The 56,183-nt window shown below is 69.2% G+C and carries 51 protein-coding genes (2 of these 51 cut by a window edge); 19 read left to right on the top strand and 32 right to left on the bottom strand.

Features of this window, described 5'->3' with window-relative positions; all coding sequences use genetic code 11:
* Positions 1–269 carry the 3' portion of an Lrp/AsnC family transcriptional regulator gene (locus ACKTTN_RS03690; RefSeq protein WP_407908520.1) on the top strand. 208 nt of this gene lie to the left of the window's left edge, so the window shows 269 of its 477 coding nt (coding positions 209–477); its start codon lies beyond the left edge, outside the window; its stop codon occupies positions 267–269.
* Between the two features lie 6 nt (positions 270–275).
* Here the strand turns inward: ACKTTN_RS03690 and ACKTTN_RS03695 are convergent, their stop codons facing one another.
* The 5 genes from ACKTTN_RS03695 to ACKTTN_RS03715 form a co-directional block, all read right to left on the bottom strand.
* Positions 276–704: a BLUF domain-containing protein gene (locus ACKTTN_RS03695; RefSeq protein WP_407908521.1), complete on the bottom strand. Its 429-nt coding sequence runs from the start codon at positions 702–704 to the stop codon at positions 276–278.
* Positions 705–758: 54 nt separating this feature from the next.
* Positions 759–1,157: a hypothetical protein gene (locus ACKTTN_RS03700; RefSeq protein WP_407908522.1), complete on the bottom strand. Its 399-nt coding sequence runs from the start codon at positions 1,155–1,157 to the stop codon at positions 759–761.
* Positions 1,158–1,396: 239 nt separating this feature from the next.
* Positions 1,397–2,386: a patatin-like phospholipase family protein gene (locus ACKTTN_RS03705; RefSeq protein ID WP_407908523.1), complete on the bottom strand. Its 990-nt coding sequence runs from the start codon at positions 2,384–2,386 to the stop codon at positions 1,397–1,399.
* Positions 2,387–2,470: 84 nt separating this feature from the next.
* Positions 2,471–2,614: a hypothetical protein gene (locus ACKTTN_RS03710; protein WP_407908524.1), complete on the bottom strand. Its 144-nt coding sequence runs from the start codon at positions 2,612–2,614 to the stop codon at positions 2,471–2,473.
* Between the two features lie 7 nt (positions 2,615–2,621).
* Positions 2,622–3,650, bottom strand: coding sequence for a TIGR00266 family protein (locus tag ACKTTN_RS03715; RefSeq protein WP_407908525.1), 1,029 nt, complete (start codon positions 3,648–3,650; stop codon positions 2,622–2,624).
* A gap of 120 nt (positions 3,651–3,770) precedes the next feature.
* Here ACKTTN_RS03715 and ACKTTN_RS03720 point away from each other — a divergent pair, with 120 nt between their 5' ends.
* Entirely contained in the window at positions 3,771–4,424 is a 654-nt protein-coding gene (locus ACKTTN_RS03720; RefSeq protein ID WP_407908526.1) for a DUF2238 domain-containing protein, read from the top strand.
* Between the two features lie 151 nt (positions 4,425–4,575).
* Here ACKTTN_RS03720 and ACKTTN_RS03725 read toward each other — a convergent pair whose 3' ends face one another.
* Positions 4,576–5,331 carry a ComF family protein gene (locus ACKTTN_RS03725; protein ID WP_407908527.1) on the bottom strand — a complete coding sequence of 252 codons (756 nt, stop codon included), beginning with the start codon at positions 5,329–5,331 and terminating at the stop codon, positions 4,576–4,578.
* A gap of 76 nt (positions 5,332–5,407) precedes the next feature.
* Here ACKTTN_RS03725 and bioB point away from each other — a divergent pair, with 76 nt between their 5' ends.
* The 6 genes from bioB to ACKTTN_RS03755 are packed head-to-tail and all read left to right on the top strand — an operon-like array spanning position 5,408 to position 10,727.
* Positions 5,408–6,463 carry a biotin synthase BioB gene (bioB, locus tag ACKTTN_RS03730; RefSeq protein ID WP_407908706.1) on the top strand — a complete coding sequence of 352 codons (1,056 nt, stop codon included), beginning with the start codon at positions 5,408–5,410 and terminating at the stop codon, positions 6,461–6,463.
* 1 nt (position 6,464) lies between these two features.
* Positions 6,465–7,649, top strand: a complete 1,185-nt coding sequence (gene bioF / locus ACKTTN_RS03735; RefSeq protein WP_407908528.1) for an 8-amino-7-oxononanoate synthase — start codon at positions 6,465–6,467, stop codon at positions 7,647–7,649.
* Positions 7,646–8,041: an ACT domain-containing protein gene (locus tag ACKTTN_RS03740; RefSeq protein WP_407908529.1), complete on the top strand. Its 396-nt coding sequence runs from the start codon at positions 7,646–7,648 to the stop codon at positions 8,039–8,041. The genes bioF and ACKTTN_RS03740 overlap by 4 nt, the downstream gene beginning before the upstream one ends.
* A 1-nt stretch (position 8,042) precedes the next feature.
* Positions 8,043–8,819, top strand: coding sequence for a pimeloyl-ACP methyl ester esterase BioH (bioH, locus tag ACKTTN_RS03745; RefSeq protein ID WP_407908530.1), 777 nt, complete (start codon positions 8,043–8,045; stop codon positions 8,817–8,819).
* A 43-nt stretch (positions 8,820–8,862) separates the two neighbouring features.
* A complete protein-coding gene (gene bioC / locus ACKTTN_RS03750; RefSeq protein WP_407908531.1) occupies positions 8,863–9,777 on the top strand; it encodes a malonyl-ACP O-methyltransferase BioC in 915 nt (304 codons plus the stop codon).
* The gene (locus ACKTTN_RS03755) at positions 9,774–10,727 is read left to right on the top strand and encodes a multidrug resistance efflux transporter family protein (RefSeq protein ID WP_407908532.1); all 954 of its coding nucleotides are present in this window, start codon (positions 9,774–9,776) and stop codon (positions 10,725–10,727) included. The genes bioC and ACKTTN_RS03755 overlap by 4 nt, the downstream gene beginning before the upstream one ends.
* On the opposite strand, the gene ACKTTN_RS03760 is transcribed toward ACKTTN_RS03755, so the two are convergent.
* The 3 genes from ACKTTN_RS03760 to ACKTTN_RS03770 form a co-directional block, all read right to left on the bottom strand.
* Complete coding sequence (locus ACKTTN_RS03760) at positions 10,687–12,222, bottom strand: ArnT family glycosyltransferase (protein WP_407908533.1); 1,536 nt, start codon at positions 12,220–12,222, stop codon at positions 10,687–10,689. The two genes, ACKTTN_RS03755 and ACKTTN_RS03760, sit on opposite strands and share 41 nt — an antisense overlap.
* Complete coding sequence (locus ACKTTN_RS03765) at positions 12,219–13,163, bottom strand: pyridoxal-phosphate dependent enzyme (RefSeq protein ID WP_407908534.1); 945 nt, start codon at positions 13,161–13,163, stop codon at positions 12,219–12,221. Before ACKTTN_RS03765 ends, ACKTTN_RS03760 begins: the two co-directional genes overlap by 4 nt.
* Positions 13,164–13,229: 66 nt before the next feature.
* Positions 13,230–14,177, bottom strand: coding sequence for a DMT family transporter (locus ACKTTN_RS03770; RefSeq protein WP_407908535.1), 948 nt, complete (start codon positions 14,175–14,177; stop codon positions 13,230–13,232).
* 181 nt (positions 14,178–14,358) lie between these two features.
* Here ACKTTN_RS03770 and ACKTTN_RS03775 point away from each other — a divergent pair, with 181 nt between their 5' ends.
* Both ACKTTN_RS03775 and mnmG read left to right on the top strand, forming a co-directional pair.
* Complete coding sequence (locus ACKTTN_RS03775) at positions 14,359–14,952, top strand: hypothetical protein (protein WP_407908536.1); 594 nt, start codon at positions 14,359–14,361, stop codon at positions 14,950–14,952.
* A 543-nt stretch (positions 14,953–15,495) separates the two neighbouring features.
* The gene (gene mnmG, locus ACKTTN_RS03780; RefSeq protein ID WP_407908537.1) at positions 15,496–17,385 is read left to right on the top strand and encodes a tRNA uridine-5-carboxymethylaminomethyl(34) synthesis enzyme MnmG; all 1,890 of its coding nucleotides are present in this window, start codon (positions 15,496–15,498) and stop codon (positions 17,383–17,385) included.
* A 182-nt stretch (positions 17,386–17,567) separates the two neighbouring features.
* Here the strand turns inward: mnmG and ACKTTN_RS03785 are convergent, their stop codons facing one another.
* The gene (locus ACKTTN_RS03785; RefSeq protein ID WP_407908538.1) at positions 17,568–19,466 is read right to left on the bottom strand and encodes a potassium transporter Kup; all 1,899 of its coding nucleotides are present in this window, start codon (positions 19,464–19,466) and stop codon (positions 17,568–17,570) included.
* Between the two features lie 163 nt (positions 19,467–19,629).
* Between ACKTTN_RS03785 and ACKTTN_RS03790 the strand changes: the two genes are divergently transcribed.
* Together ACKTTN_RS03790 and ACKTTN_RS03795 are read left to right on the top strand one after the other, a co-directional pair.
* A complete protein-coding gene (locus ACKTTN_RS03790) occupies positions 19,630–21,039 on the top strand; it encodes a sensor histidine kinase (RefSeq protein WP_407908539.1) in 1,410 nt (469 codons plus the stop codon).
* A complete protein-coding gene (locus ACKTTN_RS03795) occupies positions 21,036–21,734 on the top strand; it encodes a response regulator (protein WP_407908540.1) in 699 nt (232 codons plus the stop codon). Before ACKTTN_RS03790 ends, ACKTTN_RS03795 begins: the two co-directional genes overlap by 4 nt.
* 66 nt (positions 21,735–21,800) lie before the next feature.
* Here the strand turns inward: ACKTTN_RS03795 and ACKTTN_RS03800 are convergent, their stop codons facing one another.
* Positions 21,801–22,337 carry a hemerythrin domain-containing protein gene (locus ACKTTN_RS03800; protein ID WP_407908541.1) on the bottom strand — a complete coding sequence of 179 codons (537 nt, stop codon included), beginning with the start codon at positions 22,335–22,337 and terminating at the stop codon, positions 21,801–21,803.
* Between the two features lie 512 nt (positions 22,338–22,849).
* Between ACKTTN_RS03800 and ACKTTN_RS03805 the strand changes: the two genes are divergently transcribed.
* Positions 22,850–23,500 carry a DUF4142 domain-containing protein gene (locus tag ACKTTN_RS03805; RefSeq protein WP_407908542.1) on the top strand — a complete coding sequence of 217 codons (651 nt, stop codon included), beginning with the start codon at positions 22,850–22,852 and terminating at the stop codon, positions 23,498–23,500.
* Between the two features lie 379 nt (positions 23,501–23,879).
* Here the strand turns inward: ACKTTN_RS03805 and ACKTTN_RS03810 are convergent, their stop codons facing one another.
* The 6 genes from ACKTTN_RS03810 to glyQ all read right to left on the bottom strand — a co-directional run bounded on the left by ACKTTN_RS03810 (position 23,880) and on the right by glyQ (position 33,770).
* Positions 23,880–24,089 (bottom strand): hypothetical protein, encoded by a 210-nt coding sequence (locus tag ACKTTN_RS03810; RefSeq protein WP_407908543.1) that lies wholly within the window; start codon positions 24,087–24,089, stop codon positions 23,880–23,882.
* A 64-nt stretch (positions 24,090–24,153) separates the two neighbouring features.
* Positions 24,154–28,290, bottom strand: coding sequence for a translocation/assembly module TamB domain-containing protein (locus tag ACKTTN_RS03815; protein ID WP_407908544.1), 4,137 nt, complete (start codon positions 28,288–28,290; stop codon positions 24,154–24,156).
* Entirely contained in the window at positions 28,287–30,077 is a 1,791-nt protein-coding gene (locus ACKTTN_RS03820; protein ID WP_407908545.1) for an autotransporter assembly complex protein TamA, read from the bottom strand. The genes ACKTTN_RS03815 and ACKTTN_RS03820 overlap by 4 nt, the downstream gene beginning before the upstream one ends.
* Positions 30,078–30,127: 50 nt before the next feature.
* Entirely contained in the window at positions 30,128–32,218 is a 2,091-nt protein-coding gene (glyS, locus tag ACKTTN_RS03825; protein WP_407908546.1) for a glycine--tRNA ligase subunit beta, read from the bottom strand.
* A complete protein-coding gene (locus ACKTTN_RS03830) occupies positions 32,215–32,865 on the bottom strand; it encodes a glutathione S-transferase family protein (protein WP_407908547.1) in 651 nt (216 codons plus the stop codon). The genes glyS and ACKTTN_RS03830 overlap by 4 nt, the downstream gene beginning before the upstream one ends.
* A complete protein-coding gene (gene glyQ / locus ACKTTN_RS03835) occupies positions 32,862–33,770 on the bottom strand; it encodes a glycine--tRNA ligase subunit alpha (protein ID WP_407908548.1) in 909 nt (302 codons plus the stop codon). The genes ACKTTN_RS03830 and glyQ overlap by 4 nt, the downstream gene beginning before the upstream one ends.
* Positions 33,771–33,906: 136 nt before the next feature.
* Here glyQ and ACKTTN_RS03840 point away from each other — a divergent pair, with 136 nt between their 5' ends.
* Positions 33,907–34,638 (top strand): glutamine amidotransferase, encoded by a 732-nt coding sequence (locus ACKTTN_RS03840; RefSeq protein WP_407908549.1) that lies wholly within the window; start codon positions 33,907–33,909, stop codon positions 34,636–34,638.
* Entirely contained in the window at positions 34,635–35,555 is a 921-nt protein-coding gene (locus ACKTTN_RS03845; protein ID WP_407908550.1) for a hypothetical protein, read from the top strand. Before ACKTTN_RS03840 ends, ACKTTN_RS03845 begins: the two co-directional genes overlap by 4 nt.
* Position 35,556: 1 nt before the next feature.
* Here the strand turns inward: ACKTTN_RS03845 and tatC are convergent, their stop codons facing one another.
* The 4 genes from tatC to ACKTTN_RS03865 are packed head-to-tail and all read right to left on the bottom strand — an operon-like array spanning position 35,557 to position 37,904.
* Entirely contained in the window at positions 35,557–36,294 is a 738-nt protein-coding gene (gene tatC / locus ACKTTN_RS03850) for a twin-arginine translocase subunit TatC (RefSeq protein WP_407908551.1), read from the bottom strand.
* Positions 36,281–36,709 carry a Sec-independent protein translocase protein TatB gene (tatB, locus tag ACKTTN_RS03855; protein WP_407908552.1) on the bottom strand — a complete coding sequence of 143 codons (429 nt, stop codon included), beginning with the start codon at positions 36,707–36,709 and terminating at the stop codon, positions 36,281–36,283. The genes tatC and tatB overlap by 14 nt, the downstream gene beginning before the upstream one ends.
* A gap of 16 nt (positions 36,710–36,725) precedes the next feature.
* Complete coding sequence (gene tatA / locus ACKTTN_RS03860) at positions 36,726–36,956, bottom strand: Sec-independent protein translocase subunit TatA (RefSeq protein ID WP_407908553.1); 231 nt, start codon at positions 36,954–36,956, stop codon at positions 36,726–36,728.
* Positions 36,957–37,016: 60 nt separating this feature from the next.
* Entirely contained in the window at positions 37,017–37,904 is an 888-nt protein-coding gene (locus ACKTTN_RS03865; RefSeq protein WP_407908554.1) for a lipid-binding SYLF domain-containing protein, read from the bottom strand.
* A gap of 146 nt (positions 37,905–38,050) precedes the next feature.
* Between ACKTTN_RS03865 and hemH the strand changes: the two genes are divergently transcribed.
* Positions 38,051–39,022 carry a ferrochelatase gene (gene hemH / locus ACKTTN_RS03870; protein ID WP_407908555.1) on the top strand — a complete coding sequence of 324 codons (972 nt, stop codon included), beginning with the start codon at positions 38,051–38,053 and terminating at the stop codon, positions 39,020–39,022.
* Entirely contained in the window at positions 39,022–39,867 is an 846-nt protein-coding gene (locus tag ACKTTN_RS03875; RefSeq protein ID WP_407908556.1) for an alpha/beta fold hydrolase, read from the top strand. The genes hemH and ACKTTN_RS03875 overlap by 1 nt, the downstream gene beginning before the upstream one ends.
* Before the next feature lie 70 nt (positions 39,868–39,937).
* On the opposite strand, the gene ACKTTN_RS03880 is transcribed toward ACKTTN_RS03875, so the two are convergent.
* From ACKTTN_RS03880 to ttcA, 8 genes are all read right to left on the bottom strand, one after another.
* The gene (locus ACKTTN_RS03880; protein WP_407908557.1) at positions 39,938–41,329 is read right to left on the bottom strand and encodes an acetate kinase; all 1,392 of its coding nucleotides are present in this window, start codon (positions 41,327–41,329) and stop codon (positions 39,938–39,940) included.
* 32 nt (positions 41,330–41,361) lie between these two features.
* Positions 41,362–42,120: a hypothetical protein gene (locus tag ACKTTN_RS03885; RefSeq protein ID WP_407908558.1), complete on the bottom strand. Its 759-nt coding sequence runs from the start codon at positions 42,118–42,120 to the stop codon at positions 41,362–41,364.
* Positions 42,120–42,755, bottom strand: coding sequence for a C39 family peptidase (locus ACKTTN_RS03890; protein ID WP_407908559.1), 636 nt, complete (start codon positions 42,753–42,755; stop codon positions 42,120–42,122). Before ACKTTN_RS03890 ends, ACKTTN_RS03885 begins: the two co-directional genes overlap by 1 nt.
* A 44-nt stretch (positions 42,756–42,799) precedes the next feature.
* Complete coding sequence (locus ACKTTN_RS03895; RefSeq protein ID WP_407908560.1) at positions 42,800–43,237, bottom strand: hypothetical protein; 438 nt, start codon at positions 43,235–43,237, stop codon at positions 42,800–42,802.
* Positions 43,238–43,334: 97 nt separating this feature from the next.
* Positions 43,335–44,243, bottom strand: coding sequence for a hypothetical protein (locus ACKTTN_RS03900; protein ID WP_407908561.1), 909 nt, complete (start codon positions 44,241–44,243; stop codon positions 43,335–43,337).
* Positions 44,244–44,616: 373 nt separating this feature from the next.
* Positions 44,617–45,408, bottom strand: coding sequence for a M48 family metallopeptidase (locus ACKTTN_RS03905; RefSeq protein ID WP_407908562.1), 792 nt, complete (start codon positions 45,406–45,408; stop codon positions 44,617–44,619).
* Positions 45,409–45,414: 6 nt separating this feature from the next.
* Entirely contained in the window at positions 45,415–46,320 is a 906-nt protein-coding gene (locus ACKTTN_RS03910; protein ID WP_407908563.1) for a recombination-associated protein RdgC, read from the bottom strand.
* Between the two features lie 298 nt (positions 46,321–46,618).
* Entirely contained in the window at positions 46,619–47,539 is a 921-nt protein-coding gene (gene ttcA / locus ACKTTN_RS03915) for a tRNA 2-thiocytidine(32) synthetase TtcA (protein WP_407908564.1), read from the bottom strand.
* Positions 47,540–47,629: 90 nt separating this feature from the next.
* Between ttcA and ACKTTN_RS03920 the strand changes: the two genes are divergently transcribed.
* A complete protein-coding gene (locus tag ACKTTN_RS03920) occupies positions 47,630–47,839 on the top strand; it encodes a YdcH family protein (RefSeq protein WP_407908565.1) in 210 nt (69 codons plus the stop codon).
* A gap of 12 nt (positions 47,840–47,851) precedes the next feature.
* On the opposite strand, the gene plsB is transcribed toward ACKTTN_RS03920, so the two are convergent.
* Together plsB and ACKTTN_RS03930 are read right to left on the bottom strand one after the other, a co-directional pair.
* Entirely contained in the window at positions 47,852–50,572 is a 2,721-nt protein-coding gene (plsB, locus tag ACKTTN_RS03925) for a glycerol-3-phosphate 1-O-acyltransferase PlsB (protein WP_407908566.1), read from the bottom strand.
* A gap of 259 nt (positions 50,573–50,831) precedes the next feature.
* Positions 50,832–52,820 (bottom strand): UvrD-helicase domain-containing protein, encoded by a 1,989-nt coding sequence (locus ACKTTN_RS03930; RefSeq protein ID WP_407908567.1) that lies wholly within the window; start codon positions 52,818–52,820, stop codon positions 50,832–50,834.
* Between the two features lie 100 nt (positions 52,821–52,920).
* Here ACKTTN_RS03930 and ACKTTN_RS03935 point away from each other — a divergent pair, with 100 nt between their 5' ends.
* Positions 52,921–53,550, top strand: a complete 630-nt coding sequence (locus ACKTTN_RS03935) for a thymidine kinase (protein ID WP_407908568.1) — start codon at positions 52,921–52,923, stop codon at positions 53,548–53,550.
* A gap of 7 nt (positions 53,551–53,557) precedes the next feature.
* Here the strand turns inward: ACKTTN_RS03935 and ACKTTN_RS03940 are convergent, their stop codons facing one another.
* Positions 53,558–56,183 carry the 3' portion of a serine/threonine-protein kinase gene (locus tag ACKTTN_RS03940; RefSeq protein ID WP_407908569.1) on the bottom strand. The gene runs 224 nt beyond the window's last position, so the window shows 2,626 of its 2,850 coding nt (coding positions 225–2,850); its start codon lies off the right edge, out of view — the gene reads right to left on this strand; the stop codon is at positions 53,558–53,560.

Consider the following 56,183-nt stretch of genomic DNA (forward strand, 5'->3'; position numbering starts at 1 on the left):
CGTTCGTGCGCGTGCAGCTCGCCAAGCACGACGCGGCGTCGGTCGAAGCGTTCGCGGGCTTCGTGCAGCAGTGGGACGAGGTGGTGACCTGCCACGCGCTCACTGGCGACATGGACTACCTGTTGCAGGTCGCGGTGCGCGACCTCGAACACTTCTCGCGCTTCCTGCTCGATCGCCTGCTCAACCAGGCCGGCGTCGCCGACGTCAATTCGAGCTTCGTGCTGCGCACGGTCAAGGCGTTCCGCGGGATGCCGTTGCCGGGGCGGTGAGCGGCGTCACGCCGCGCCGTTCGAGACTTCGTTCCAGCGTTCGAGCAATACGGCGAGCACGGGATTCGTCGACGCCTGCACCTGCAACGCGGGCAGCGCACGGAGCCACGCGTCGGTGCTGTCGCTGCGGCCGTGCAGCGTCTGGAAATCGTAGAAGCCCATGTGCCAGCGATCGAACACGCGATCGAGCCCCGTCTCGCGACGCAGGACGCGCACGTCGTGATGCAGCGGCGATGCCGCGATCGCCGCGAACGTGCGTTCGATCTCCGCGGTCGGCCCTTCGATCAGCTGCAGGATGCGCGCGTCGCGCTTGAGCAGCGCGCCGGTGATCCCGCGCCGCCCGTTGCGCACGCGTGAGCCGATCAGGATGACTTCGAGTTCGGCGTCGGTGAGCCGCGCATCGGCGCGGCTTTCGTAGACGAGGGTGTCGAGCATGGCGGCATTTTGCATGCCGCACATGACGGCCGCGATGACGCGCTTGCGACGTTGCTAGTCGAGGCCGAGCACGATGCCGGCCGCGCCGATCGCGACGAACAGCCATGCGAGGGCGCCGATGGCGAGCCAGATCCAGTTCGCCCACGTCAGGCGGTTGTTCGCAGTGCCCGCGGGGTCTGCGCACGCCAGGTTGACGACGCCCTGCGTCCGCCACAACGCGCCCGCCATCGGCAGCAGCATCGCCAGGCCGACCAGCGCCAGCCAGGGCGGCCCGATGTGGTTGGAAGCCAGCCGGTCGAACGCGAAGCCTGCGATGGAGCACACGACATACAGCGACGTCGCATTGCCCGGCGACCAGCGGACGTCGCCCTGCCGGCGCGCGCGATGGGCCGCCTCGTTGTTGAGTTCGTGGACGTAGAAGATCGCGAAGATCGAGCGTGCGACCGGCCACATCGGCGTACCCGTCGCGCGGCGGAAGCGGGGCCCACTGCATGTACGACCAGTAGTAGCGATAGAGCCCCAGCGTCGCGAGGTACATCAACACGAATTTCCACTGCGCCACGACGAAGAACGGCGTGGCGCGCGCGCTTTCGACCGCGCGCGTGTCGGCGACCGCCGCGACAGGCGGCGCGTAAAGGTTGTCGTGCATGGAATCCCCCTGAAATCCCCGGGGCGATCCTAAGGCGCGGACGTCAGTCCTTGCAGTCGTCGTGATGCAGCCAGTCGGGCAGCTTCGACGGCTCGCACTTGGGCTTCGCAGGCACCGGCGCGGGCTTGGGCATGCGCGCGCGTTGCAGCTGCGCGAGCCTGGCGCGGATCTGCGGCAACGCGGCAACCGCCGCGCGTTCGCCTTCGAGGATCACCGCGCCCTTCTGGTCGAATGCGGCCGGACCGACCGCGTTGACGTTCGGTCGGATGACGACGTCGGCGCGCGCGAGTTCCTGCTCGCCGAGCTTCTGTCCCATGATCGTGATCGACTGGTTGACGGTGCCCAGCAGGCTGCCCGGCGCGGTGCCCGGTGCCTTGCTCGAGATGTCCACCGCGATGACGAAATCGGCGCCGAGCTGGCGCGCGGCATCCACCGGCACCGGGCTGACGATGCCGCCGTCGATGTAATGCACCTTGCCGATCGGCACCGGTTCGAACACGCCCGGAATGCTGCTCGACGCACGCACCGCCTGGCCGGTATTGCCGCGCGTGAACACCGTGCGCTGGCCGGTTTCGAGTTGCGTCGACACCGCCGCGAACGGCTTGCCGAGCTTCTCGATCGAACGACCACCGACCGACGTATTGACGTAGTCCTGCAGCGCCTGTCCCTGCACCAGGCCGCCGCCGAACAGGCGCACGTCCTTGATGCGGTCCTCGTCGAGCGCGACCGCCTGCTTCTGCAGTGCGAACGCATCCATGCCGCTCGCATACAGCGCGCCGACCACGCTGCCCGCGCTGGTGCCGCTCACCACGTCGACCTTGATGCCGTTGGCCTCGAGCATCTTGATCACCCCGATGTGCGCGAAGCCCTTGGCCGCACCACCGCCGAGCGCGAGGCCGATGCGGATCGGCTTCGGCGCCGGCGCGACGACCTGCGGATTCACGGCGTCGGGCGATGGACGCACATCACCGCCCCCGCAACCGGCGAGCGTTGCGGCGAGCGCGAGGGGCAGGACGATACGAAGAGGTGACATGGGTATCCGACGGGAATGAAAACGGTCCGGCGCATGGGCGATGCACCGGACCGCAAGGATCGCCGCAGCGCCGACAGCGCGGGCTTAACGCGTGGCCTGGGCGCGCGCGTTGTCGCGGTGGGCCATGTCGCGGCCGACGTAATAGCCGCCCACCAGCAGCGTAAACACGGCCACGACTGCGATCAGCACGTATGCGCCGCGCCCGCGCGAGGTCGATGAGGTGCGCATTCGGGCCTCAGAACCCGTTGTCGCCGTCCAGCAGCCGACCGAGCCCGCCGAGCACCGAGCCCTCGCCGACGTTCTTGCCGCCGCCCTGCGGGGCGGCGGCCAGCATGCGGCCGGCCATCCGCGAGAACGGCAGCGACTGCAGCCACACCTTGCCGGGGCCGGTCAGCGTCGCGAGGAACACGCCTTCGCCGCCGAACAGCATCGACTTGATGCCGCCGACCGGCCGGATGTCCATGTTCACCGTCGGGTGGAAGGCCATGACGCAGCCGGTGTCGACGTCCAGGCGTTCGCCCGCGGCCAGGTCGCGTTCGACCAGCGTGCCGCCGGCGTGCACGAACACCCAGCCGTCGCCGTCGAGGCGCTGCATGATGAAACCTTCGCCGCCGAACAGGCCGGTCAGGATCTTCTTCTGGAAGAAGATGCCGAGCCGCACGCCGCGCGCGCCGGCCAGGAACGAGTCCTTCTGGCAGATGAGGCTGCCGCCGTGGTCGGCGAGGCGGATCGGCAGCACGGTACCCGGATAGGGTGCGGCGAACGCGACGCGCGCCTTGCCCTGGCCGCCGTGGGTGAACACCGTGGTGAACAGGCTCTCGCCGGTGACGACGCGGCGCGCGGCCGCGAACAGCTTGTCGCCGATGCCGCTGGCGCCGCTGGCCTTGCTGCCGTCGCCGAACACCGTGTCCATCTGCACGACCGCGTCCTTGTACATCAGCGCGCCGGCCTCGGCGATCGCGCTTTCGCCCGGATCAAGCTCGATCTCCACGAACGGCATGTCGTTGCCGACGATGCGGTAGTCGATGTCGTCCGCGGTGCTGCGGCTGGCATAGCCCGGCGGCGGCGTCGGCGGCATGTGCGACGGCTGTCCGCCCGCGACGTCCGCAAACTCCGGCATCGAACGTACCGGCTGCCAGCCGGACAGGCCTTCGCGCCAGCACATGTGGCCGGGGTTCTGGCGCGCGAAGTCGAGTGCGGCGTCGGGATCGAGCGGACCGACACGGTCGCTGGTCTGCGGATGGACGAAGAACCACTGGCTCACGGCGCACTCCCTGTCGACGGAAGCGCGCAGTGTAGCGATCGCAGGCGACGCGGCATCCGTCGGACGTCATGCCTGCTTCGATGCGACGATGGCGGCGGGGATTGGTCGGGGAGAGTCGCCATGTCCATCAATGGTCTTGCGACATCGCGACGCACGCCGTCGCGCATCGAGGGCGCGCTGCTGCTGGGCGTCGTCGCGTTGGCGATGGTGGTGTCGTGCATCGTCGCGCGCGATCGCATGACGTGGGCGATGGAAACGGTGTGGGTGATGCTCGCGCTGCCGTGGCTGGCGATCGATCGTCGCCTTGCCCCAACGCGGCTGCTCGCGTGGTTGCTCGCCCTGCATGCGCTCGTGCTGATCGAGGGCGGTGCGTACACCTATGCACAGGCGCCACTGGGCGAATGGTTGCGCGAGGTGTTGCATACGCAGCGCAATCCCTGGGATCGGCTCGGGCATGTGATGCAGGGTGTGGTACCGGCAATCCTTGCGCGCGAAGTGTTGTTGCGTGGCACGCCGCTACGGCCGGGTGGCTGGCTGACCTATCTCTGCATCGCCGCCGCGCTGAGTTTTTCGGCGTTCTTCGAGCTGATCGAGTGGTGGAGTGCGTTGGCGCTTGGCGCGGACGCGGATGCGTTTCTCGCGACGCAGGGCGATGTGTGGGATACGCAGTGGGATATGTTCTGTTGCCTGTGTGGGGCGATCGTTTCGCTGACGCTGTTTTCGCGGTTGCATGATCGGCAGATGGGGTTTCGAGTCGGCATTGCGCCGTCGTAGCCCGATCTTTGCGTCGATTCATGCACGCGTATTTGCCGGGAGCAAGGCGTTCGGAGCGCTTTAAGGCACGAAACGCCTTTGACGTCTGCTTTCAGTGACGCGCCGAGTACGTCGTAACGCGCGGCACGTGTCGGTGAGGCGCGAGCCGACGTCACGGCACCCGCGCAGCCACCCAGGCGTCCACCCGCTTCACCCCGGCCCGCTTCAGCGCCGCCGCCGCCGCACGCAACGTCGCGCCGGTCGTCATGACATCGTCGATCAACGCGACATGCGCCGGCAGCGGCAGCTTCGGCCATGCCTGGAACGCATCCCTCAGGTTCCGACGCCGGGCGACGGCCGAAAGGCGCGACTGCTCCTGCGTCGGCCGATGCCGCACCAGCGCATGGTCGAGCACCGGCAAGCCCAGGGCGCGGCCCAGCGGGCGGGCGATCTCGAGCGTCTGGTCGAAGCCGCGCTGGCGCAGGCGCGCGCGGTGCAGCGGGATCGGCACCAGCGCCTGCGGTTGCGGGGCGTCGCGCAGGCGTTCGGCCATGAGTTGCGCGATCAGCCGGCCGGCGGCCAGGTCGCCCGCGAACTTCAGGCGCGGAATCAGGCGGTCGAGCGGCGCGGCGTAGAGGAAGGCGGCACGGACCTCGGCCAGTGCGCCCGGGCGGGTGGTCAGGCAGTCGCCGCAGAGGGTGCCGGCCTCGGGCATGGGCAATGCGCAGCCGAGGCAGGCCACGGCGTTGACCGGAAGCCCGGCCTCGCAGGCGTGGCAGAGGTCGAGTCCGTCGAGGCCCGGGTCGTCGCAGGCGAGGCAGCGGGTCGGCCACAGCAGGCGGGTGGCGTCGTTGCGCAACCAGAAGCCGAGGCGGGCGCGGAGCCCGTCAACCGGCGGTGGCGCGATCAGGTTGACAGTGGTGTCCATGGTTTCCAGACTGCCCGGCCTACCCCGCCGTGACTGTCGGAAAACTCCTATGGAAGCTGTCAGTGAACTGCGCGCCGTGTCCGTCGGCCTGCGCCACGACTGGGCGCGCGACGAGATCCTCGCCCTGTTCGACCTGCCGCTGACCGAGCTGCTGCACCGCGCCGGCAGCGTGCACCGCCAGCATTTCGACCCGGCCGAGGTGCAGGTGTCGACGCTGCTGTCGGTCAAGACCGGCGGCTGCCCGGAGGACTGCGCGTACTGCCCGCAGGCGCAGCGCTACCACACGGGCGTCGAGGCGACGAAGCTGATGTCGACCGACGCCGTGCTCGAGAAGGCGAAGCAGGCCAAGGCCGCCGGCGCGTCTCGCTTCTGCATGGGCGCGGCCTGGCGCTCGCCGGCCGACCGCGACATCCCGAAGGTCGCCGCGATGATCCGCGAGGTGAAGTCGCTGGGCCTCGAGACCTGCGCGACGCTCGGCATGCTCAGCGACACGCAGGCCAAGGCGCTGCGCGACGCGGGGCTCGACTACTACAACCACAACCTCGACACCGCGCCGGAGTTCTACGGCGAGATCATCCACACGCGCGAGTACCAGGATCGCCTCGACACGCTCTCGCACGTGCGCGACGCAGGCATGAAGACCTGCTGCGGCGGCATCGTCGGCATGGGTGAAACGCGGTCGCAGCGTGCCGGCCTGCTGCAGGCGCTGGCGAACCTGCCGGCGCATCCGGATTCGGTGCCGATCAATCGCCTGGTGAAGGTCGAAGGCACGCCGCTCGCGGACAGCGCCGAACTCGATCCGTTCGAGTTCGTGCGCATGATCGCGGTGGCGCGGATCATGATGCCGCGCTCGATGGTGCGCCTCTCCGCCGGCCGCGAATCGATGAGCGACGAGCTGCAGGCGTTGTGCTTCGCCGCCGGCGCGAACTCGATCTTCTACGGCGAAAAGCTGTTGACCACCGGCAACCCCGACACCGAGCGCGACATGGCGCTGTTCGCGCGCCTGGGGCTGCGTCCGATGCACGTGGTCGAGGCGCCGAACACCGTGCACGCCGACATCGTCGACGTCGAACCTGCCGACTTCGGCGCCGCATCGATGGGCTGCGGCACCGGATGCGGCTGCGCCGCCTGAGGTGCGCTGGCCGCAGCGCATCGCCGACGCCAGGGCCGCACGTGACGCCGCGGCGCGACGCCGCGTGCGCCGCACGGTCACGCGGCGCGACGGCATGCGCTGCGAGGTCGACGGCCGCGAGCTGCTGAACTTCTGCAGCAACGACTACCTCGGCCTGTCGCAACATCCCGCTGTCATCGCCGCGTTGCGCGATGGTTGCGTTGACGGCGTCGGCAGCACCGCATCCGCGCTCGTCTGCGGCCATCACGCGCCGCACGACGCACTCGAGCGCGAGGTCGCCGACTGGCTGCAGCAACCCGCCGCGTTGCTGTTCGGCAGCGGTTTCGTCGCCAACCTCGCGGTGCTGCAGGCGTTGCTGCACAGCAGCGACACCTGCGTGCAGGATCGCCTCAACCATGCATCGCTGATCGACGCCGCGAAACTGTCCGGCGCGACGCTGCGTCGCTATCCGCACGTCGACGCCGAAGGCGCCGCGCGTCAGCTCGACACGCACGAGGGCGATGGCCTTGCGCTCATCGCCACCGACGGCGTCTTCAGCATGGATGGCGACATCGCGCCATTGCGTGCGCTCGCCGCACTCGCGCGCGACCGCGACGCATTGCTCTACGTGGACGACGCGCACGGGGTCGGCGTGCTCGGTCTCGAAGGTCGCGGCAGCGTCGCCGACGCCGGCCTGTCGACCCGCGACGTGCCGCTGCAACTCGCCACGCTCGGCAAGGCGCTCGGCACCTACGGCGCGGTCGTTGCCGGCGACGCGGAGCTGATCGGCCATCTCGCCGAAACCGCGCGCGGCCACATCTATTCCACCGCGCTGCCGCCCGCCCTCGCCGCGGCGTCGCTGGCGGCGGTGCGCATCGCGCGTGCCGCGCACGATCGCCGGACGCACCTGCGTGCGCTCATCGCGCGCTTCCGCGACGGTGTCGCGCGCAACGGGCTCGACGTGCTGCCGTCGACCACCCCGATCCAGGCGGTGATGGCGTTCGACGACCGGGTTGCGCTCGCGATGTCGCACGTACTGGAAGACGTCGGTTTCTGGGTGTCGGCGATCCGCCCGCCCACCGTGCCCGAAGGCCGCGCGCGCCTGCGCGTCACGCTCACTGCAATGCATACCGAATCCGAAGTCGACGCACTCGTCGACGCCCTTGCCCGCGCGCGCGACGCCGCGCAGACCATCGTGACCGCATGACCGGCGAAGCCCATCTCCCCAACCTGCTCGCAAAGCTCGACGTCGACGTGCGCCCGGGCATCTATGTCGTTCTTTCGCGGCCCACGCCCGACGCGGCGTTCGACGCCGCCGCCGCTGCGCGCATCACCGAAGACGAGGGCGTCAGCTACGTCGTGCCGGAAGCATTCGCGCGTGCGCATGGCGCGCCGCCGGATTTCGTCGCCGCATGGCTCACGCTCAAGGTGCATTCGGCGTTGAACGCGGTCGGGCTCACCGCGGCGGTGTCGAGCGTGCTTGCCGGACACGGCATCGCCTGCAACGTGCTCGCTGCGCGTTACCACGACCACATCCTCGTTCCCGCCGCGCGACGCGACGACGCGATCGCCGCGATCCGCAGCCTGCGCACGCGCTGACATGCACATCGAAACCCACGGCCAGGGGCCGTCGATCGCGCTCATCCACGGCTGGGCGATGCACGGCGGTCTGTTCATGCCACTGGTCGAGCGACTGCGCGATCGCTACACGCTGCACCTCGTCGACCTGCCGGGTCACGGCCATGCGCGCGACAGCGACCATCCGCTCGATCCGCATGCGCTGTCGGCGGGACTCGTCGACGCGGTGCCCGATGCGGTGTGGCTGGGCTGGTCGCTCGGCGGGCAGTTCGCTCTGCGCAATGCGCTTGACCATCCGGATCGCGTGCGCGGGCTGGTCATGCTCGCCTCGTCGCCGCGCTTCGTCATTGGCGATGACTGGCCGCACGGCGTGAAGCCGACGCTGTTCCGTGATTTCGGCGACGCGCTGTCGACCGATTTCCGCGGCACGCTGGATGGCTTCCTGGCGCTGGAGGCGCTTGGCTCGGTGAGCGCGCAGGCGGAGTTGCGCGACCTGCGCGCGCATGCGTTCGAACGTGGAGAGCCGGCGCCCGACGCGCTGCTGCGCGGCCTCCAACTGCTCGATGCATTCGACGCACGCGACGAACTCGCGCATCTGCGTGTGCCGAGCCTGTGGATTTCGGGACGTCGCGATCGCCTCGTGCCCGCCGCTGCGATGCCCGCCGCCGCGGCGCTCGCGCCGAACGCGACCAGCCTGGTGATCCGCGATGCCGGCCATGCGCCGTTCCTCGGTGCCGCGGACGAGGTCGCGCACGCGATCGGCACGTTCGCCGCGCCGTTGCTGGCAAAGGCCGCGTGATGCGAATCGATCGAACGCACCGATTTGCGACGGCGACGTCCCGATGACCGAACTCTTCGACCATCGCCAGGTGGGCCGTGCGTTCTCGCGCGCGGCGACACACTACGACGAAGCCGCCGCGCTGCAGCGCGAGGTCGGCGAGCGCCTCGCCGAATCGTTGCCGTACTACGAGGACAAGGCGCTCGGCGGACGCACGCCGCAGGTCGTGGTCGACGTCGGTTGCGGCACCGGGCATGGCACGGCATTGCTGCAGGCGCGCTGGCCGAAGGCGCAGGTGATCGGCATCGACCTGGCGCCGGGCATGGCGCACGAGGCGCAGCGCCGCCTCACCGCGAAGCGCGGCCTGCTGGATTTCTCGCGCAAGCCGCACGTCGTGCGCGCCGACGCACTCGCGTTGCCGCTGCGCGATAACAGCGTCGACGTGCTGTTCTCCAATCTCTGCCTGCAGTGGGTCGAGGACCTGCCGGCAGTGTTCGCGGGTTTCCGTCGCGTGCTTAAACCGGACGGCCTGCTGCTGGTGTCGACGTTCGCGCAGCAGACGCTGATGGAACTGCGCGAAGCCTTCGCCGATGCCGACGACGCGTCGCACGTCAGCCCCTTCATCGACATCGCGCGCTTCGGCGACGCGCTGATCGCCGCGGGTTTCCGCGATCCGGTGCTCGATCGCGATCTGTTCCGCCTGTCGCAACCCGACCTGCCGTCGATCATGCGCGAGCTGCGAACGCTGGGCGCGACCAATGCGATGCACGATCGTCGCCGCGCACTGACGGGCCGTGCGCGTTTCGCGCGCGCGGCGCAGGCATACGAAGCGATGCGCGGCGCGAACGGTCTGCCGGTCACGTGGGACGTCGTCTATGCGCAGGCCTGGGGGCCGGCGCACGGCGCGCCGATCCGCAACGGCGGCTTCGACGAAGTGCGGGTGCCGGTCACCAGCATTCCGATCCGGCGACGTCGATGAAGGTCGCGCCGCGCACCGCGATCACCGCCGTCGGGCTCGCGCTGCTGTCGGCGCTGTTCTTCACTTCCACCTACGTGCTCAACCGCGCTGCCGCGGTGGACGGCGAACACTGGGCGTGGACCGCGGTGCTGCGCTACGTGTGGACGGTGCCGCTGATGCTTCCGCTGATGCGCGGGCGCTGGACGTCGCTGTGGCGGGTGATGCGCGCCAAGCCCGGGCCGTGGTTCCTGTGGAGCGGCATCGGTTTCGTGCTGTTCTACATCGGCCTTACGTATGCCGCGTCGAGCGGGCCGGCGTGGCTGATCGCCGGCACGTTCCAGCTCACCGTCATCGCCGGCATGTTGTGCGCGCCGCTGCTGTACCGCGATGCGCGTCGCCGCGTGCCGATGTCGGCGCTGGCCTGCGGTGCGCTCGCGGTGGTCGGCGTTGCGATGATGCAGTCGGCGCAGGTGCAGGGCAGCCTGCATCGCGAGGCGTGGATCGCAAGCATCTGCGTCGCGTTCGCCGCGTTCGCGTATCCGCTAGGTAATCGCGGGCTTCTACTGCATCTCGAACGCGAAGGCATCGAACTCGACGCCACGCAACGCGTGTTCGGCATGACATTGGCGAGCCTGCCGCTGTGGTTACCGGTGGCGATCTACGCGGCGATGCACGCCGGCGCGCCGCCGCTGCGGCAGGTGATGCTCTCCGGTGGCGTCGCGCTGGGCGCCGGTGTCATCGCGACGGTGCTGTTCTTCCGCGCGACCGGCATGGTGCGTCGCGATCCGGTTGCGCTCGGCGCGGCCGAGGCGATGCAGGCCGCCGAGATCCTGTTCGCCGAAGCGATGGGCGCGATGTGGCTGGGCGAAGCGTGGCCGCACGGAATCGCGGCGGTCGGCGCGATCGTGGTGATCGCGTCGATCGCACTGTTCAGCGTGCTGGTGGCGCTGCGACCGCCGCAGGGCCCGTGAGCGCGATCGTGCGGAAGAAGATGCGATCCTGGTACGGCGTGCCTTGCGGAACGGGCTCGTAGCCTTCGCGACGGACGATCGCACTCACGCGCGGCCAGTCGGCGACCTTGCACACCCACAACTGCGCGTCCTCGTGCTCGCTCAGTTCGCCGACCAGCGATTCGTCGTACTCCGGATTGAAGCGCGCATCGTTGTTCACCGGTTCGATCGACAGCTTCTCGATCTGCACGTGCGGCCCACTGTGCAGGTGCACGCCGTAGCGCGCCATGTCCTCGACGAACAGCACTTCCTCGACGCGCCCCGTGGTGCGGTCGCGGATCGCGCGCGACCATTCACGCGCGTCCTTGTGGGTCGGGTAGTGCGCCGACGCGATCTTCAGGCCGAGCATCACCAGCGCCCACACCAGCATCGCACCCGGTCGCGGCATCGCGCGGCCATCGCGTAGCGACTGCAGCGTCACCAACAGAGCCAGCGGTGCGAACAGCGGCAGGATGTAAAGCGGCAGGCGCGAGCGTGCGATGCAGAAGATCAGCAGCGGCACCAGCGCCCACAGCGTGGGCAACAGCCAGTGCGCGTCGGCGAGGCGCGTCGCCGCGTCCGCGCGCCATGCACGCACTTGCGCGCGCAGGCCGCGCATCCATCGCCACAGCGCACGCGACCACGGCAGGGTGCCGATGACCAGCGTCGGCGCGTAGATCGCGAACCAGCCATACCACTCGCCGTGACGCTTGAACTCGTCGGTGGCGACGCGGCCCACGACTTCCGAGCCCAGGAAATAGCCCATCAGGCCCGGCGTCTTCTGCGTCACTGCGATGTACCACGGCGCTGCGATCGCGACGAACAGCAGCAGGCCGACCGGACGGAATACGCCGGGACGTCCCGGCGTGCGGGTCAGCGCATCGAACAGCAGGATCGGCAGCAGCGGCAGCAGTCCCGGCGGGCCCTTGGTGAGGAAGGCGAGGCCGAACGCGCCCCACATCAGCACCAGCCAGCGCTTCGGATGCGCGACGCCGAAGCGGGCCTCGACGAACGCCCACAGCGCCAGGGTCTCGGTCGCGGTGAGCAGGTAGTCCGTGGTGATCATCTGCGACGCGCCGAACGGGAACAGCATCGCCGCGTAGACGAGTGCGGCGCGTACGCCGTTGCCGGGCGCGAGGCGGCGCCCCATCAGTCCCACCAGCAGCACGCATAGCAGGTGCGAAAACGCCGATGGCAGGCGCGCCGCGAATGCGTTGCTGCCGAAGGCCTTGATGCTGCTTGCGATCGCCCAGTACGTGAGCGGCGGCTTGGTCCAGTGTTCGACTTCGTAGCTGCGGCGCGGGATCAGCCAGTCGCCGCTGTCGACCATGTTGAGCGCGACGTTGGTGTAGCGGCCTTCGTCCGGATCCCAGATGCCGCGCATGCCGAGGAACGCGAACGTGGTCACGATCGCGAACAGCGCGACCCACAGCGCGGGATGACGCCACCACGGGCGCGATGGGGCGATCGTGTTCATGCGTTCACCAGCGCAGCGAGGTCGACGTTGCCGCCCGACAGCACGATGCCGACGCGTCGGCCTTCGAACAGGTCGCGATTGGCGAGCACGGCGGCGAGCGCGACCGCGGACGACGGTTCGATCAGCTGCTTCATGCGCGTCCACACCAGGCGCATGGCGTCGAGCGTCGCGCTGTCGTCGACCACCAGCGCCTTCGCGCCGTGCGCGTGCAGCAGGTCGAAGTTGATCGCGCCCAGCGTGCCGCGCAGGCCGTCGCAGATGGTGTCGGGGGTGAATTCGGTGACGCGCTCGCCGCGTGCGAGCGAGGCCGCGGTTTCCGCCGCGCCGGCAGGTTCCGCGAGATAGAGCGATGTCGACGGCGACGCACCGGCGATCGCGAGCGCGGTGCCGGACGCGAGTCCGCCGCCGCCGACGGGCACGACGATCGCATCGAGCGGGTGCGATGCCAGCAGCTCGAGCGCAGCCGTGCCCTGGCCGGCGATCACCAGCGGATCAGTATAGGGATGCACGAGCCGCGCGCCGAGCGACTGCTGCAGCTCGGCGCACATCGCTTCGCGCGCGGCGATGGTGGGCGCGCAGCGATGCAGCACGGCGCCGTAGGCGGCGATCGCGGCGAGCTTGCCCGGCACCGCGCCTTCGGGCACGACCACGTGGCAGGCGATGCCGCGACCCTTCGCCGCGAGTGCGAGCGCCGCGCCATGGTTGCCGGAGGAATGGGTGACGACGCCGCGTTGCGCCTCGTTCTCGTCCAACGCCCACACCGCATTGCAGGCGCCGCGAAACTTGAACGCCCCGATGCGCTGCAGGTGCTCGGCCTTGAAGTGGAGCGCGCAGCCCGCGATCTCGTCGATCGTGCGCGAGCGCAGCACGGGGGTGACGTGTGCATGCGGCGCGATGCGCGCGGCGGCGGCGAGGACGTCGTCGAAACCGGGGTCGGTCATGCGGAATACGGCGGCAGCGGGAGCCCTAGGGTAGTGGCTGCGCGCGGCGCGAGCATTACGGCGGCGTCATTTGCGGCGACGGCCCAGCAGGCTGACGGTCGTCGAGCCCGCTACCACCAGCAGCGCACCGACCCAGCCGACGATCGACATCGGCTCCGGCGCGAGCATCGCCGGCCACAGCGTATGCACGATCGCGACCACGCCGAGGCAGAGCAACGGCGTCACCGCCAGCACCGCCGACACGCGCGAGGCTTCCCAGTGCGCGAGCGCCTCGGCGAACGCGCCGTAGGCGACGACCGTGTTGAGTGCGCAATAGGCGAGCAGCGCCCATTGCATGCCGTCGAGGTGGGCCAGGTGGGTCGGATGCGCGAACGGCCACAGCAGCAGCGTCGCGACCACGTAGATGACGGCGAGGATCTGCATCGAACCCAGCTTCACGAGCAACTGCTTCTGCGCGAGCGCGTACACCGCCCACACCACCGCACCGAGCACGACCAGCAACGAGCCGACGAGATAGCCGTGCGCATCGGCGTGCCCCGGCGTGGCGTCGACATGCACCAGCTGGTCACGGAAGAACAGGCCGAGCCCGGTGACCAGCAACGCCAGGCCGAACCACTGCGCGACGCGGAAGCGTTCGCCGAACACGACGATGCCGCCCACCGCCATCAACAACGGCGCCAGCTGGATCAGCAACTGCGCGTTGCCCGGCGAGGTGCGGCCCACGCCGAGCAGGTAGAAGACGTAGTTGCCGACCAACATCAGCGCGGCGACCGCCAGCAGGGCCCAGCCGCGACGGCCGAGCACGCCCAAGCCGCCCAGCCGTCCGCGCAGGCCCAGCCATCCCATGGTGAGCACGGCAGCGACGAGGAAGCGGAACCAGGTCAGCGTCAGCGGATCGAGCGCGTGCAGCGTCACTTTCAGCGCGACCGGCAACGTCGCCCAGCACAGCGCGGTGACCAGGCTCAGCACCAGACCGAGGCGGGTTCGTCCGGACGCACGGTGCAGGGTCGACATGGACGATGTCCGGAGCGGCGGCGTGCGATCCTCGCAGGCACGATGCGCGCGGGCAACGCCGCGCATGGACCACTGCATCCGCTGAACCGCTCAGCGGACGCGCGCCCAATGCCCGAAAAGTTAAGCGGTAGTTCAATGCGAGCGGCAGAAGCTGCATCGATACGTCACAGGGGTGGCCACCATGATCCGCAAACTTCTGCTTCCGCTTGCCGCCACCGCGCTGCTCGCGGGCTGTGTCGCCGTGCCGTACGGCTATCGCGCCGACGACCATGGCGACTACTACTACGGCTCGCCGTCGGTCGAGTACCGCTACCACGACGCGTGGCCGTACTACGGCTTCGGCTATCCGGGTTACTACGGGCCCTACCGCTCGGGCTTCTCGTTCTACGGCTACTACGGTGGCGGCTACCCGGGCTATGGCTATCCGGGTTACGGCTACTACGGCTATCCGCGCTACGGCTATCCGTACCGCTACACATACCCGAGCTACCACCCGCATAACGGCGACCCGCACAACGGCGGCCATCCGGGCAACGTCAACCGCCCGGACGGCGGCCCGTGGCGCAACCCCGACGAGATCGTGCGTCGTAGACGTTCGACCGACGGTGGGGGCGGCGGCATGGTGCAGGTTGAGCCGCGGCCGTCGATGCCGGTGGTCACCCGGCCCGAGGGCGGTGGCGTCGGGCCGCGCGCCGGTGGCGAACGCGATGGCTCGGCCGCGGGCGACGTGATCCGGCGCGCGCGTCGCGAAAGTGGCGCGGGCAACGAGCCCTGACGGGCCCTGAAACGTGACGGTGACGGCTTGCGATGCCGCGGGGCCGGCCTCAAGCTAGGCGGGCACCGTCCGCGATCGCGGACGGCTGCGCCGTTTCCGCCACGTCGGACCCCGGCGAGGATCTTCGGATCCCCCCTGTTCCGCCCCTCGCCGGGGGCCGGCACCCGGATCCCGGGTGCAAGGCGAAGCCCCTGAAAAGGTGAAGGGCCGGACGTCCCCCGACATCCGGCCCTTCGTGCTTCCCCGCGGGCGCTTGGCCAGCCCCTGTTCCAATACCGGCCGACGCATGCGCCTGCCCCGCTGGGTGCAAACGAATGCATTGCACGAAGCGTGCCATCGGCAGGTGGAAGCGGCCGGGTGGCCGGATCCCAACGCCCGTCACGTTGCGGCCCCGCGCCGTCCGGCCGGGTTGGACGCGAAAGTGACGCAAATCGGCCATGCCCGGCCCGGGCGGTCAGGCGCTGACATTCGCCGCGCGGCCCTGTTCAGGAATGCACGCGGTCCGCGCTGCGCGACAATGCGGGCGTATTTCGAGGCTTAGCGATGAGCGATTCCTTCTACCGGTTCGACGTGATCGTGGTCGGCGGCGGCCATGCCGGCACCGAGGCCGCGCTGGCGTCCGCGCGCGCCGGCGCCCGCACGTTGCTGCTGACGCATTCGATCGAGACGGTCGGCGCGATGAGCTGCAACCCCGCGATCGGAGGCATCGGCAAGGGGCACCTGGTCAAGGAGATCGATGCGCTCGGCGGCGTGATGGCGCGCGCGGCCGACGCCGCCGGCATCCAGTGGCGTCGCCTCAACGCGAGCAAGGGCCCGGCGGTACGCGCGACGCGCTGCCAGGCCGATCGATCGCTGTATCGCGCGTACATCCGCCGCGCGGTCGAATCGCAGCCCAACCTCACGCTGTTCCAGGCCGCGGTCGACGACATCGGCTTCGACAACGGTCGCGTGTCGTCGGTGCTCACACAGACCGGCCTGCGCTTCTTCGCGCCCGCGGTTGTGCTCACCGCCGGCACCTTCCTCGCCGGCAAGGTGCACATCGGCGGGACGACGTACGCGGCCGGTCGCGCCGGCGATCCGCCGGCGACGACGCTTGCCGCGAAGCTGCGTGAAGGCCCGTTCGTCGTGGATCGATTGAAGACCGGCACGCCGCCGCGCATCGACGGCCGCACGCTCGACTATTCGGTGATGGACGAACAGCCCGGCGACGATCCGCGCCCGGTGATGTCGTTCATGGGCTCGACCGCCGACCATCCCGCGCAGGTGTCGTGCTGGATCACGCACACCAGCGAGCGCACGCACGAGATCATCCGCGGCGCGCTGGATCGCTCGCCGCTGTATACCGGCCAGATCGAAGGCATCGGCCCGCGCTACTGCCCGTCGATCGAGGACAAGGTGGTGCGCTTCGCCGAGAAGGCGAGCCACCAGATCTTCGTCGAGCCCGAAGGGTTGGACGTTGCCGAGATCTATCCGAACGGCATCTCGACCTCGCTGCCATTCGACGTGCAGCTCGATCTCGTGCGTTCGATCCGCGGCTTCGAGAACGCGCACATCACCCGCGCCGGCTACGCGATCGAATACGACTTCTTCGATCCGCGCGGCCTGAAGACGACGCTGGAAACGAAGTCGATCGGCGGCCTGTTCTTCGCCGGCCAGATCAACGGCACGACGGGTTACGAGGAAGCCGCGGCGCAGGGCCTGCTCGCGGGCGTCAACGCCGCGCGCTTCGTGCGCGGCGAAGCCGGCTGGAGTCCGCGTCGCGACGAGGCCTACCTCGGCGTGCTGGTCGACGACCTCACCACGCATGGCACGAGCGAGCCGTACCGCATGTTCACCTCGCGCGCCGAGTACCGCCTGCAACTACGCGAGGACAACGCCGACCTGCGCCTGACGCCGACCGGTCGCGATCTCGGCCTGGTTGACGACGAACGCTGGCAGCGCTTCGACGGCAAGCGCGAGTCCATCGACCGCGAGACCGCGCGTTTGCGCAGCACATGGGCGGCGCCCAACAACGCGCTCGGCCGCGAGATCGCCGACGCGCTCGGCATCGAGATCAGCCGCGAAGCGAACGCCATCGACCTGCTGCGCCGTCCCGAACTCGACTACGCCGCACTGATGCGCGTGCCGTCGCTCGGGCCGGCGGTCGACGACGCGACCGTGGCGGAACAGGTCGAGATCGACGCCAAGTACTCGGGCTACCTCGACCGTCAGCGCGACGAGATCGAACGCGCACGTCGCAACGAGGACACCGCGATTCCGGAGGCGTTCGATTACACGAACGTGCGCGGGCTCTCCGCGGAAATCCAGCAGAAGCTCGAGCGCGTGCGGCCGCAGACGGTGGGGCAGGCGCAACGCATTCCCGGCATGACGCCCGCGGCGATCTCGCTGCTGCTCGTGCACCTTGTGCGCGCACGGCGCGAACGCGTCGCCTGATCGCCAAGGCGTGTTGTTTCGCCGCACAGCGGCGCGGCTTGAGCCCTACGACGCGCGCGTCGTCCGCTGCACCGTGTGTGTGCGGCACCGACAGCGTCGCCCCATAGCGGGATGTTTCGCCGACGTATGCCGATGCGTCGTGCCACCGACGAACGGGCGCGCACGCGGCGGGCCCTGATGCATCAGATCTCCACCGGCGCGCCCATCTCGACCAGGCGATTGCCCGGAATCCGGAAGAAGTTGCTGGCGGCCGCCGCGTTGCGATGCATGAAGACGAACAGCAGGTCACGCCAGATCGGCATGCCGCGACGCGGGCTGGCGACCACCGTTTCGCGACTGGCGAAGTAGGTGGTCTCCATCGGGTCGAAACAGATCGCGCTGCAGTCGGCCGCGCGCATCAGAGCAAGCGGAACGTCCGGGGTTTCCATGAAGCCGAAGCGCAAGGTCGCGCGATGGAAGCTGTCGCCGATCGGGCGGATCACCAACCGCTGGGCCACCGGTACGAACGGCATCGGCTTGGTGTCCACGGTCAGCAGCACGTTGTGCTCGTGCAGAACGCGGTTGTGCTTGAGGTTGTGCAGCAACGCCTTGGGCACGACGGACGGCTGCGACGTGAGGAACACCGCGGTGCCGGGCACCCGCAGCGGCGGCGCGAGCATCAGCGAATCGACGAACTGCTCGGCCGCGATGCCGTCCTTCAGTACTTCGGCCTGCAGCAATTGCCGGCCCCGCCGCCACGTGCGCAGCACTGCGAACACCAGCACGCCCAGCAGCAGCGGGAACCACGCGCCGTCGAAGAACTTCGCGAGGTTCGCACCGAGGAATGCGAGATCGACGCCGATGAACAACGCGACCAGGGGCCAGTAAAGCGCCGGTGGCAGCAGCGGACGATGACGCGTGGTGACGACCAGCAGCACGCTGGTGATCAGCATGGTGCCGGTGACCGACACGCCGTACGCGGTGGCCAGCGCGGTCGAACTGCCGAAACCGATCACCGTCGCGATGGTGCCGATCATCAGCATCCAGTTGATCGCCGGCACGTAGATCTGGCCGAACGCGTCGCGCGATGTCTGGCGGATGGTGAGCCGCGGCAGGTAGCCGAGCTGCACCGCCTGGCGCGCCGCCGAATACGCGCCGCTGATCACCGCCTGCGATGCGATCACGGTGGCGAGCGTCGACAGGCCGACCATGGGATACAGCGCCCAGGACGGCACGCCGAGGTAGAACGGGTTGTCGATCGCATGCGGATGCGCGAGCACCAGCGCGCCCTGGCCGAGGTAGTTGAGCGTGAGCGCGGGCAGCACAACCAGTGTCCATGCCCACTGGATGGGCCGGCGACCGAAGTGGCCCATGTCGGCATACAACGCTTCGCCACCGGTGACCGCCAGCACCACCGCGCCGAGGATGAAAAAGCCGTGCGGACCGTGCGACGCGAAGAACCGGATCGCCCACACGGGATTCAACGCCGCGAGCACCTGCGGGTGCATGGCGATGCCGCGAACGCCGATCACGCCCAGCGCGACGAACCACACGACGAGCACCGGTCCGAAGGCCTTGCCGACCGCATCGGTGCCGAACCGCTGCGACGCGAACAGCACCACGAGCACCGCGATGGTGATCGGCAGCACCCAGTGCGACAGCGCGGGTGCAGCGACCTCGAGGCCTTCGACCGCCGACAGCACCGAGATCGCAGGCGTGAGCACGCCGTCGCCGAAGAACAGCGCCGCGCCGAACACGCCGAGCAGGCCCACCACGTAGATGCCGCGCGTGCCCTTCAGCGTGCGCTCGGCCAGCGCCGACAGCGCCATGATCCCGCCTTCGCCGTCGTTGTCCGCGCGCATGATCACGCCGACGTACTTGGCGGTGATGACGATCATCAGCGCCCAGAACACCAGCGACAGCAGGCCCAGCATGGTCGGCGCGTCGGGTGTCAGGCCGTAATGCGGCAGGAACGCTTCCTTGATCGTGTACAGCGGGCTGGTGCCGATGTCGCCGAACACCACGCCAAGCGCGCCGAGCGCGAGCGTGACGAAACGCCCCTGCGGCGCATGGGCGTGGGTCTGTGGGGGGTCCGTGCGCACGGGGCGCTCCGTCGTGGATCGGGTGCGCAGTCTCGATCCGCCGTGCGTAAAGCCGAAAGACCGCCAGCGCCGGGGGCGCGTAAATTCAGCATAAATTCGACGTTTCGCCGGCACGCGATCCGTGCACGACGGCGACAATGGCGCGACTCCGAGGCCGACCGACGTGAACGCTCCACCGCTCGCCCGCCCGCAACGCAACGCCGTCGCGTACATGGTCGCCGTCGCCGGCAGCATGGCGGCCGTCGCGCTCGCGCAGCTGCTGCAGCGCTGGCTTGGCGTCAACGACCTGTCACTGGTGTTCATGCTCGCGGTGCTGGTGGTGGCGTCGCGCACGCATGCCGGGCCGGCCGCGCTGACCGCGCTGCTGTGCTTCCTCGCCTACAACTTCTTCTTCATGGAGCCGCGCTACACGCTGTACATCGGCGCGCGCCATGGCGTCGCCACCGTGCTCGCGTTCCTGGCCGCCGCGCTGCTCGCGGGGCGCCTCGCGGCGCGTCTTTCGGAGCAGCTCGACGCGCTCGGTGAAGCGCAGCGCCACGCCATCGCGCGGCAGGCGCTCGGCCAGCAGCTCGCGGTCGCCGCCGACGAGGCCGCGGTGGTGCGCGCCGCGCACGACGGTTTCCGCCACGCGCTCGATGCCGATGTCTGGCTGCGACTGGACGGCGGCGCGCATCGCGAGACGGTCGAAGACCAGGGGTGGTGGGTGCTGCCACTGCGCACGCCCGATCGCGTGCTCGGCGCGCTCGGGCTCAAGCTGCCGGACGGAACGCCGCGCATGGAACCGCGCGAGCGCGACGTGGCGCGCGCGATGGTCGACGACGTCACGCAGGCGCTGCTGCGGACGCGACTGGTCGCCGAACTCGAAGCGCAGCGCATGACGGCCGAAACCGAGCGCCTGCGCAGCGGTCTGCTCGCATCGGTGTCGCACGACCTGCGCACGCCGCTCGCGTCCATCATCGGCGCGGCCGAAAGCCTGGAAACCTGGGGAGACGACATGGCTGCCGACGATCGCAGCGCGCTGCTCGCCACCGTGCGCGAGGAAGGCCTGCGACTCGATCGCTACATCCAGAACCTGCTCGACATGACGCGGCTGGGGCAGGGCGTTGCACCGGTTCGCGACTGGTGCGGCCTCGACGAACTGATCGGCGCCGCGATCGCGCGCGTGCAGCGGCATCGACCGCACGCGAATGTCGACGTCTGCGTCGAAGCCGCGTTGCCACCCGCCTTCGTGCAGGGCGCGTTGATCGAGCAGGCGCTGCACAACGTGATCGACAACGCACTGAAGTTCGCCGGCGACGACGAGCCGGTGCAGGTCGACGTCCGCCATCGCGATGGCGCGTTCGAAGTCGATGTGGTCGACCGTGGCCCCGGCATTCCCGAGGCCGAGCGCGAGCACGTGTTCGAGATGTTCCATCGCCTCGCGCGCGGCGATCGCGGCCCGTCCGGCACCGGGCTTGGCCTGGCGATCACGCGCGCGATCGTGCTCGCGCACGGCGGCGCGATCGCGATCGACTCGCCGGCGAATGGCGGTGCACGCGTGCGCATGACGCTGCCCGCGGTGGAACCCGCATGAGCGACGCCACGCCCGCGCGCGTGCTCGTGATCGACGACGAGCCGCAGATCCGCCGCTTTCTCGACATCTCGCTGCGCACGCAGGGCTATGCGGTGATGGCGGCGGCGACGGCCGACGAAGGCCTCGCGCGGCTCGCCACCGAAGGCGCCGACCTGGTCATCCTCGACCTCGGCCTGCCCGACCGCGACGGCATCGACGCGCTGCGCGAACTCCGGCAGTGGTCGAACGTGCCGGTGATGGTGCTGACGGCGCGCAGCGACGAGGACGAGAAGGTCGAGGTGCTCGACGCGGGCGCCAACGACTACGTCACCAAGCCGTTCGGTATCAAGGAACTGATGGCGCGACTGCGCGCGCTGCGTCGCGCGCAGGCCACGGCGGACGGCGAGCCGGCGGTGTACGACGACGGCGAGCTGCGCGTCGATCCGCTGCGTCGCGAGGTGTCGCTGCAGGGGCGCGCACTGACATTGACGCGCAAGGAGTACGTGCTGCTGTCGTTGCTGGTGCGCCATGCCGGTCGCGTGGTCACGCAACCGCAGCTGCTGCGCGAGGTATGGGGCCCGACCCATCAGGACGACACGCACTACCTGCGAATTCTTGTCGGCAAGCTGCGACAGAAGCTCGGCGACGACGCCGCGCACCCGCGTTGGATCGCGACGGAACCCGGCGTCGGCCTGCGCTTTCTCGGTCGCGGCTGATCGCCCGGCCCCATACGCGAACGCCCGCCGATTGGCGGGCGTTCTGCATCGCGATGACCGCGAGGTTTACTGCAGCGACGCGCGCGGCGGCGACTGCTCGGAGCCGACCTGGCCCTTCTGCTTCTTCAGCAGTTCGATCTGGTCAGAGTCCATCTGCAGCAGTTCCTTCTTGCGCGCTTCCATCCGGGTACCGAGCTCGTCCAGCTCCTCGCGGCTCAACACCTTGCGCGCGGTCTTGAACATCTCGGTTTCTTCTTCCTTCGCGTGGTGCTCGACCAGCTCCTTCAGCACCTTCGCGCGGCCGCTGAAACGGTCGCTGGTGACGTCGGTGGCGAGCAGGTCGGGCAGCACCAGTTCACCCGCGGCGCGGTGCTCTTCGAGCGCTTCGAAGACCATGGCTTCGTCATCGGACTCGCCGACCGCTTCCTTGAACGCGGGGTAGAAGATTTCCTCTTCGATCTGCGTGTGCACGTCGAGTTCGAGGCGGATCTTCTCAAGCAGATCGACGCGGGTCTTCTCGGCGCGCTTGGTGGTATCGGTCAGCTGCGAGAGCAGGCCGCGCACCTTCTCGTGGTCGGCCTTGAGGAGTTCGATCGCATTCATGCAGTCACCCGTCCGGTGCAGGGAGGAAGGCCCCGGACGATGCCAGCGACGGCGTGAGGTCGGCGTCAGGTGTCGGAGGCAATCCGTTCGAACTACGCTCGCGATCGTCAACGCAGTGAGTGATTGCCGCTTGCAGCAATTTTCCTGTGTGTACAGCTCGCTGCGCCCGACGTGCGGTGTTTCGCGAACGAACTTGGCGAACGGCCGCCCTGCGGGCCACGCCGTCGCCGTGGTCGCGCACGCAGCAGGATGCATCACGTCATTCCGACGCGCGACTGAAGCGTTAATCGTCGTCGACGGCATGTCATCGCGCACCAGAAACTCGCTGGGCACCGCACGCGCAGGCGCCGCATTCCGGCGGCGTCGTCGAACCGTCGCAGCGCACCAGCAGGACCGCGCGCCGCGCGGATGCCTTCACGATTCGTCGCACTGAACGGGGGTAGCGTCGCCGTCCGACCCGCCCGACGGGTCCTTTTCGACACGTCGCAGCATCCATCGATGGAGACGACCGCATGAACGCCAGAACCCCGCTCGCAATCGCCGCTGCCGCGCTGGTGATGTTCGCGACCACCGCGTGCAACCGCAACGCCGATACCCCGCCCGCCGACACGACGCCCGCGGCGGACACCGCGGCCACGACGCCCGCGCCAGCGACCACGCCGCCCGCCGACACGTCGACCACGCCACCGCCGGCCACCACCCCGACCGCGCCGCCCACCCAGGCGGAAGCACTGGCGACGCTCAACGCGGTCAATGACCACGAGATCAAGCTCGCCGAACAGGCCAAGAGCAAGAACGTCACCGGCGACGTGCTGGCGTACGCGAACCTGATGCAGACCGAGCACGGCAAGAACATGGCCGACACCAAGGCGCTGCTCGACAAGAACGGCGGCGCGCCGGCCGACACGCCGGCGATGGCCGACATGAAGAGCAAGGGCGACGCGGAGACGCAGCAGCTCGCCGCACTCGACGGCGACACCTATGCGAAGGCCTACATCGACGCGATGGTGAATGGCCACCAGGACGTGTTGGGCAAGCTCGACACGATGCTGATCCCGGCCGCCACCGACGACGCCGTCAAGAAGCACCTGCAGATGACGCGCGACCACGTGCAGCAGCACCTCGACAAGGCCAAGGCGATCCAGGCGAAGCTCGGTGGCTGACGCGCAGCAGGCGATGGACGAGGACCCGCGCTCCGGCGCGGGTCTTTTTTTTGGGCGCCGCGCGGACGGATGTCGATCCTGGATATGGGTCGCGCGACACCGCATTAGGCGCCGCGACGCGGTATCCGCGCGTGGTGTGCGCGTGCGGGTGCGCAACGACAACTGCAACGGCACGTCGTCGACACGCGGCGTCCGCTTCCGTCCGATTGCGCTCGCACGCCGCCGCCGAATGGGCCACCCACCGCTCCGCCTGCGCGTAGCCCACGCGGGCAACGCCGATTACCAGCGACCTGAGCGCAACGCCACCGATGGTGACGCGTGAAACGCCACCGCAACAGCAGCCGCAGCGCCGACGCGACCCGTCAGCCGACAGGACGCCTCAACGCAGCCCGCCAGTCACCCGGGACGCCGCATCCACGCGTGTATTCGCGACGGCATCGTGGCGACGGTCGCGATGATGGCCGTCGTTGGGCGGCGTCAGCACCGCGCCCTGGCCGGGTTGGTCGTGGCGGTCGTCGGGCTTGCGCAGCTCGCCGCGCTCGAAGCGCACTTCCTCGTTGTTCGGATCGTCGCCATGCAGCTTGGTCATCGCCGTACTCCGCGCAGGGACACGTCGCGAGGCTAACGCGCACCCTGCTGCCGTCGCGTGATCGTCACTTTTCCTTGCGGTAGTTCAGCGACGCGCGGCTCTCGACCGTGCTCGACTCGACAGTGAAGTCGACGCCGCGGCGGATCAGGTACTTCAGCGTCAGCACCTGCCCCGCGCCGAACAGCGACACGCCGTAACCGACATACAGCCGGGGCGACAGGTACTTGCCGATGCCGAGCACGCTCGTGCCGAGCGTGCGGCTTTCGGTCACGCCCGCATCGTCGAGCCCGAGCCGCGCGCCGAGTTGCGACGCCAGCAGGCTGCCGCCCGCCGACAGCGCTGCGCTCGCCGCGGTGATCTGTTCGCCCTGTTCACCGCCCAGCGTCGGCAACGGCCGGCCCAGCGCGAGGTACGACAGCGCCTCGGACTGCGTGCCACCGTCGCTCGACCACACGTTCGCGCGCGGCCGCGAGGCGCGGCCGGTGACATCGATACCGGCGGTGACGCTGCCGACGTCGCGCTCGGCGCGGATATCGAGGATGGGGTCGCCGATGTCGCCGCCCTGCCAGACCAGATGCCCGCGGGTGACGTCGAGCTTCTGCCCGTACGCGACATAACGACCGCTCACATCCATCTGCCCGCGCGCCGACGTCGCGCTGCCGGGCGTGCTGTGCACCTGCACGCGGCCGGTCAGCTTGCCGTCGAGACCGAAGCCCTGCAGGCGCACGTCGTTGCCGGCGACGAGCGCGAGGTCGAGCGCAAGCGGCGTCTTCACTTCCGTCTTCGCATCGACCGGATCCAGCACGACGACATCCGGCGACGCGCTGACCGGACCATCGAGCCGCTCGAGCATCAACAATGCCGACGGCACCACGACCGTGCCGGTGACGCTGATCGGCTGGCCCGCGGCGGTGCGCACCTGCACGTCGGGGTTGGCGACGGCGCGCAGCTCGCGCGTGTTCGATACCTGCACGTTGCTGCCGCGCAGGTTCAGCTGCAGCGGCGCCCCGGTGTCGCGCCAGCCGAGGCGGCCGTCGATCGCGAGTACGCCCTCGCCCGAGCGCACGTGGCCGTTGATGCGCGCATTGCCGTCGGCGCCCGCGTCCAGCGTCGCGACGCCATCGGTCAGGGTGACGCCGAGCGCCGGCATCTCGGTGGTGAAACCGGTCAGCTGCGCGTGGCCACCGAGTGCCGGCGCGGTCCACGTGCCGGCGAGGGTGACGCGGCCGGCGAGGCGCCCGCGCGGATCGACGATGTCCGGCGAGAACAGCTCCATCCAGGTCAGCTCGTCGGTGTCGACGCTGATGTCGCCCGACAGCGGCGCGTACGCGGCCCAACCGGTGGCGACATGGCCCTGCACGTGGCCGCGATCGAACAGGCCCGAGGTCAGGTCGACCTGCAGGCGCTGCGGATCGAACGCGACGCGTGCATCGAGCGCGCGCCAGCGCAGCACTTCGTAGGCCTGCGTCGCATCGAGGCGGAACCCGCCCTGCGGCGAAGTGACGTGTGCGGTGCCACGCCACGATGCGCCGACGCGACGCAGCTGCGCCTGCGCATCGACGGTGCCACCGACCAGCCACGGCGTGCCATCCGCGCGCGCCGGCAGGTAGCCGGCGACGAGCGTGAGCGGCAGCGCGCGCGCGGTGACGTCGGCGCCGCGGCGCGGCCAATCCGCGTTGCCGCAGAGCTCGCCGCCGGCCGATGACCGCAGGCAGGTCGCATCGAGCGCGATCACGCCACCGCCGAAGCGCAGCTGCGTCGCGTGCGAGAGTTGCCACGCCGCGCCGCGCGTGGGCGACAGTTGCAGCGTCGCGACATCCGCCAGCCACTGCGAGCCCGCGTGGCGAAGCGCGCCGCTGACCGACGCCCCGCCGAATTCGCCGTGCGCGTTGGCGCGCAGCTGCAGCGCTTCGACCGCGCCGCGCGCGTCGGCGTCGAGCGCATCCAGCGGCATGCCCAGTTGCAACCCGCTCCCGTGCACGACCAGCGCGCCCGGTGCGCCGCCGGCATGCCAGGGCAGGCGGCCTTTCGCGACCAGCGTCGATGCGCGATAGCCGGCGAACGCGACGTCGCGACCGTCGAGATCCGCGGTCACGTCCGGCGCCGTGCGCGGACCACTGACATGCAGCGTGCCGCGCACCACGCCGCGTGCGTCCGGCAGCAGGTCGGCGAGTTGTACCGGCGACAGGCGCGCGTCGATGTCGAGGCGATCGCCGACGCGGCCGCGCGCATCGAGGCGGCTGCTGCCCGCGGTGAGCTGCACGTCGCCGTCGACGTCGCTGCCGCGCAGGTGCGCCTTGCCGTGGCCGGCGAGCGCGCGGCCACGCAACGTGCCGCCGATGCGCGGCACGTCGAAGGTCGCGTCGAGCACGCCGGCGCGCCCCGGCGTGCCGGCGGAACGCGACCCGCGCGTGTGCAGCGATGCATCCACCGCACCCGGCCAGCCGTCGAGCAGGAACGAGGGGTCGAAGCGTTGCAGTTGCACGTTGGCGTCCCAGCGCGCGAGCGGCGCGAACCCCGCGTTGCCCTGCGCGAGCAGCCGGCCGCCGCCGACGTTGAGCGCCACCACGCCGCGATACAGCCCGTCGTCGAGCGCGACGTGCGCGCTGCCGCCCATGCGCCGCGCACGCAGCGTGCCGCCGACCTGCGGCACGTCGACGATCGCGTGCAAAGCGCCTGCGTCGTCGCGATGCCCGGTGGTGGCGAGCGCGCCATGCAGCGCGCCGCTCCAGCCCGGTGCGAAATAGCCGGGATCGAAGCCGGCGAGTTGCGCGTGCAGGTTCCAGTCGAGCTGCGGGCGTGCGGTGATGCGACCGTTCGCGTCGAGCACGCCGGTCGGCATGCGCGCTTCGAGCCGCTGCACGGTGAGTTCGCTGTCTCGACCGGTGCCGGCGAGCGTGACCTGCGCGCTGCGCCCGCCGCGTGCGAGCGTGCTGCGCCCGTCGACCGTCCACGCCGCCTGCGTTCCCGCGACGGCCATGTCGGCGTCCGCGACGACCTGCGCCGCACCGTCACCCCAGCGCAGGCCGCGCGCCGCGATCGTGTAGTCGACGCGTGCGTTGCGGCGCGCGCCGAAATCGCCGCGGCCGCGCACCAGCACGCGCCCGCCCAGCACTTCGACATCGAGCGGCGCGAACGCGAGCACCTGCTGCTCGAGGTGCAGCGTGGACGGATGTACGACGACGCGCGCATCGCCATGCACCAGCGAACCCTGCAACGTGCCGTCGCCGCCGAGGCCGCGTGCGTCGAAGTCGAGATCGGTCGTCTGCGGCGGATCGCCGGGCGTTCCCGACAGCGCGGCGGTGTCGAGGCCGTGGCCGCTCGCGTGCAGCACCCAGCGCGGCCGCTCGGCGCCGCGCAACGTCAGCGTCGCGCGGATCGTTCCGGGCGCTGCGCCCGCGAGCGCGACATCCATCGCATCCAGGTCGCCGCGCGCGACGAAGCCGAGGCGCAATGGCGTGCGCGAGTCCTTGACCGGCACCAGCGCGGTGGCCAGCAGGTCGGTGCGATAGCGATTCACCGGCGCATACGTGCCGTTCAATGCGAAACGGCCGCGATCGCTGTCGATGTCGACATGCGCGAGCGTGAGCTTGCCGGTCGCCGCGTCGAGCCCGCCGCGCACGCGCCGGATGTCGATCAGCGGTGCGGACTGCCGCGTCACGCGCAGCCCATCGATGCGGATGTCGTCGGCCTGCAGCGACAACGGCGGTGCGATGCGCGGCAGCGAGTCGGGCCAGCGCGGCAGTTCGAACGGCGTGGTGCTCGGCGGCAGGTCGAGCGTCGCGTTCTGCACCTGCATGGCGTCCAGGCGCAGGCGACGGCCGAGCAACGGTCGCAGGGCCGGGTCGATCGTGACGCGTTGCGCGGCGAACGCGATCTTCTTCCAGCGGAAACGCACGTCGTGCAACGTCATCGGGCCCGATGCCGGGCCTTGCGCGCTCGTCCATTCGAGCGACGCATCGGCGGGCAAGCGCGCCTTGATCTGCGCGAGCAGCAGGTCGCGGCCGGCGATCGTGGTCAGCAACCAGTACGCGAACGCGACGATGACCACGAGCATCACGCCGCTGCCGATCGCGCTGCGGATGCCGAGCTTTCGCATACGCGCGCGACGCAACGCACGCAGCTCGAGGATGCGCGCCTCGCGTTCCTCGGGCGTCGGCTCGCCCGCATTCGTGCGTGGCGCGTCGGGCAACGGGCTCACAGTTCCGCTCCCAGGCTGAGGTAGATCTGCAGCGGCGAATCCGGCGAATTCAGGCCGTGCGCGAGGTCGACGCGCACCGGTCCGACCGGTGATTTCCAGCGCACGCCGAAGCCGACGCCGGTGTGCAGGTCAGGGCGATCGTCGAATGCGCTGCCGGTGTCGACGAACGCCGCCGCGCCCCACGTGTCGTTGAAGTAGTGCTCGTACTCCGCACTCGCCGTTATGACTTTCTCCGCGCCCACCGCGAAGCGTTGGCCGGGCGCACCGATGCGCGGGCCGACCTCGCGCCAGCCGTAACCGCGGATGCTGCGCTCGCCGCCGGCGTGGAAGCGCAGGCTCGGCGGCAGCAGGTCGGTCGCGGTGTCGCTCCAGGTCTGGCCGACTTCACCACGTGCGATGAAACGGCTGCGCGGACCAAGGCCGCGATACAGGCTGATGGTGCCGTGCGCCTGCACGAACAGCACGCCGTTCACGCCTTCGGCACTGCCTTGGCCGGCGCGCACGAACGCGCTTGCACCGAACCCGCGACGCGGCATCAGGCGGTCGTCGACGTCGACGTAGGTCGCATCGAGTTGCGGATAAACGAACGAGCCGTAGCGGAAGTCGGGCGGCGTCGACGGATCGCCGTCGTCTTCCGCCGCGTACGCCCAGCGCTCGCGCAGCACGTGCACGCCGGCCACCGCATCGAGCCGGCGGTTGATGCGGCCGCTGCGGCTTGCAACGAACTCGACGCGACGGTTGTCGATGAAATCGGTCTGTTCGTCCGCGCCCTGCAGCGCGATGGTGTACCAGCCGTCAACCCACGCGAACGCGGGGATGCGGTACTGCAGCGTGACCGTCTTGCGGCGTTGCGCGTAGTCGAGGTCGAACGTCGCCTTGTGTCCGCGGCGGTTGAGCCAGCGACGATCCATGCCGAGTCGCACGCCCGCGCCGCTGTCGGAACCGTAGCTCAGGCCGACGGTGTAGACCGTGCGCTTGGCTGGCGTCAGCGCGACGTCGATCGGCACGTTGCGGTCGACGGCCTTCTCCGGGTGCACGGCGACGTCGATGCCGGAGAAGTAGTCGAGCCGTTGCAGGGACTCGCGCAGGCGTTCGATGCGCGCCTGCTGGTACGGAGCACCGGGCTCCCAACGCACCAGCTTGCGCAGCAATGTGTCGTCGACGATGGACTTCGGCGTCTGCGTGAACGTGACCGCGCCCATGCGGTAGCGCGCACCGCTCGCCCAGAGCAGGTCGATATTGGCGTCGCCCGTGGCGCGCGTGACCTCGACGCGATGCGTGGTCAGGTCGGCGTCGAAATAGCCGCGTTCGGCGAGCACGCGCGAGATGCGCGTCTTGCTCGCTTCGTAGATCGTGTGGTCGAGCGTCTCGCCGGTGACCGGATGGAACGCATTGACCTGCGCGGTCACAGGCGCGTCGGTCGCTGCGTCGCCCCGCACGTGCACGGATACGCGCCCCACCGTCACTGGCGCACCAGGCGTCACGTCGATGCGCACGGCGTCGCCGTCGCGGGTCACCTTGATGGTGGGCGAGTAGTAGCCGAATGGTTCCAGCGCCGCGCGCGTTTCCGGTTCGACCTGTTCGAGCAGGTAGGCGAGACGGCGATCGCCGAGGTCGGTGCCCGCTTCGTCGTTGATCGACAGCGACTCGACGACGTTCGTCGTCATCACCGCATCGAGGCCACGCACCTCGACGCGCGCGATGCGCGCCGCCCACGCCGGAAAGGCCGCGCCGAACGCGAGCAACAGGACGAGGACGGCGCGTCGGGCGCGCGGGCAGTGCGGCATCCGGTCAGGATAGCGACGGCCGCGTTAAAGCGGCCGTGACGGTGCCGGCGTCAGGTCGACAGGTACTCGATGGCGGCGACGCTGCCGAGCCGGTCGGCGAGGCGCTGCAACAACGCAAGGCGGTTGCGACGCACCGCGGCGTCGTCGACGTTGACCATCACCTTGTCGAAGAACGTGTCGACCACCGGGCGCAGCTGCGCGAGGCGCGCGAGCGTGCCCACGTAGTCGCGCGAGTCGAGCAGCGGGTCGGTGTCGGCGATCGCGACGTCGACCGCGCCGGCGAGTTCGCGCTCCGCATCTTCCGCGTACAGCGACGGATCGAGCGTGCTGGCGACGTCGCCTTCGGCCTTGCGCAGGATGTTGCGGATGCGCTTGTTCGCCGCAGCCAGCGCTTCGGCTTCGGGAAGCCGCGCGAACTCGCGGATCGCGGCGAGGCGTGCGTCGAAGTCCGGCAGCGATTCGTGCACGGCGTTGAGCACCGCGTCGAACTGCTGTGGGGTGATGCCGCGGTCGGCGTAGTAGCCGCGCAGGCGGTCGTAGACGAAGTTGGTGACGTCGTACGCGCTGGCATCCGTGGACTGCACCGGCTGCAGCGCGACCGCGCGTTCGACCAGCTCATGCAGCACGAGGTCGTGCCCGCCTTCGAGCAGGTTGCGCGCAAGGCCGAGCGCATTGCGACGCAGCGCGAACGGATCCTTGTTGCCGGTCGGGCGCAGGCCCGCCGCGAAACCGCCAGCGAGCGTGTCGAGGCGTTCGGCGATCGCGATCACCTGGCCGAGCGTGGATTCGGCGAGCGCGTCGCCGGCGAAACGCGGCATGTAGCCTTCGTCCAGCGCCTGCGCGAGTTCGTAACGCGCGGTGTCGCCGACATCGGCGAGCGCGTCGTCGTGCAGCGCGTAGTAGCGGCCGGCGATGCCTTGCAATTCCGGGAACTCGCCGACCATGCGCGACTGCAGGTCGTTCTTCGACAGCTCCGCCGTGCGACGCGCGAGCGCGGGATCGACCTCGACCTCGGCCGCGATGCCTTCCGCCAGCGACGCGACGCGCGCGACCTTGTCGGCGATGGTGCCGAGCTTGGCCTGGTAGGTGACGGTCGACAGGCCATCGCCCATCGCGACCAAGCCCTGCTTGAGGTCCTCGTCGAAGAAGAAGTTGGCGTCGGCGAAGCGCGGACGGATCACGCGCTCGTAGCCCTTGCGCACCTCCGCTTCGTCCTTCGACTCGATGTTGGCGATACCGACGAAGTGCTCGCTCAGGCGATCGCTCGAATCGAGCACCGGAAAGAACTTCTGGTTCGCCTCCATGGTGGCGATCAGCGCTTCCTGCGGCACGGCGAGGAATTCTCGCTCGAAGCTGCACAGCACGGCCTTCGGCCATTCGACGAGGCCGTTCACCTCTTCGAGGATGCCCGGCTCGATGCGCGCGACGCCGCCCACCGAGGCCGCAGCACGTTCGACTTCACCGCGGATGCGGCCGCGGCGCTCGTCGGGATCGACCAGCACCTTGGCCATGCGCAGCGATTCGACATAGTCGGTGGGATCGGTGAACCACACCGGCTTGTCGTGCATGAAGCGGTGGCCGCGGCTCATGCGGTCACCCTTCACGCCGAGCAGTTCGACGTCGACGATGTCGCCGCCGAGCAGCACCACCAGCCAGTGCACCGGTCGCGCGAAACCGAAATCATTCGCGCCCCAGCGCATGGGCTTGGGAATCGGCATGCCGGCGACCGCTTCGGCGAGCACCTCGCCGAGCAGCGACGCGGTCGACGCGCCCGGCTTTACCGCGCGATGCACGAAACGTTCGCCCTTGTTGTCGGTGAGGCGTTCGAGCTGCGTCCAGTCGACGCAGGCCTTCTGCGCGAACCCTTCCAGCGCACGCGTCGGCGCACCGGCCGCGTCGAGCGCGACGTTGAGGTACGGGCCGAGCACTTCCGACTTCTGCTCCGGCTGCGTGGTCGCCACCTTCGGCAGCGCGACGGCGAGGCGACGCGGCGTGTACAGCGGCTTCGCACCGGTGCGGTCGAGTTCGACGCCGCGCTTTTCCAGCCCGGCGACGACGCCGTCGAAGAACGCCTGCGCGAGCGCCGGCAATGCCTTGACGGGCAGTTCCTCGGTGCCGAGTTCGATCAGCAGCGGCTTCATGCGGAGACTTCCTTGGCGCCCTTGGGCTGCGGAACGAAGAACGGAACGTAGTGCGACGCGAACACCTCGAGCGCTTCGCAGCGTTCGACATGCGCGGCGAGCGCGGGCCAGCGCGAGAGATCGACCGGCACGGCGTGGCGGCCGTGCGTGACGTAGCAGGCGACGGTGATGTCGGCGAGCGTCATCGCATCGCCGACGAGCCACTGCCCGCCACGCGCCGCGCAGGCGGCATCGAGTGCGGCGTACGTGCCTTCGATCTGCGCGACGCTGCGCGCGAGCAGCGCGCGCGACTGCGCTTCGGGCGAGTGGAAGATGCGTTCGAGCACGATGGCCACCGCGCGATCGGCCGCACCGCTCGCCAGGCCGATCAGGCGCATCGCTTCGCGGCGATCGCGACCGCCGCGAGGCAGCAACGGCTCGCCGGGCGTCTCGTGTTCGATCCAGTCGAGGATCGACGACGACTCCATCAGCACCTCGCCGTCGTCGAGCACCAGCACCGGCACGCGGCCGAGCGGCGAGTACTCGCGGATCCTGTCGAAATCCGCCCCGACCGACCAGTCGCGATGCTCGAACGCGATGCCGCGCAACGCGAGCGCGATCGCAACGCGACGCGTGAACGGCGAGTCGTACATGCCGATCAGGATCATGCGGCCTCCGCCGGCTTCTTCAGCCCCGGGAAGCCGAGCTTCTCGCGCTGCGCGAAATAGGCCTGCGCCACGCCCTGCGCCAGCTTGCGCACGCGCAGGATGTAGCGCTGGCGCTCGGTCACGCTGATCGCGCGGCGTGCGTCGAGCAGGTTGAAGCTGTGCGACGCCTTGCAGACCTGGTCGTAGGCCGGCAGCGGCAGGCCGAGTTCGATCAGCTTGTTGGCTTCGGCTTCGCAGGCGTCGAAGTGATGGAACAGTTCGGCGACGTCGGCGTGCTCGAAGTTGTACGCGCTCTGCTCGACCTCGTTCTGGTGGTAGACGTCGCGATACGTGATCGGCGTGCCGTCGGGGCCGGTCGTCCAGACGAGATCGAACACGTTGTCGACGTTCTGCAGGTACATGCACAGGCGTTCGAGGCCATAGGTGATCTCGCCGAGCACCGGGCGGCATTCGAGGCCGCCGGCCTGCTGGAAGTAGGTGAACTGCGTGACTTCCATGCCGTTGAGCCAGACCTCCCAGCCCAGGCCCCAGGCGCCGAGCGTCGGCGACTCCCAGTTGTCCTCGACCAGGCGCAGGTCGTGCACCTGCGGGTCGACGCCGAGCGCCTTGAGCGAGTCGAAATACAGCTCGACGATGTTCGGCGGCGACGGCTTCATCACCACCTGGTACTGGTAGTAGCGCTGCAGGCGGTTCGGGTTCTCGCCGTAGCGGCCGTCGGTCGGGCGGCGGCAGGGCTGCACGTAGGCCGCGTTCCACGGCTCCGGGCCCAGCGCGCGCAGGAACGTCGCGGGGTGGAACGTGCCGGCGCCGACCTCGAGGTCGAGCGGCTGGATGAGGACGCAGCCCTTGTCGCCCCAGAAGGCGTTGAGGCGCTGGATGAGTTGCTGGAACGTGGGGGCCGGCATGCGTCGTTCCGTGTGGCTGCGCGGAAAGCGGGCTAGTATAGCGACGGCATTTTCGCCCCCATTTTTCCGGGCCTTCGGCGCCCGATCGCGACGCGCTGGCGTGCCCGCTCCCACCCGTTTCCATGGTCCGTCGGCCGTGACGCCCCCAGTCCTCATTCTCGAAACCGGCCAGCCGGTGGCATCGATGCGCCGCCACGGCGGGTTCCCCCACTGGATCCGCACCGCCGCCGGCCTGCCGCGCGATGGCGCGGTGGTGGTCGACGTCGAGAACGGCCAGGCATTGCCCGCACGCGAAGGCTTCGCCGGCGTGATCATCACCGGCTCCGGCGCGATGGTCACCGAGCGTCGCGACTGGAGCGAACGCACGGCGCAGTGGCTGGGCGACGCCGCGCAGGCAGGCCTGCCGCTGTTCGGAATCTGCTACGGCCACCAGCTGATCGCGCATGCGCTTGGCGGCGAAGTGGGCTGGCATCCGGAAGGCCGCGAAATGGGCACGGTCGAGATCGAACGCCTCGCGCCCTCCAACGACGACGCGCTGTTCGCGCGCCTGCCCGAACGATTCGCCGCGCAGGCCACGCACCTGCAGTCGGTACTCAAGCTGCCCGAGGGCGCCACGTTGCTCGCCAAGTCCGATCACGATCCCGTGCACGCCTACCGCTGGCGCGATGCCGTGTGGGGCGTGCAGTTCCATCCCGAATTCAGCACCACGCACATGCGCGGCTACGTGCGTGCGCGCCGCGAGGCGCTGCATGGCGAAGGCCTGTGCGCGGTGTCGACCGAACGCAGCGTCAGCGCGACGCCGCATTCGCGCCGCGTGCTGCGCCGGTTCGTGAACTTCGCCCGCGACCGCGCGGAGGGCCGCGCATGAACGTGCGCAAGGTGCCCGTCGCGCGTGGCGTGGAATGGATGAAGGAGGCGGTCAACATCGGCCGTCGCAACCCGCGCGCGGTGTTCGGCGCGGCGGTGCTGTTCCTGTGCACGCTGTACTTCGCGTCGGTGCTGGCGGTGCTGCCGGTGGCGTCGCGGTTGCAGGGGCGCAGCGATCTTTCGTTCGGCGAGTCGATCGCGGTGGCCATCCCGCTGTTCGTCGTGCTGACGCTGGTCATGCCCGTACTGCTGGCCGGGCTGATCCACGTGATGCACGAAGCCGAGCACGGTCGGCCGACGCGTGCGCGCGACCTGTTCGCCGCGTTCGGCCACGGCCGCGCGCGTCCGCTGATGACGCTGGGCCTGGTGCAGATCGTGTTCAACGTGGGTTGCGTCGCGCTCATCGTGCTGCTGACCGGGCCGGACTACTGGGCCGAGAGCATGAAGGCGCTGCAGGGTGCGCTGAGCGGGCACGTCGTCGTGCCGCCGGAGCCCGAGCATCCGGTGCTGCTGTTCTTCGTGCAGATCCTGCAGTTCGTCTTCAACTACTTCAGCGCGGCGCTGATGCTGCTGTGCGTGCCGCTGATCGCGCTGTCGAACGTCGGCATCGTCGAAAGCCTGCGTCTCGGGTTCCGTGCGTCGGTGGTGAACCTCGGCGCGAACCTGCTGGCGTCGCTGGTGTTCCTGATCGGCTTCGTGATCGCGGCGGTGCTGGTGACGCTGCTGACCGCGGTCGTCGGCGGCATCGCGGCGCTGATCCACCCGGTGCTGGGCGCGGCGATCGCGCTGGCGGTGTGGGCGGCATTCGCGGTGGGCGTGCTGGTGGTGCTGGTCGCGGTGAGCTACTACGCCTGGCGCGACATGTTCGACGCACCGCCGGAACCCGCCGCCGGCACCCGCATGCAGATCGAAGCCTGATTCAGCGCTTGGCGACCACCGCCGCGGCGACGATGCCGGCTTCGTACAAGAGGCACATCGGCACCGCGAGCATCAGCTGCGACACGACGTCGGGCGGCGTGATCACCGCGGCCACCACGAAGATGCCGACTACCGCGTAGCCGCGCCATTCGCGCAGCTGCGCCGGCGTCACCCAGCCGAGCAGCGACAGGATCACCAGCGCGACCGGCAGCTCGAAGCTGACGCCGAACGCGAGGAAGATCACCGACACGAAGTCGAGGTACTTGCCGATGTCCGGCGTCTGCGCGACGACGTCCGGCGTGAAGCGCGCCAGGAACGCGAACGCCGCGGGCAGCACGACGAAATACGCGAACGCGCAGCCGGCGTAGAACAGCGTCACCGCCGACACCAGCAACGGCAACGCGATGCGCTTCTCGCGCCTGTACAGGCCCGGCGCGACGAACGCCCACGCCTGGTAGAGCAGCCATGGCGCGGTGAGGAAGATCGCCGCCATGAACGCGAGTTTCATCGGCACGAAGAAGCCGCCCGCCGGATCGGTGGCGACCAGGTGCCCGGAATCCGGCAAGGTCTTGAGCAGCGGATGCGCGAGCAGCGTGTACAGCTTGCCGGCGAACGGCATCAGCGCCACGAACACCACCAGGACGCCGACCGCGCCGCGCAGCAGCCGCGCGCGCAGTTCGATCAGGTGATCGAGCAGGCGCGGCGCGTCCGGCGGCAGGTGCGCGTCAGCGCTGCTCATGCGGTGCGTTCGACGACGGCTGCGTGTCAGCGCGCGTCGGTTCGGTCATCGACGCCTCGACGTCGGCGATCTGCGCCTGCAGCGATGCGACGTCGGCGGAATCGGGGACTGTCGGCACGCGCGTGGCGTCTGCAACCTCCGCCGCACGCGTCATCCGCGCTTCGACATCGGCCAGCTGCGCACGCAGCGAATCCTGCGCCTCGCGCAGTTCCTCGCGCGCACGCAGGATGCTGTGCCGCATGTCCTCGTCGGCGAGCTCGTTCTCGAGTTCGTTCTTGACCGCCTGCCACTGCGTGCGTGCGCGACGCAGCCACGTGCCGGCCATGCGCGCGGCCTTGGGCAGGCGCTCCGGCCCGAGCACGATCAGCGCGACCAGCGCGGTGAGCAGCAGCTCGGAAAAGCCGACGTCGAACATGGCGCCGCGCGGGCGCTCAGCGGCGGTCGCGGTCGGTGTCGCTGGTGTCGCGGCTGCGCGCGTCGACGTCGTCGTTGCGACGTTCGTCGCGCAGGTGCTGCGGCGGTTCGTCGCCGCGAACACCCTTCTTGAACTCGCGCACGGCTTCGCCGATGTCCTTGCCGGCAGACTTCAGCCGGCCCGTGCCGAAGATCACCACCACGATGACCAGCACGACCAACCAGTGGGTGAGGCTCCAGCTGCCCATGGCGCTGCTCGCTGCAAAAAATGGAAGACGATCAGGATAACGCAGCGCCCACGGCGGCGTTTACGGCAGCGGTTCCGTCTTTACCGCAGGGTCGGCGTTCTGGAACGGCTGCGGCTTCGGATCGGCGCTGGCCGGCGCGGCGGCCGGCACCGGCGTGCTGCTGCTCGCCGACGCGGTGACCGTGGTGGTCGGCACGACGTTCAGGCTCGTCGTCGCGGAGGCCGCAGCTGCGGGCGTGCCGTTGCGTTCGGCACGTGCGGCGGCGGTGGCTTCCTCGAGCGCGTCGCGGAAGTCGACCAGCGCGTTCGACGGCGCGCCCTTTGCGCGGCCTTCGAAGATCATGCGCGGCGTGGTGCCTTCGCCGTAGGCGAGCTGGTCGGCGACGTCGTCGACCTGCAGTACCGCACCGTCAAGCGCGACGCCGGCGAACAGCCCGCGTGCGCGCGACCACGACCAGATCTCGGCCTTGAGCTGGCCGTCGGTAGCGGTGGCCGCGCTGCGACCGACCGGACCGGCCGCGACCGCGGCATCGGCGCCCAGCGTGACCTTGCCGTTGACGATGGAATCGATGCCGCGCTCGCCGCGGAACACCAGCACGATGTCGGCCGACTGCAGGCCGGCCTGCAGGCCGATCGAGCCACCGGTGAGTTTGACGAACGCCGGCTGCGACCACGTGCCGTCCGCGTTCTTCACCGCCATCACGCCGTGGCCGCGGCGGCCGCCGACCACCAGGCCGATCTTCAATGCATCGGGCACCACGACGATCGCGCGTGCCTCGTCGAGCAGCTTGTCGGGGATCGACGACTCCGGGATCTCGCGGATTTCGCGCAGCACCCGCAGCGCGTTCTGGGCACGGGCGTCTTCGGCGGGGCCGGCCAGCGCGACCGGCGCGGCGACGGCGAGGCTCAGGGCGAGGACGAGGCCGGACAGGCGGGGGCGACGGGCCATGGCAGATACCGAAGTGAGCGGATGGTTCAGGCTAGTGAGCCCGCGATGAATATCAAGCAACCGGTGCGCCGCGCCACCGCACCGATGCGCGGCGACGCATCGTCGCAACCCTGCGCAAGCGCCGCGAGCGGCTGCGCTGTCATGCTATGCGGATGATCGCCGCCGCACCGCGCACCGCGCTTGTCCTCGTCAACCTCGGCACGCCCGACGCGCCCACGCCGTCGGCGGTGCGCCGTTACCTGGCGGAATTCCTGCACGACCACCGCGTCGTCGACCTCACGCGCTGGCTGTGGTGCCCGCTGCTGCACTTCGTGATCCTGCCGGTGCGTGGCGGACCGGTCGCGAAGAAGTACGCATCGATCTGGATGGAGGGCGACGATGGCGGTTCGCCCCTCGCCGTGTACACGCGCCGCCTCGCCCGGGCCGTGCAGGCGGAGCTGCCGGAGGTGCTGGTGATCGACGCGATGCGTTACGGCCGGCCGTCGCTGAAGGACGCGCTTGCGCAGCTGCACGCCGGTGGCATCGAACGCGTGGTCATGCTGCCGCTGTATCCGCAGTATTCGACCTCGACGACGGCGTCGGTTGCCGACATCGTCGATCGCATGCCGTCGCTGCCCACGCGCATGGTCGACGACTACCACCTCGACGCCGGCTGGGTCACCGCCGTCGCTGACAGCATCCGCGCCGCGCGCGCCGGCACGACGGGCGATCGCCACCTGCTGTTCTCGTACCACGGCCTGCCGGAGCGTTTCATCCGTCGCGGCGATCCGTACCAGGCGCAGTGCGAGGCCTCGTCGGAAGCGATCGCGCGGGCGCTCGGGCTCGAGCGTTCGCAGTGGTCGCTGGCCTACCAGTCGCAGTTCGGCAAGGAGAAGTGGGTCGGCCCGTCGACGCGCGACACGCTCGCCGGTTTCGCCGCGCGCGGCGTGCTGGACGTCGACGTGGCCTGCCCGGGCTTCGCCGTCGACTGCCTGGAAACGCTCGAGGAAATCTCGGACATGCTGGCGCACGAGTTCGCGCAGGCCGGTGGTCGCATGAACTACATCCCCTGCCTCAACGACACGCCCACGCATGCGCGCGTGCTCGCCGAGCTCACGCGCCGCGCGTTGGCCGACTGATGCGCGAGATCGCCCTCGACACGCCGTTCGGTCGCCTCGCCGCACTGCGCTTCGGCCAGGGCGGCGCGCCGGTGCTGGCGCTGCACGGCTGGCTCGACAACGCGGCCAGCTTCCTGCCGATGTCGACGCATCTGCCGGGCCTCGACCTGGTCGCGCTCGACCTGCCGGGCCACGGCGCGAGTGCGCACCTGCCGCTGTCGGCGGAGTACACGCTGGTCGCCGCGGCGCGCGCGGTGCTGTCGGCGGCGGATGCGCTGGGCTGGTCGCGCTTCTCGCTGCTCGGTCATTCGATGGGCGGCGCGACGGCGACGCTGGTCGCAGCCGCGGCACCGGAACGCGTCGAAAGGCTCGCTTTGATCGAAGCACTGGGCGGCCTCACCGAAGGCGAGGAACGCACCGCGCTGCGCCTGCGCGACGCGTTCGCAGTGCACGGCGAGCCCGCCGGCTCGCGACGCCGTGTATTTCCCGATGTCGCCACCGCGGTGCGCGCGCGCCTGCAGGCCGGCGGCCTGACCGAGGCGGCGGCGCGTCTGATCGTCGAGCGCGGCCTCGCACCGGCCGGCGACGGCGGCTACACCTGGCGCAGCGATGCGCGACTGACCAAGCCCACCGCCGTGCGCATGACCGAGGGCCAGATGCGCGACGTGATCGCCGCGATCGAATGCCCGGTCAAGCTGGTGCACGCGGTGCCGGCGTTCCGTTTCTTCCCGGCCGACGCGCGCGATGCGCGCGCGGCGCGACTGCGCGAGGTCGAGGTGGTCGGCATCGAAGGTGGCCATCACCTGCACACGGAGATCCCGCAGGCGGTGGCGGCCGTGGTCGCCCCGTTCCTGCGCGGCGGCTGACCCATCGCGCATGAAAAAACCCCGCGCCGGGGCGCGGGGTTGCTGGCGGGTGACGTTCGGCGTGGGGGAATCAGAACGTCACCGGCACGCGCACGGTGAAGGTGGTGTCCGGCGTGTCGCGGGTCACGCCCACGCCCAGCGAGACGTTGAGGCTCGCGTGTTCGTTGAACGTGTACGAGCCACCGATCAGCAGCGTGCCCAGCATCAGGCGCGCCGAGCCCGGCAGCACTTCGCCGTTCTGCTTGATGTGGTCGACCCACGAGTGGTCGTAACCGAACGAGATCGCGGCCTTTTCATTGAGCGCGAGACCGAGGCCGACATTGAAGCCAAGCACGTCGCCGGCCTTGATGTCGCCGATCGGATCGGTCGTCGTCTGCGGGAAGCCCTCCGGCGCGCCGGTCAGCACGGTGCGGCTGACGTCGTGGCGCTCGAAGTTGTGCAGATAGCTGAAGCCACCGAAGAACACGACCGGGTCCGAGGCGTACAGCCAGGTCACGCCGGGCTGGATGGACTGGAAGCCCGTGCCGGTGGGCAATTCAAGCGGCAGGCCGGTGCCGGTCGCGTTGTCGACGCAGCGGGTGACGCAGTCGGTCGGTACCTCGAAGATGTCCTTGCCGGTACGCGACTTGTAGCGCAGCCAGCCGACCCAGTACGCCCTGTCCGGACCACCCTGGTTGAACTGGTAACGCGCGGTCATCTCGATGTCGCCGAGGCCGCTGCCGTGCGTGTTGAACACGCGATCGGTGGCCGAGCCGGTGAAGATCTCGCGGCTGATCGTGTCGGTGTTCGTGTAGAGGTAGGGAACGCGGCCTTCCAGCTCGAAGCGGTTGGTCACGCCCCAGCGGCCGGTGAGCGTCGCGGTCGCCGCGGTCGCCTTGACCTGGCGCACGTCGATCAGGCCGATGAGGATCGCCGGGATGATGGTGTAGCCGATCAGCGCGACGCGATCGGTGGCCGAGTAGCCAAGTTGCAGCGACGGTTCCAGCACGAACTTCCCGTGCGGCGTGAGCACGCCTGGCTGGTCGAAGATCTGTGCGACCTGCGGGCGCGTGGCTTCTGCGGTCGGCGCGCGTCCCACCGGTTGCGTGGGCTGCGATCCGGGCGGCGTTGGCGCGGGTGCGCCGCCACCACCGGTGGACTGCGGCAGCGGCGACATCACGTCGAGGGTCGCGGCCGCCGACACTACGCCGGTGGCCGCCGCCGCCGCACCGGCGAGCGAGGTCCCGGGTCCGCCTTCACCGCGCAGCGCATCCAGCTCGCGATCGTGCAGTTGTCGTCGAAGGTCGGCGATGTCCTGCGACTGCGAATCCATCGTCTGCTTCATGGCCGCCAGTTCGGCGGCCTGCTCGTGGACGAGGGATTCGAGCTGGGTGACGCGGTCGGCCTCCTGGGCCTGCGCGTGGCCCGCCAACGCCATCGAGATGGCGGAGACGAGGGTGAGACGACGCAGCATCCTTGACATCGGCATCCTCACTGGCAGTTGGTTGTGCGGTGCTACGGGGTTCCGCCCAGCAGCAGCGAATCGCCGAGCGACTGGGTGAAATGTATGTCGTGCAACAGGCTCAACGTGTTCACCGCGGCGTGGATCGTGGTCATCGCCTGGATCGCCTGGCCGTCGAGCGCGTTCTGGATGACCAGCGTATTCATGCCGGGAATGAGCGAGGTGCTGACGTTGGGAATGAGCGCGACGCTCGCATCGGGCGTGATCGCCGTGGTGATGTTCGGCGTGATCGTGCTGGCGACGCTCGGGGTGGTCGCGGTGTCGACGACCGGACTGGTCGGGACATTCACGACGGGCGTGTTCGGAACATTCACGACCGGCGTGTTCGGGACGCCGGGCGCGGTAGGAACGGTCACGACCGGATTGGTCGGCGTACCCGTCGTGCCGGCGGTCGGCGCGGCGACGGTGTTCGTGCCCGGGGCGGTCAGGCCGGGCGTGCCCGAGGTGCCGCCGCCGATCTGCACGGTCTTGCCTTGCGTGATGGCGGCGAGCTGCGCCGCCTGGTCGGTGGTCATCTTGGAGATGTCGGGAATCGTGACGGTCTGGGTCAACACGACCTGGCCGTTGAGCGTCACCAGGCGCTCGAAGCCGAAGGCGACCGACAGGCCGCTGGGCAGGTCGAACCCGCCGCGCAGCTGGTCAAGGCGATCCTGCGGAACCGGAGGGCCGAGGTCGACTTCGTCGGCGCGCGCCGGAGCCGCGAAAACGAGGGTGGTGAACAGGACAGGTGCAAGCAGTGCGGGGAATTTCATCAGAAGTCTCCCGGTCCGCGCCGGGGCATGGCGAAGTTCTGCACGCCCTCACGCTGGATCACGGTATCGATCGGCGCACCCGGCGCAATGCGCCAGTCGGCCGCTCGGTTGAACTGGGCCAGCTCGCGCCGGTTGTGGACCACGAACAACACGCGGTTGTCCCACAGCCGTTCGAACTGGGCACGCGGCATGGCACGGGTTCCGCGGGACGGATCGCCCAGCAGGATGCGGTCGCCGTGTATGCCTTTCACCACCACGAAGTGCCGGTAGCCGCGGTCGTTGAGCAACACGATCGCGGGCACGCCTTCCTCGGCGAGCTTGTCGAGCGGTAGCTGGAAGCCGTCCGCCTCGAAACCCTGCGACGCGAGGTAGCGCCGCATGTCGAGCATCGAGAAGCCTTCCTTGCGGATGCGACGGGCGTCGCCCGTCGAAAACATCTGCTTGAAGACCTCCGCTTCGCTCACCGGGTGGCCGTACTGGAACGTCAGCAGCGTCGCCGCCGCCGCCGATCCGCAACTGAAGTCGTACTGCTGCCGCACCGTGGTGCGAAAGCGGGCCTCCTTCAGGCTGGTAACGGGTACTCCGTACCGCTGACCGGGCGGTCGCACGTCGAGCGTCGTCGCACCGGCGCCCATCGCCAGGCCGAGTCCCACTGCCAGCAGCAGCGCAACGCCGTACCTCATGGCGACGGCGTGAACTGGATGCTGACGACCGTGCTGTTCTGGATCAGCACGTTGTTGCCGCTGTTCTGGATGACGGTATTCAACCCGGCCGCATTGCCGAAGGACCCGCCATCGACGAGGTTGACGCCGCTGATGGTGTTCTGGGCGGTGTTGCCGCTGACGTTGCCGTCGTTGTCCGCCGTGTTGTTGGTCGTGGTGACGTTGAAGCTGTCGTTGACGTCGGTGCCGCCGCGCAGGTCGTCGAGCGCGTCGGTGGCCATCGTCGGGGCATTGAGCGAATTCGCCGGTTCTGCCGGCGTGGCGGGAAGCTGCGCCGTTGCCGCGATGGCGACGGGAGCAAGCAGGGGATCGACGACGTCGCCCGCGGACGCGGCGGGAGCCGCGAACATGGACGCGCCGGCTACAAGAAGCACCGCATGAAGATGCAGTCGCATGGCAGTCTCCTGGCGGGGGCGGAACCGGCGGGGAAGGCCCCCGCCGGTAGAGAAACGAGCGGAGATGCGCCGCCGGAGCGGCGCATCGCGACCGGACTCAGTGACCACCCACGTTGAGGTTGGACTGCACGGTGACCGCCTGCTGCACCATCGACATCGCGCCGCTGTTCTGGCCGATGACCATGATGCCGGCCGCCGCATTGGCCGTGCCGTTCGCCTGGTTCGACATGTCGAACGCGCCCGCGTCTGCCACTGCGTTGCCGCCGCCGCCGGCGTCGCCGCCTGCGCCGAGGCCGGTGCCCGTGCCGCTGCCGCTCGCCGCGCCGGACGAGTTCGAGCCGCCGCTGCCGCTCGCGCCGTCGCCGCCGTCGCCGCCGTCGCCGCCGTCAGCGGACGAATCGCCGCTGCTGACTGCCGCGATGATCGGCAGGAACGCCAGCGTGCCATCCGACGAGCTCGCGTCGCCGCCGCGACCGCCACGACCGCCACGGCCGCCACGGCCGTCCGCACCGTCGTTGCCGCCGCTCGCGCCGACGCCGAGGCCGACGCCCAGACCCAGGCCCGCGCCGCCGGTGCCGCCATTCGCGCCACCGCTGTTGTCGCCGTAGTTGCCGACCTGGCCGAAGCCGTTGCCGCTCACCGAGCCGACCAGCACGGAGCTGGCAACCGCGGTGTTGGTGTTGAACGAGTCGGAGACGTTGGAGGTCGCGGTCGCGCCGTTGTTGGCGGCGGCGCCGAGCAGGCCGAGCTGCGCGCTGCTGTCGGACGAGTTGTCGTCGTGCGAGTCGTTCGTCGAGTTGTTGTTGAAGCCCGAGCGGTTGTCGTTGTTCGAGTCATTGACGGAGTTGTTGTTCAACGCGTCATTGACGGAATTGTCGACGGCGAGGAGGCCGACCGTGTTGCGGGAGTTGTCGTTGGCGGCGTCGGTGATCGACTGCGCGAACGCCGGGGCGGCGACCATGCCGAACGCCAACGCGACGGAAGCAGCAATGAGAGTCTTGCGCATGATGTGTGTCTCCTGGGAATGTCGAATTGCAGGGGAGGAAGCGCCCCTTTCGGACGCATCGGCCTCAACGCACATCCCGTGCCAACTCGTGACGCACGTCACGTATTCGCAAAGACCCCACAAGGATGAATGCTTTGCGAATCGCAGCGGCTGTCAGCGGCCTGCTGCTTCGTCGGTTTTCACAGAAAAGCCTTCTCCGGCGCGGAAATTTTTGCCTGCTCCGACGCGCACGGTCGAGTTCGCCTTAACCGAAAAAACATGAAAAAACGATGGCCGCTTCGCAAGCGGCGCACGTTTTGTGTCGCTGGGCGTCGTGATTTCGTGAGATGCGCATGCAGCCAACCCGGAGCATGCAAAACCGTGCCGACGAGGCTCAGTCGTGCGGCAGTGCCTTCACTTCGCAGACCGCGCGTAACGCTGCCTTTATGGGTCGTCCACGCGTGCGCAACAGATCGCGCTGCGGTTGCCAATCGGGATAGCGTCGCTCGACCTCGTCCCAGAACGCGGCCGAATGGTTCGCCTGGATGAGATGGCAGAGCTCGTGGACGAGCACGTATTCGAACGCCCCCGGCGGAGCGAGCACGAGCGCGAGGTCCAGCCGCATGCGGTCGTCCGGCGCCAGCGAGCCCCATAGCGAGGTCAACGGTCGGATGCTGATCGCGCGCGGGCCGCGCGGAAGCGTCGGCAGGTATGTCGGCATCCAGCGGCCGACGTCCGCGCGTGCCTGCGCGAGGTAGAAGTTAGAGAACGCCTTGCGCACTGCGACTTCGGAAATCGCCGCCGGCAGGGTCGCGACGACAGCATCGCCGTCGACCTCGACGCGCAGGAAGCGACCGTCGCGCCAGTGCAGCGGTGCATCGACACCACGCAGCGGCAACGTCGCGCTTTCGCCGATGCGCAAGGGCTGCACGTCGCCGAACGTATGCGCGAGCTGGCCGGCGAGCCATGCCGCGTTGTCCTGCACGAACGCGAGTGCGCGACGGTCACTGGTACGTGGCGGCACCGTCAGCCGCACGCCGCGCTCGGTCACGGTCAACCGCAGGCCGCGAACGCTGCGGTTGTCGACGCGCTTGACGTCGACGATGCGGCCATCCGGCAGCGTCGCCCGCAGCGGCACGCGCACCGGCGGCGGCGCGACGCGCGGCGGACGGGCGCGGAAGAACATGCGGTGCTACTCGACCTTGGACAGCTTGAGCGCCGGCTCGAGCACGGTGAACAGCCGGCGCAGCTCGTGGCTCATCAGCGCGAAGCGGGCTTCGAGTTCGGCGCGCAGGTCCTCGCGCTCGGTGTTTTCCAGCGTGTCGACGGCACCATCGAGCAGCTTGAACTTGCGGATGACCAGGTCCTCGCCGAGCACGAAGGTCACATGGTCGTCGAGGTTGAGCGCCAGGCGCGTGACCTGCTTGCCCGACTGCAGGTGCTTGTCGATCTCGGCGTTCTTCTCCAGCTCCATGCGCTGGCACTTCACGATCGCACCCTGGTCGAGCGCGTCGCGAAGTTCGCATTCGTCGCCGAGCGACAGGCCGTCCGGCAACGCCTCGCCTGCGACCCACCCGGTCAGGACCGAACGCGGCGCGACTTCGGCATTGAGTGGCAACGCAGGGAAGCTGCCGAGCGCGCGGCGGATCTCGCTGACCACGCTTTCGGCGGACTTCTTGCTGGACGTATCGATCGCGACGATGCCCTGCTTCATGTCGAGGATCGCGTCGGTGCGCGACGGTCGCACGAACGCGCGCGGCAGCAGTTCGGTGATCAGCTCGTCCTTCAGGCGCTTGCGCGTGCGGCCGCCGGGGCGACGGCCTTCCTTCTGTTCGATGTCGTCGAGCTTCTTCTGCAGCATGTCGTTGACGACCGAGCCCGGCAGCAGGCGGTCTTCGCTGCCGACGGCGAGCCAGTAGGCCTCGTCGAGCATGTGCTTGAAACCTTCGGTGTCTCGGCCGAACGGGGAGACGAAACCGCGCGTGGAGAGTTCCATCGGGCCGACGGGGCGCAGCGCGCATTCGGCGAGGCCGGCGTCGAAGGCTTCGAGTTGGAGGGAGGTGGGGAAGCGGAACAGCGTTAGGTTGCGGAAGAACATTCGTCGTGGGTCTTCTTGTTGTTCGTCGGCGCGGGTGGTCGCGCGGGTGTTTCATCGATGATTGTTCGAAAAACAAAGGCGTTTCGTTCGCTGGCGCGACCGAGTCACTTTTCTTTGCGGGCGCAAAGAAAAGTAACCAAAAGAAAGCGCCTTCCCGATCGGATCTACAGCTCGCGATCGGGGGGCATGTCGCGATCGCCACACTCGGCATCCTGCCTCGGGTGGCGACGGCGCGCGTCCTGCGCGCCGCCCTTCGGGTCTTACGGTTGGTTGGGCTTTCGCTATGAAAGCCCAAGCGTCATGCAGGTTGATCTTCGTCGCCGGGTGCGCTAGCGAGCCACGCGTGCGCATCCGGCAACGGTGCATCGCCGCGCGCGCCGAGCGAGAGGAAGTCGAACAGCTTGGCGTCGCTCAACTGCGACGGGCGAATGTCGCCGAGCGCGCGTGAGATGGTTTCGATGCGGCCGGGCGACTCGCGTTCCCAAGCGTCCATCATCTTCTTGACCTGCTTGCGCTGCAGGTTTTCCTGCGAGCCGCACAGGTTGCAGGGAATGATCGGGAACTGCTTGGCCTCGGCGTAGGCGCTGATGTCGTCTTCGCGAACGTAGGCGAGTGGGCGGATCACCACGTGCTTGCCGTCGTCGCTCAAGAGCTTGGGCGGCATGCCGGAAAGCTTGGCGTGGAAGAACAGGTTGAGGAAGAACGTCGCGACGAGGTCATCGCGGTGATGGCCCAGCGCGATCTTGGTGAAGCCTTCCTGCTCGGCGTACGTGTAGAGCGCGCCGCGACGCAGGCGCGAGCACAGCGAGCACATCGTCTTGCCCTCCGGCACGACGCGCGTCACCACCGAATACGTGTCCTGCTCGAGGATCTTGTACGGCACGCCGACTGATTCGAGATACGCCGGCAGCACGTGCTCGGGAAAGTCCGGCTGCTTCTGGTCCAGGTTCACCGCGACCAGTTCGAACTTCACCGGCGCCTTCTTCTGCAGCTGCAGAAGAATGTCGAGCATGGTGTAGCTGTCCTTGCCGCCGGACAGGCAGACCATCACCTTGTCGCCGTCCTCGATCATGCCGAAATCGGCGATCGCACGGCCGACCTGGTGGCGCAGGCGCTTGGCGAGTTTGTTGGCCTCGTGCTGTGCGCGCCGCGCACGTGGCGGCAGCGGTTCGGACAGCGGGATGACAGGCAATGGCGCGACGGTGCTCATGCGCGCCATTCTACGGCGCCCCCGTCGCACGGCCTGGCGGCACATCGGGCGGGCGGCCGCGCTCGCCGCCTGTCACGCCTGCACGCTAAGCTGCCCCGCATGAACGACGGTCGCAGCCCCGCCGACATCGCCCGCCAACTCGCCGACCTGCGCGAGCAGCATCGCGACCTCGACCTCGCCATCGAAGGCCTCTGGCACGCGCCGGTGCGCGACGAACTCGCGATCACCCGGCTCAAGAAGCGCAAGCTGCAGCTCAAGGACAGCATTTCGCGGCTGGAGTCGTCGCTGATTCCGGACGAGCCGGCGTGATCGAAGCCAGCCTCAGGCCGGCTTCGCCACCGCCTCGGGGCTGACCTTCTCGATCGAATGCCGCAGTTCGCGGCCGAGGATGAACTTCGCGTCCTTCGCCCACGTATCGAGGCGTTCGTCGAAGGTGAGCTTGCCGTTCTCGTCGGCCCACACCATGCGCAATTCGCGCAGCTTGGAAATGAAGCCGCGGAACAATGATTTGTCGAAGAACTCGGGCGCGGCCGGTGCATACAGCAGCGACAGGCGCTGCGCGGCGAGGTGGCAGAGCGTTTCGAGTTCGCCCGCGCTGAGCGTGCCGGGGCCGTTCTTCACCAGTACGCTGATCGCGATGTAATACCGCTCGAACGCCTGCTGCAGCGAGTGGCCGATCGCGCGAAGACGGAACACCTCGTCCGACTGGCTGGCGTTGCGCGACAGCTGCTCGCCGTCCTCGTCGCCCTCGCGCTTGCGCAGCAGCCCTTCAGCGTCGAACACGTCGACAGTCGCGCGCAGGCGTTCGGCGAACTCATCCTCGCTCCACGGCAGGAACAGCTCGGCCTGCAGGAACGGATAGACGCTGCGACCCAGGCGCAGGATCGACGACAGGTTCATGCGGCGGTTGTGCTGGAAGCAGCACGCCACCCACGCCGCCGCGGTGAACAGGTGCAGCACGTTGTTGCGGAAATAGCTGAGCAGGACCGCCTTTTCTTCGTCCACTTCGAGCACGTCGCCGAGCGGATGTTTCACCCGCACCAGCACGTTGATCTCCTCACCGTGCGCGATGATTTCCTCCGGCGTATGCGGGGTGACGGTGACGCGGTCGGAATACGGCAGCTGCGACAACAGCTTCTTGCTCAGCGCGATCTGCTCGAGCAGGTCGGCCTCGCTCATCGCATGCTTGGGCGTGGACAGCAGCGCGAGCGCCAGCAGGTTGATCGGATTGACGTCGGCCGCGCGGTTGACGTTGACCTGGATGCGCTCGGCAAGCACGTCGACCGTGGTCGCGAGCCAAGCGGGTTTGGCGTCTTCCGACAGCGGCGAACCGTCCCAGTCCGGCGCCTGTTCTGCGAGCACGTCGGCGAGGCGGATCGGCTCGCCGAAGTTCACCACCACCTGGCCATAGTTGCTGCCGAGCACCTTGGGGATACCCATCAGCAGCTGCCAGATGGATTCCTTTTCCTTCGGCTTGCCCGACAGCTCGTCGAGGTAGCTGCGGCCTTCCATCAGCTTTTCGTAACCGATGTAGACCGGCTGGAACATCACCGGACGCGTCGGCGCGCGCAGGTAGGCGCGCAGCGTCATCGCGATCATGCCGCCCTTGGGCTGCAGCAGCCGGCCCGTGCGTGAGCGCCCGCCTTCGATGAAGTATTCGATCGAATAACCGCCCGCCACGAGCTGAGCGAGGTATTCGGAGAACACCGCCGAATACAGCGCGCTGCCGCGGATGGAGCGTCGCAGGAAGAACGCGCCGCCCTTTCGCAGCAGCGTGCCGACCACCGGAAGATTGAGGTTGACGCCCGCGGCGATGTGCGGCGGCACGATGCCGCGCGTGTACAGCAGGTAGCTGATCAGCAGGTAGTCCATGTGGCTGCGGTGGCAGGGCACATAGATGACTTCATGGCCGGGCGCGTCTTCTTTCACCCGGTCCAGGTGATGCACCAGCACGCCGCGATAGATGCGGTTCCACACCGGCGCCAGCAGGAAGCTCACCGAACGCACGACCGGATGCGAATAGTCGGCGGCGATTTCGTACGCCAGTGCGTGCGCCTTCTTCCACGCCTCGGCGATGTCGGTGTTGTCGCGGCGCGCCTGGTCGGCGATCGCGTCCATCACGTTCGGCGCCGTCAGCACGCGGTCGACCAGCAGTCGGCGCGTCGACAGATCCGGGCCGATCACCGCGGTGCGGATGCGACGGAAGTGCGCGCGCAGCACGCGCGAAAGCTTGCGCACCGTGCGTTCCGGCGGCAGGCCCTCGTCGACGATGGCGCGCAGCGACACCGGCGGTGCGAAGCGGACGTAGGTCTCGCGGCCGTTGAGCGCAATCGACAGCAGGCGGCGGAAGCGGCCGACCAGCTGCCAGTTTTCCGAGAACAGCACAGAGAACCAGCCCGTCGTCTTCTCCGGTGCGCGGCCGACGAAGATCGACACCGGGACCAGCTGCACGTCGAGTGACGGATCGGTGCGATGCGCTTCGATCAGGCGCGCCAGCGATTCCGAATGCGACTTGCCGTTCGGGACCTGCGGCCGTTCGAGCACGCCGGGGATGTTCGGGATCGGCGCGAGCGGGCCGACGTTGCGGCGCGACAGGGCGACGTAGGCGCGACCGCGACCGGTCGCATCGCCGGGCAGCGGCGTCAGCGGCGACGGCAGGCCGACTTCGCGGCAGGCGGCGTCGAGGATCAATGCGTTCGACAGGCCGTAGTCCTCGAGCACGTAGCAGACCGGTCGGCCGTTCCAGTCGGGCACGTGTTCGACCGGCGAGGTCGGCTCGATCTTGAGTGCGACCCACGGCGCCATCACGCGCTCGAGCACGCGCGCCCACAACGGGCGAGATGGCGTGCGCGACGGACGCGGCGGTGGCGGGGAGCGGCCGGCGCCCGGCATGGGGAGGTCGGGCTGGTCGGGATCGATCACGCGGGCGGGCTCGCTGTCAGCCGTGGTGTGGGCCGGCTCGGGCGATGCGGCGGGCGGCGTGTCGTCGCCGTGCGCGGGCGGCTGGGCGTCCGGGAACGGCAGGGGCGTCTGTTGGGCCATCGCCGGCATTATGCCGAAGCGCGTTCATCTGCCCGGGAAGGCGGCGTGACCGGCGTCGGCGACCGGCCGGGTTCGTGAAGCAGCGCCCGGATCGCCCAAGAAAAAAGGAGGCCCTGAGGCCTCCCCGAAAATCCGGCCGAAACCGGCGGGACAAACAACGATTCTGGACAGTGCCGGTCGAACCGGACGTGACCAGCTTAATAAAGCGTTATTCCGAAAGCAATACCTGCAGAGATGACGATAAGTTATTGATCTGTCGTCAACCTTCCAGCAGGGCGCGGATCGCCGCGAAGCCGGCGTCGGCACGGGCCTTTTTGTTTTCCGCGTCCGCGACCGGATCGGCGCCGTCGCGCTGCAGCTCCGTCACCGGCAACTCGTCGAGGAAGCGGCTCGGTTTCAGCCGCAGTACCTCGCCCCAGCGCTGCGCCATCTTCGAGTAGGACAGCCAGAGCCGTTCCTTCGCGCGGGTGATGCCGACGTAGAGCAGGCGGCGCTCTTCGTCGAGGCGGCCCTCTTCCAGGCTGGCCTCGTGCGGCAGCGTGCCGTCCTCCATGCCGACGATGAAGACGTAGCGGAACTCCAGGCCCTTGGCCGCGTGCAGGCTCATCATGCGGACCTGGTTGCCGGCATCGCCCTTGTCGGCATGCGAGAGCAGCGCGAGCTGCGCGGCGAGCTCGCCCGGCCCGGCGTTGCGCGCACCTTCGAACCAGCCGGCAAGTTCGTCGATGTTGGCCTTGCGACGCTGGTATGACGCCTCGTCCTTGCACTGCGCGCGCACCGATGCGAGCAGGCCGCTGCGTTCGGCGACTTCGCCGACGAGTTCCGCGGGCGTCGCGTGCTGCGACTTCGCGCGCAGCTGGCGCACGAGGTTGGAGAACGCATCGAGTGCGTTCGCCGCGCGCGGCGGCAACTGCTTCAACGCGCCGACGTTCTCGATCGCGCGCGCCATCGGCATGTGCGCATGGCCCGCCAGCTCGGCGAGCTTGGCGAGCTTGGCGAGCGTGCCTGCGCCGACTTCGCGCTTGGGCGCCTGCACGGCGCGCAGGAAGGCGGCGTCGTCATCCGGATTGGCGAGCAGGCGCAGCCAGCTCAGCACGTCCTTCACTTCGCCGCGGTCGAGGAAGGCCGTGCCGCCCGACACGTGGTACGGCACGCGCATCAGCTGCAGTGCCTTTTCCAGCGGCCGGCTCTGGAAATTGCCGCGGAACAGGATGCAGAAGTCGCTCCACGGCGCGCGCGTCGAGGCATTGATGAACTGGATCTCCGCGGCGATGCGTTCGGCCTCGTGCGCGGCCTCGCGGCATTCCCAGATGCGGATGCGTTCGCCGTCGGCCTGGTCGGACCACAGCGTCTTCGGGTGCTCGTGCGGGTTGTTCGCGATCAGCGCGTTCGCGGTGCGCAGCACGCGGTTGCTGCAGCGGTAGTTCTGCTCGAGTTTGACGATGCGCAGCGTCGGGTAATCCTTGCCGAGCTGCAGCAGGTTGTCGGGGTTCGCGCCGCGCCACGCATAGATCGACTGGTCGTCGTCGCCCACGCAGGTGAAAAGCCCGCGCGGGCCGGCCAGGCACTTGAGCAGGCGGTACTGCGCGTCGTTGGTGTCCTGGCATTCGTCGACGAGCAGGTAGCCGATGCGCTCGCGCCACGCGAGGCACATGTCCTCGTCGGCTTCGAGCAGTTGCACGGGCAGGCGGATCAGGTCGTCGAAATCGACCGCGTTGAAGCTGGCCAGCCGCGCCTGGTAGAGCTCGTAGATCGTCGCGGCCTCCACTTCGCGCGGGCTGCGCGCCTCGCGCATGGCGTCTTCGGGCGAGAGGCCGGCGTTCTTCGCGCGCGAGATCAGGTTGCGCACGGCGTCGATCACGTCGGGCTTGCTGCCGGCGGTCAGCAGATCCTTGATCTGCGCGGTCGAATCATCGGAATCGAAGATCGAAAAGCCGCGGCGCAGGCCCGCCTTCGCATGCTCGATCTGCAGGAACTTGAGCCCGAGCGCGTGGAACGTGCAGATGGTCAGGCCTTCCGCGGCGTCGCCCTTGATGCGCTTGGCGACGCGCTCGCGCATTTCCTTCGCGGCCTTGTTGGTGAACGTGATCGCCGCGATGCGCTTGGCCGGCATGCGGTTCGACGCGATCAGGTGCGCGATCTTCTCGACGATGACGCGCGTCTTGCCCGAGCCTGCGCCGGCGAGCACGAGAAGGGGGCCGTCGCAATGCTCGACGGCGGCGCGTTGCTGGGGATTGAGGCCGTGCATCGGGTCCACCTGCGGGCCGCGTATTGTGCCCGACCGCGACGGTGCGGCCTGAACGCGGTCAGGCGTGCGAGGCGGCGCATGGAGCGCCTAAACTGGCGCCATGGCGAAGCTGTATTTCTACTACTCCGCGATGAACGCGGGTAAGACCACCACGCTGCTGCAATCGGCGCACAACTACGCCGAGCGCGGCATGCGCACGTTCATCCTGACGCCGGCGCTGGACCATCGCGCCGGGCGCGGCGTGGTGGCGTCGCGGATCGGGCTGTCGTCGCAGGCGGTCGCGTTTTCGCGTGACGACGATCTCGATCGCTGCATCCGCGCCGACATCGACGCGCACGGCCAGTTGCATTGCGTGCTCGTCGACGAGGCGCAGTTCCTCACCAGGGCGCAGGTCTGGCAGCTCACCGAAGTGGTCGACCAGTTGCGCATTCCGGTGCTGTGTTACGGGCTGCGCACGGATTTCCGTGGCGAGCTGTTCGAGGGCAGCCAGTACCTGCTGGCGTGGGCCGACGAGATCGACGAGATCAAGACGATCTGCCACACCGGCAAGAAGGCGACGATGACCGTGCGCGTCGACGAGCACGGGCGCGCCGTGCAGGACGGCCCGCAGGTGGAGATCGGCGGCAACGAACGCTACGTGTCGGTGTCGCGCGCGCAGTTCAAGACGGTGATGCGCGGCGAAGGCACGATCGAACCGATGCAGGTACCGTTCGCGTTCGAACGGACGTAACCGCGCGTCAGTCCATCTCGTCGTGCATGGCGACCTGCACGCTCGGGCGCTGGCACTGTCGCCGCAATTGTTCGAGCTCGCGTAGCGTCACGCTGCCGTCAGGCTGCGCAACGCGTACGGCTTCGATCAGGCGATCCAGATGGCGCGCGCCGGCCGAACGCGGGCGACCCGCGCAACGCACCGAGTCCGCGTACGCCGCCGCGCGCCATGCGAGCGGTTGCGGGCGTACCGAACCGCGACCCGATGCAGCGATGACGTCGAGCAACTGCAACGCGACCGCATCGCCCTGCGCGGCCTGCGCGTGCGCGAGTGAGAGCTGCGCCAGCCGCGTGCGCGGGTCGCGGCCGCCGTAACCGAGGCGCAGGAAGTGCAATGCGCGCGTGAGTTCCGGAATCGCGCGCGGATCGCCCGTCGCGGCGTCCACGTCGCCGATGCGTCGATCGATATCGCCCACCGACGGATCGGCCGCGCCGTGGCGTTGGACACGCATTTCGCGCGCTTCGTCCAGCAATGCGCGCGCCTCGTCGTCCTGGCCGGCTTCGTGCAGCACCTGCGCCTGCAGCGCGAGGCTGTCGGCGATCGCATCGACGTCGCCGCGATGGCGATCGATGGCCAACGCGGCCTGCAGCGAGGACAGCGCGGCAGGCAATCGTCCGAGTTGCCATTCCACGCGCGCGAGCATCAGGTGGCTGTCGCGCAGTTCCGGGCTGTTGGCCGGCAGGCGCGCGCTGAGTTCGGCGTGGCGCGTGCGCAACGGGAGCGCGGCGTCGCGATAGCGCGACTGGTCGATCAGCACGTCGGCCAGTTCGCGACGCACCGCGAGCGTGATCGGATGCTGCGGGCCGTGCACGTCCTGCGCGGTCGACAGCGTGTCGACCAGTTCGCGTTCGGCGCGGCCCGGATGGCCGAGTCGGCGTTCGACCGTCGCGATCTGCCGGCCGATGTCGACCTGCAGCGGATGGCGCATGCCCACCTCGGCATCGAGGCGTTCGCGCGCGAGGCGGTACGTGCGCAGGGCATCGTCGAACTCGCCCTGGTCGACCTGCAGCGTCGCGAGGTCGAGACGGCTTTCGATCTCCGCCACCGCCGAGCCCGGTGCGTCGATCGACTGGCGCAGCATCAGCGCGCGGGTGAACAGGTCGCGTGCGCGCTGCACGTCGCCGAGCGCGCGTTCGCAGCGGCCGAGCTGCGAGAAGAATTCGGCGGCGGGCGTCGGCAACGCGGCCTGCCTGCGTTCCGCGAGCGGCGCGAGCGGACGCATGCCCGCCACGCATGCGCGCGGGTCGCCGGTGCGACGCAGCACGTCGCCGCGCAACGCGCTGGCTTCGATGCGCAGGCTTTCGGGCATGTCCGCATCGCGTTCGATCAGCAGGCGCTGGCGCTCCAGCAGCGCGAGCGCCTGCGGATAGTCGCCCAGGCCCATGCGCAGCCGCGCGACGAGACCGAACAGCTCCGCCTGCGACGCCGGTTCGCGCGAGAGTTCGCGGTCGCCGCGCTCCACCGCGGCATCGAGCAGGCTGCGCAGGTCCACTGCGCCGGCATCACGCGTTTCCGCGGCTTTCTCGAACACGCCGGCGATGAAGTCGCGCATCGCCTGCGCGCGTTGTGCTTCGTCGACGGCCTCGCGGCTCTGTCGCCAGGTCACCCCGACTGCGATCGCCACGAACGCGATCGCCGCGACTGTGCCGGCGAGCGCCCAGCGGTGACGGCGCATGTACTTGCGTGCGACGTACAGCAGGCCTTGCGGGCGCGCCTGCACGGGGCGGCCGTCGAGATGGCGCGCGAGGTCCTCGCTGAGCGCTTCCACCGACGGATAGCGCTGTTCCGGCGGCTTGCACAGCGTGCGCATCACGATGTTGTCGAGATCGCCGACCAGGCGTCGCGCGCGACGCCGCAACTGCTGGCGTTCCACGCCCTGCTTGGTTTCCGCAAGGCGCAGCAGCATCTGCGACGGACGCACCGGATCGTGGGTGAGGATGGCTTCCTCCCACTCGGCGTCGCTCTGCCGCTTCAGTCGATACGGCTTGGTGCCGGTCAGCAGTTCGTAGAGCACCACGCCGAGCGAATACACGTCGGTCATCGTCGTGACCGGCGCCCCGCGGATCTGTTCGGGCGCGGCGTAGTGCAGCGTGAATGCGCGCGCGCCAGTGCGCGTGTTCTCGCCGCGCGGCGCTCCGCCGTCGAGCAGCTTGGCGATGCCGAAATCGAGCAGGCGCACCTGCCCGTCCTGCGTCACCAGGATGTTCGATGGCTTGAGGTCGCAGTGCACGACGAGGTTGGCGTGCGCGTGGCTGACCGCGGCGCAGACCTGGCGGTACATGCGCAGGCGCGCATCGAGCGGCACGTCGAGGCGTTGCCAGTAACGCGTGATCGGCTCGCCCTCGACGTATTCGAGCGCGAGGTAGGGGATGCCTTCGGTGCTGACGCCGGCGTCGAGCAGGCCAGCGATGTGCGGATGCGCCAGGCGCGCCAGGATCTGCCGCTCGCGTGCAAAGCGCAGCCGCAGGTTCTGGTCGGTGAGGCCGGGGCGCAGCAGCTTGAGCGCGACGCGCCGCTGGTACAGGCCGTCCGCGCGCGACGCGCGCCAGACCTGGCCCATGCCGCCTTCGCCGAGAAGTTCCTCAAGGCGATAG

Source organism: Lysobacter claricitrinus, from assembly GCF_045866565.1.
Classification (GTDB): Bacteria; Pseudomonadota; Gammaproteobacteria; order Xanthomonadales; family Xanthomonadaceae; genus Cognatilysobacter; species Cognatilysobacter claricitrinus.

Bases quoted from the DNA above. Each gene is read 5' to 3' on its own strand.
- ACKTTN_RS03695 (WP_407908521.1), bottom strand. From the start codon at position 704: ATGCTCGACACCCTCGTCTACGAAAGCCGCGCCGATGCGCGGCTCACC.
- ACKTTN_RS03700 (WP_407908522.1), bottom strand. From the start codon at position 1,157: ATGTGGCCGGTCGCACGCTCGATCTTCGCGATCTTCTACGTCCACGAA.
- ACKTTN_RS03705 (WP_407908523.1), bottom strand. From the start codon at position 2,386: ATGTCACCTCTTCGTATCGTCCTGCCCCTCGCGCTCGCCGCAACGCTC.
- ACKTTN_RS03710 (WP_407908524.1), bottom strand. From the start codon at position 2,614: ATGCGCACCTCATCGACCTCGCGCGGGCGCGGCGCATACGTGCTGATC.
- ACKTTN_RS03720 (WP_407908526.1), top strand. From the start codon at position 3,771: ATGTCCATCAATGGTCTTGCGACATCGCGACGCACGCCGTCGCGCATC.
- ACKTTN_RS03725 (WP_407908527.1), bottom strand. From the start codon at position 5,331: ATGGACACCACTGTCAACCTGATCGCGCCACCGCCGGTTGACGGGCTC.
- ACKTTN_RS03740 (WP_407908529.1), top strand. From the start codon at position 7,646: ATGACCGGCGAAGCCCATCTCCCCAACCTGCTCGCAAAGCTCGACGTC.
- bioH (WP_407908530.1), top strand. From the start codon at position 8,043: ATGCACATCGAAACCCACGGCCAGGGGCCGTCGATCGCGCTCATCCAC.
- bioC (WP_407908531.1), top strand. From the start codon at position 8,863: ATGACCGAACTCTTCGACCATCGCCAGGTGGGCCGTGCGTTCTCGCGC.
- ACKTTN_RS03755 (WP_407908532.1), top strand. From the start codon at position 9,774: ATGAAGGTCGCGCCGCGCACCGCGATCACCGCCGTCGGGCTCGCGCTG.
- ACKTTN_RS03760 (WP_407908533.1), bottom strand. From the start codon at position 12,222: ATGAACACGATCGCCCCATCGCGCCCGTGGTGGCGTCATCCCGCGCTG.
- ACKTTN_RS03765 (WP_407908534.1), bottom strand. From the start codon at position 13,163: ATGACCGACCCCGGTTTCGACGACGTCCTCGCCGCCGCCGCGCGCATC.
- ACKTTN_RS03770 (WP_407908535.1), bottom strand. From the start codon at position 14,177: ATGTCGACCCTGCACCGTGCGTCCGGACGAACCCGCCTCGGTCTGGTG.
- ACKTTN_RS03775 (WP_407908536.1), top strand. From the start codon at position 14,359: ATGATCCGCAAACTTCTGCTTCCGCTTGCCGCCACCGCGCTGCTCGCG.
- mnmG (WP_407908537.1), top strand. From the start codon at position 15,496: ATGAGCGATTCCTTCTACCGGTTCGACGTGATCGTGGTCGGCGGCGGC.
- ACKTTN_RS03795 (WP_407908540.1), top strand. From the start codon at position 21,036: ATGAGCGACGCCACGCCCGCGCGCGTGCTCGTGATCGACGACGAGCCG.
- ACKTTN_RS03800 (WP_407908541.1), bottom strand. From the start codon at position 22,337: ATGAATGCGATCGAACTCCTCAAGGCCGACCACGAGAAGGTGCGCGGC.
- ACKTTN_RS03805 (WP_407908542.1), top strand. From the start codon at position 22,850: ATGAACGCCAGAACCCCGCTCGCAATCGCCGCTGCCGCGCTGGTGATG.
- ACKTTN_RS03810 (WP_407908543.1), bottom strand. From the start codon at position 24,089: ATGACCAAGCTGCATGGCGACGATCCGAACAACGAGGAAGTGCGCTTC.
- ACKTTN_RS03820 (WP_407908545.1), bottom strand. From the start codon at position 30,077: ATGCCGCACTGCCCGCGCGCCCGACGCGCCGTCCTCGTCCTGTTGCTC.
- glyS (WP_407908546.1), bottom strand. From the start codon at position 32,218: ATGAAGCCGCTGCTGATCGAACTCGGCACCGAGGAACTGCCCGTCAAG.
- ACKTTN_RS03830 (WP_407908547.1), bottom strand. From the start codon at position 32,865: ATGATCCTGATCGGCATGTACGACTCGCCGTTCACGCGTCGCGTTGCG.
- glyQ (WP_407908548.1), bottom strand. From the start codon at position 33,770: ATGCCGGCCCCCACGTTCCAGCAACTCATCCAGCGCCTCAACGCCTTC.
- ACKTTN_RS03845 (WP_407908550.1), top strand. From the start codon at position 34,635: ATGAACGTGCGCAAGGTGCCCGTCGCGCGTGGCGTGGAATGGATGAAG.
- tatC (WP_407908551.1), bottom strand. From the start codon at position 36,294: ATGAGCAGCGCTGACGCGCACCTGCCGCCGGACGCGCCGCGCCTGCTC.
- tatB (WP_407908552.1), bottom strand. From the start codon at position 36,709: ATGTTCGACGTCGGCTTTTCCGAGCTGCTGCTCACCGCGCTGGTCGCG.
- tatA (WP_407908553.1), bottom strand. From the start codon at position 36,956: ATGGGCAGCTGGAGCCTCACCCACTGGTTGGTCGTGCTGGTCATCGTG.
- ACKTTN_RS03865 (WP_407908554.1), bottom strand. From the start codon at position 37,904: ATGGCCCGTCGCCCCCGCCTGTCCGGCCTCGTCCTCGCCCTGAGCCTC.
- hemH (WP_407908555.1), top strand. From the start codon at position 38,051: ATGCGGATGATCGCCGCCGCACCGCGCACCGCGCTTGTCCTCGTCAAC.
- ACKTTN_RS03875 (WP_407908556.1), top strand. From the start codon at position 39,022: ATGCGCGAGATCGCCCTCGACACGCCGTTCGGTCGCCTCGCCGCACTG.
- ACKTTN_RS03880 (WP_407908557.1), bottom strand. From the start codon at position 41,329: ATGTCAAGGATGCTGCGTCGTCTCACCCTCGTCTCCGCCATCTCGATG.
- ACKTTN_RS03885 (WP_407908558.1), bottom strand. From the start codon at position 42,120: ATGAAATTCCCCGCACTGCTTGCACCTGTCCTGTTCACCACCCTCGTT.
- ACKTTN_RS03890 (WP_407908559.1), bottom strand. From the start codon at position 42,755: ATGGGCGCCGGTGCGACGACGCTCGACGTGCGACCGCCCGGTCAGCGG.
- ACKTTN_RS03895 (WP_407908560.1), bottom strand. From the start codon at position 43,237: ATGCGACTGCATCTTCATGCGGTGCTTCTTGTAGCCGGCGCGTCCATG.
- ACKTTN_RS03900 (WP_407908561.1), bottom strand. From the start codon at position 44,243: ATGCGCAAGACTCTCATTGCTGCTTCCGTCGCGTTGGCGTTCGGCATG.
- ACKTTN_RS03905 (WP_407908562.1), bottom strand. From the start codon at position 45,408: ATGTTCTTCCGCGCCCGTCCGCCGCGCGTCGCGCCGCCGCCGGTGCGC.
- ACKTTN_RS03910 (WP_407908563.1), bottom strand. From the start codon at position 46,320: ATGTTCTTCCGCAACCTAACGCTGTTCCGCTTCCCCACCTCCCTCCAA.
- ttcA (WP_407908564.1), bottom strand. From the start codon at position 47,539: ATGGCGCGCATGAGCACCGTCGCGCCATTGCCTGTCATCCCGCTGTCC.
- ACKTTN_RS03920 (WP_407908565.1), top strand. From the start codon at position 47,630: ATGAACGACGGTCGCAGCCCCGCCGACATCGCCCGCCAACTCGCCGAC.
- plsB (WP_407908566.1), bottom strand. From the start codon at position 50,572: ATGGCCCAACAGACGCCCCTGCCGTTCCCGGACGCCCAGCCGCCCGCG.
- ACKTTN_RS03930 (WP_407908567.1), bottom strand. From the start codon at position 52,820: ATGCACGGCCTCAATCCCCAGCAACGCGCCGCCGTCGAGCATTGCGAC.
- ACKTTN_RS03935 (WP_407908568.1), top strand. From the start codon at position 52,921: ATGGCGAAGCTGTATTTCTACTACTCCGCGATGAACGCGGGTAAGACC.